51 protein-coding genes, 18 tRNA genes and 2 rRNA genes (2 of these 71 running past the window's edge) are annotated in these 57,198 nt (G+C 49.6%); 47 read left to right on the forward strand and 24 right to left on the reverse strand.

The annotated features are described in order from the left end of the window. From AUC31_RS03560 to AUC31_RS03665, 22 genes are all read left to right on the forward strand, one after another. Positions 1–1,714 (forward strand): 23S ribosomal RNA (locus AUC31_RS03560); it begins 1,219 nt to the left of the window's first position. A gap of 131 nt (positions 1,715–1,845) precedes the next feature. Next, positions 1,846–1,961, forward strand: a 5S ribosomal RNA gene (gene rrf / locus AUC31_RS03565). Between the two features lie 10 nt (positions 1,962–1,971). After that, positions 1,972–2,046, forward strand: a tRNA-Asn gene (locus AUC31_RS03570). Between the two features lie 5 nt (positions 2,047–2,051). Next, positions 2,052–2,141, forward strand: a tRNA-Ser gene (locus AUC31_RS03575). A gap of 21 nt (positions 2,142–2,162) precedes the next feature. Then, positions 2,163–2,237: transfer RNA gene (locus tag AUC31_RS03580), tRNA-Glu, on the forward strand. Between the two features lie 6 nt (positions 2,238–2,243). Then, positions 2,244–2,319, forward strand: a tRNA-Val gene (locus tag AUC31_RS03585). A gap of 42 nt (positions 2,320–2,361) precedes the next feature. Next, positions 2,362–2,438 (forward strand) — tRNA-Met (locus AUC31_RS03590). A 3-nt stretch (positions 2,439–2,441) separates the two neighbouring features. Beyond that, a tRNA-Asp gene (locus tag AUC31_RS03595) sits at positions 2,442–2,517 on the forward strand. A 17-nt stretch (positions 2,518–2,534) separates the two neighbouring features. Next, a tRNA-Phe gene (locus AUC31_RS03600) sits at positions 2,535–2,610 on the forward strand. Positions 2,611–2,624: 14 nt separating this feature from the next. Further along, a tRNA-Thr gene (locus tag AUC31_RS03605) sits at positions 2,625–2,700 on the forward strand. A gap of 3 nt (positions 2,701–2,703) precedes the next feature. Beyond that, positions 2,704–2,787 (forward strand) — tRNA-Tyr (locus AUC31_RS03610). A 6-nt stretch (positions 2,788–2,793) separates the two neighbouring features. Next, a tRNA-Trp gene (locus tag AUC31_RS03615) sits at positions 2,794–2,867 on the forward strand. Between the two features lie 19 nt (positions 2,868–2,886). Then, positions 2,887–2,962, forward strand: a tRNA-His gene (locus AUC31_RS03620). 42 nt (positions 2,963–3,004) lie between these two features. Continuing rightward, a tRNA-His gene (locus AUC31_RS03625) sits at positions 3,005–3,080 on the forward strand. 42 nt (positions 3,081–3,122) lie between these two features. Further along, positions 3,123–3,198 (forward strand) — tRNA-His (locus AUC31_RS03630). A 7-nt stretch (positions 3,199–3,205) separates the two neighbouring features. After that, a tRNA-Gln gene (locus AUC31_RS03635) sits at positions 3,206–3,277 on the forward strand. 5 nt (positions 3,278–3,282) lie between these two features. Continuing rightward, a tRNA-Gly gene (locus AUC31_RS03640) sits at positions 3,283–3,357 on the forward strand. A 7-nt stretch (positions 3,358–3,364) separates the two neighbouring features. After that, positions 3,365–3,438, forward strand: a tRNA-Cys gene (locus AUC31_RS03645). A 9-nt stretch (positions 3,439–3,447) separates the two neighbouring features. Next, positions 3,448–3,531 (forward strand) — tRNA-Leu (locus AUC31_RS03650). Between the two features lie 213 nt (positions 3,532–3,744). Further along, positions 3,745–3,828, forward strand: a tRNA-Leu gene (locus AUC31_RS03655). Between the two features lie 357 nt (positions 3,829–4,185). Beyond that, positions 4,186–6,849 carry a cation-transporting P-type ATPase gene (locus AUC31_RS03660; protein ID WP_058383675.1) on the forward strand — a complete coding sequence of 888 codons (2,664 nt, stop codon included), beginning with the start codon at positions 4,186–4,188 and terminating at the stop codon, positions 6,847–6,849. Between the two features lie 26 nt (positions 6,850–6,875). After that, on the forward strand, positions 6,876–7,925 hold the full coding sequence (locus AUC31_RS03665; RefSeq protein WP_058381332.1) for a C45 family autoproteolytic acyltransferase/hydrolase: 1,050 nt from the start codon (positions 6,876–6,878) through the stop codon (positions 7,923–7,925). A gap of 25 nt (positions 7,926–7,950) precedes the next feature. Here the strand turns inward: AUC31_RS03665 and AUC31_RS03670 are convergent, their stop codons facing one another. Further along, positions 7,951–9,021 carry a C45 family autoproteolytic acyltransferase/hydrolase gene (locus AUC31_RS03670; RefSeq protein ID WP_058381331.1) on the reverse strand — a complete coding sequence of 357 codons (1,071 nt, stop codon included), beginning with the start codon at positions 9,019–9,021 and terminating at the stop codon, positions 7,951–7,953. Positions 9,022–9,113: 92 nt separating this feature from the next. Continuing rightward, the gene (locus AUC31_RS03675) at positions 9,114–9,776 is read right to left on the reverse strand and encodes a B3/B4 domain-containing protein (protein ID WP_157073455.1); all 663 of its coding nucleotides are present in this window, start codon (positions 9,774–9,776) and stop codon (positions 9,114–9,116) included. A gap of 65 nt (positions 9,777–9,841) precedes the next feature. On the opposite strand from AUC31_RS03675, the gene queG reads away from it, so the two are divergent. From queG to AUC31_RS03690, 3 genes are all read left to right on the forward strand, one after another. Next, positions 9,842–10,987 carry a tRNA epoxyqueuosine(34) reductase QueG gene (gene queG, locus AUC31_RS03680; RefSeq protein WP_058381329.1) on the forward strand — a complete coding sequence of 382 codons (1,146 nt, stop codon included), beginning with the start codon at positions 9,842–9,844 and terminating at the stop codon, positions 10,985–10,987. 10 nt (positions 10,988–10,997) lie between these two features. Continuing rightward, positions 10,998–11,471: a tRNA (uridine(34)/cytosine(34)/5-carboxymethylaminomethyluridine(34)-2'-O)-methyltransferase TrmL gene (trmL, locus tag AUC31_RS03685; protein WP_058381328.1), complete on the forward strand. Its 474-nt coding sequence runs from the start codon at positions 10,998–11,000 to the stop codon at positions 11,469–11,471. Between the two features lie 321 nt (positions 11,472–11,792). Further along, a complete protein-coding gene (locus AUC31_RS03690; protein ID WP_083509118.1) occupies positions 11,793–12,101 on the forward strand; it encodes a hypothetical protein in 309 nt (102 codons plus the stop codon). Positions 12,102–12,202: 101 nt separating this feature from the next. On the opposite strand, the gene AUC31_RS03695 is transcribed toward AUC31_RS03690, so the two are convergent. Next, entirely contained in the window at positions 12,203–13,504 is a 1,302-nt protein-coding gene (locus AUC31_RS03695) for an NCS2 family permease (RefSeq protein ID WP_058381327.1), read from the reverse strand. A gap of 419 nt (positions 13,505–13,923) precedes the next feature. Here AUC31_RS03695 and AUC31_RS03700 point away from each other — a divergent pair, with 419 nt between their 5' ends. Next, a complete protein-coding gene (locus AUC31_RS03700) occupies positions 13,924–14,754 on the forward strand; it encodes an aldo/keto reductase (RefSeq protein WP_058381326.1) in 831 nt (276 codons plus the stop codon). Positions 14,755–14,791: 37 nt separating this feature from the next. Here AUC31_RS03700 and AUC31_RS03705 read toward each other — a convergent pair whose 3' ends face one another. The 3 genes from AUC31_RS03705 to AUC31_RS03715 are packed head-to-tail and all read right to left on the reverse strand — an operon-like array spanning position 14,792 to position 16,588. Continuing rightward, complete coding sequence (locus AUC31_RS03705) at positions 14,792–15,634, reverse strand: RluA family pseudouridine synthase (protein ID WP_058381325.1); 843 nt, start codon at positions 15,632–15,634, stop codon at positions 14,792–14,794. 56 nt (positions 15,635–15,690) lie between these two features. Then, complete coding sequence (locus AUC31_RS03710; RefSeq protein ID WP_058381324.1) at positions 15,691–16,161, reverse strand: thioredoxin family protein; 471 nt, start codon at positions 16,159–16,161, stop codon at positions 15,691–15,693. 1 nt (position 16,162) lies between these two features. Beyond that, positions 16,163–16,588, reverse strand: a complete 426-nt coding sequence (locus AUC31_RS03715) for a disulfide oxidoreductase (protein ID WP_058381323.1) — start codon at positions 16,586–16,588, stop codon at positions 16,163–16,165. 132 nt (positions 16,589–16,720) lie between these two features. Here AUC31_RS03715 and AUC31_RS03720 point away from each other — a divergent pair, with 132 nt between their 5' ends. From AUC31_RS03720 to AUC31_RS03735, 4 genes are all read left to right on the forward strand, one after another. Continuing rightward, positions 16,721–18,265: a carbon-nitrogen hydrolase family protein gene (locus AUC31_RS03720; protein WP_058381322.1), complete on the forward strand. Its 1,545-nt coding sequence runs from the start codon at positions 16,721–16,723 to the stop codon at positions 18,263–18,265. Between the two features lie 75 nt (positions 18,266–18,340). Next, a complete protein-coding gene (locus AUC31_RS03725) occupies positions 18,341–20,041 on the forward strand; it encodes a phospho-sugar mutase (RefSeq protein ID WP_058381321.1) in 1,701 nt (566 codons plus the stop codon). A gap of 92 nt (positions 20,042–20,133) precedes the next feature. Then, positions 20,134–21,243, forward strand: coding sequence for a GAF domain-containing sensor histidine kinase (locus AUC31_RS03730; RefSeq protein ID WP_058381320.1), 1,110 nt, complete (start codon positions 20,134–20,136; stop codon positions 21,241–21,243). A gap of 12 nt (positions 21,244–21,255) precedes the next feature. Further along, positions 21,256–21,891, forward strand: coding sequence for a response regulator transcription factor (locus AUC31_RS03735; protein WP_058381319.1), 636 nt, complete (start codon positions 21,256–21,258; stop codon positions 21,889–21,891). Positions 21,892–21,934: 43 nt separating this feature from the next. On the opposite strand, the gene rsgA is transcribed toward AUC31_RS03735, so the two are convergent. Further along, positions 21,935–22,990: a ribosome small subunit-dependent GTPase A gene (gene rsgA / locus AUC31_RS03740; protein ID WP_058381318.1), complete on the reverse strand. Its 1,056-nt coding sequence runs from the start codon at positions 22,988–22,990 to the stop codon at positions 21,935–21,937. 387 nt (positions 22,991–23,377) lie between these two features. Here rsgA and AUC31_RS03745 point away from each other — a divergent pair, with 387 nt between their 5' ends. Together AUC31_RS03745 and AUC31_RS03750 are read left to right on the forward strand one after the other, a co-directional pair. Continuing rightward, positions 23,378–24,688 carry a DUF2254 domain-containing protein gene (locus AUC31_RS03745; RefSeq protein ID WP_058381317.1) on the forward strand — a complete coding sequence of 437 codons (1,311 nt, stop codon included), beginning with the start codon at positions 23,378–23,380 and terminating at the stop codon, positions 24,686–24,688. Positions 24,689–24,738: 50 nt separating this feature from the next. After that, positions 24,739–25,797 (forward strand): mechanosensitive ion channel family protein, encoded by a 1,059-nt coding sequence (locus AUC31_RS03750; RefSeq protein ID WP_058381316.1) that lies wholly within the window; start codon positions 24,739–24,741, stop codon positions 25,795–25,797. Between the two features lie 47 nt (positions 25,798–25,844). Here the strand turns inward: AUC31_RS03750 and AUC31_RS03755 are convergent, their stop codons facing one another. The 3 genes from AUC31_RS03755 to AUC31_RS03765 form a co-directional block, all read right to left on the reverse strand. Continuing rightward, positions 25,845–26,408 (reverse strand): hypothetical protein, encoded by a 564-nt coding sequence (locus AUC31_RS03755; RefSeq protein WP_058381315.1) that lies wholly within the window; start codon positions 26,406–26,408, stop codon positions 25,845–25,847. After that, the gene (locus AUC31_RS03760; RefSeq protein ID WP_058381314.1) at positions 26,401–27,294 is read right to left on the reverse strand and encodes a cation diffusion facilitator family transporter; all 894 of its coding nucleotides are present in this window, start codon (positions 27,292–27,294) and stop codon (positions 26,401–26,403) included. Before AUC31_RS03760 ends, AUC31_RS03755 begins: the two co-directional genes overlap by 8 nt. 74 nt (positions 27,295–27,368) lie before the next feature. Beyond that, positions 27,369–28,688: a hemolysin family protein gene (locus AUC31_RS03765; protein WP_237150701.1), complete on the reverse strand. Its 1,320-nt coding sequence runs from the start codon at positions 28,686–28,688 to the stop codon at positions 27,369–27,371. 293 nt (positions 28,689–28,981) lie between these two features. Between AUC31_RS03765 and chrA the strand changes: the two genes are divergently transcribed. The 3 genes from chrA to AUC31_RS03780 are packed head-to-tail and all read left to right on the forward strand — an operon-like array spanning position 28,982 to position 32,025. After that, positions 28,982–30,130: a chromate efflux transporter gene (gene chrA, locus AUC31_RS03770; protein WP_418054982.1), complete on the forward strand. Its 1,149-nt coding sequence runs from the start codon at positions 28,982–28,984 to the stop codon at positions 30,128–30,130. Positions 30,131–30,147: 17 nt separating this feature from the next. Continuing rightward, positions 30,148–31,401 (forward strand): kynureninase, encoded by a 1,254-nt coding sequence (gene kynU / locus AUC31_RS03775; RefSeq protein WP_058381312.1) that lies wholly within the window; start codon positions 30,148–30,150, stop codon positions 31,399–31,401. After that, a complete protein-coding gene (locus AUC31_RS03780) occupies positions 31,402–32,025 on the forward strand; it encodes a cyclase family protein (RefSeq protein WP_058381311.1) in 624 nt (207 codons plus the stop codon). A gap of 49 nt (positions 32,026–32,074) precedes the next feature. On the opposite strand, the gene AUC31_RS03785 is transcribed toward AUC31_RS03780, so the two are convergent. Both AUC31_RS03785 and AUC31_RS03790 read right to left on the reverse strand, forming a co-directional pair. Continuing rightward, positions 32,075–32,512 (reverse strand): low molecular weight phosphatase family protein, encoded by a 438-nt coding sequence (locus tag AUC31_RS03785; protein WP_058381310.1) that lies wholly within the window; start codon positions 32,510–32,512, stop codon positions 32,075–32,077. A 172-nt stretch (positions 32,513–32,684) separates the two neighbouring features. After that, the gene (locus AUC31_RS03790) at positions 32,685–33,206 is read right to left on the reverse strand and encodes a universal stress protein (protein WP_058381309.1); all 522 of its coding nucleotides are present in this window, start codon (positions 33,204–33,206) and stop codon (positions 32,685–32,687) included. 520 nt (positions 33,207–33,726) lie between these two features. On the opposite strand from AUC31_RS03790, the gene AUC31_RS03795 reads away from it, so the two are divergent. Both AUC31_RS03795 and AUC31_RS03800 read left to right on the forward strand, forming a co-directional pair. After that, positions 33,727–35,466 carry an ABC transporter ATP-binding protein gene (locus AUC31_RS03795; protein ID WP_058381308.1) on the forward strand — a complete coding sequence of 580 codons (1,740 nt, stop codon included), beginning with the start codon at positions 33,727–33,729 and terminating at the stop codon, positions 35,464–35,466. A gap of 1 nt (position 35,467) precedes the next feature. Beyond that, positions 35,468–37,219: an ABC transporter ATP-binding protein gene (locus AUC31_RS03800; RefSeq protein WP_058381307.1), complete on the forward strand. Its 1,752-nt coding sequence runs from the start codon at positions 35,468–35,470 to the stop codon at positions 37,217–37,219. A gap of 128 nt (positions 37,220–37,347) precedes the next feature. Here AUC31_RS03800 and AUC31_RS03805 read toward each other — a convergent pair whose 3' ends face one another. Continuing rightward, entirely contained in the window at positions 37,348–37,551 is a 204-nt protein-coding gene (locus tag AUC31_RS03805) for a YheE family protein (RefSeq protein ID WP_058381306.1), read from the reverse strand. Positions 37,552–37,628: 77 nt separating this feature from the next. Between AUC31_RS03805 and AUC31_RS03810 the strand changes: the two genes are divergently transcribed. From AUC31_RS03810 to AUC31_RS03820, 3 genes are all read left to right on the forward strand, one after another. Continuing rightward, positions 37,629–38,777, forward strand: coding sequence for a DUF445 domain-containing protein (locus AUC31_RS03810; protein ID WP_237150703.1), 1,149 nt, complete (start codon positions 37,629–37,631; stop codon positions 38,775–38,777). 13 nt (positions 38,778–38,790) lie between these two features. Beyond that, on the forward strand, positions 38,791–39,138 hold the full coding sequence (locus AUC31_RS03815; RefSeq protein ID WP_058381305.1) for a YlbF family regulator: 348 nt from the start codon (positions 38,791–38,793) through the stop codon (positions 39,136–39,138). 87 nt (positions 39,139–39,225) lie between these two features. Further along, positions 39,226–40,005, forward strand: coding sequence for an enoyl-CoA hydratase (locus AUC31_RS03820; protein ID WP_058381304.1), 780 nt, complete (start codon positions 39,226–39,228; stop codon positions 40,003–40,005). Positions 40,006–40,500: 495 nt separating this feature from the next. Here the strand turns inward: AUC31_RS03820 and AUC31_RS03825 are convergent, their stop codons facing one another. Next, positions 40,501–40,686 carry a YhzD family protein gene (locus AUC31_RS03825; protein WP_058381303.1) on the reverse strand — a complete coding sequence of 62 codons (186 nt, stop codon included), beginning with the start codon at positions 40,684–40,686 and terminating at the stop codon, positions 40,501–40,503. A 124-nt stretch (positions 40,687–40,810) separates the two neighbouring features. Between AUC31_RS03825 and AUC31_RS03830 the strand changes: the two genes are divergently transcribed. The 5 genes from AUC31_RS03830 (at position 40,811) to yhaM (ending at position 48,036) form a co-directional block, all read left to right on the forward strand. Beyond that, positions 40,811–41,710, forward strand: a complete 900-nt coding sequence (locus AUC31_RS03830) for an ABC transporter ATP-binding protein (RefSeq protein WP_058381302.1) — start codon at positions 40,811–40,813, stop codon at positions 41,708–41,710. Continuing rightward, positions 41,703–42,953 (forward strand): ABC transporter permease, encoded by a 1,251-nt coding sequence (locus tag AUC31_RS03835; RefSeq protein WP_058381301.1) that lies wholly within the window; start codon positions 41,703–41,705, stop codon positions 42,951–42,953. Before AUC31_RS03830 ends, AUC31_RS03835 begins: the two co-directional genes overlap by 8 nt. Positions 42,954–43,052: 99 nt before the next feature. Continuing rightward, positions 43,053–44,267, forward strand: a complete 1,215-nt coding sequence (locus AUC31_RS03840; RefSeq protein ID WP_058383671.1) for a metallophosphoesterase family protein — start codon at positions 43,053–43,055, stop codon at positions 44,265–44,267. Next, complete coding sequence (locus tag AUC31_RS03845) at positions 44,264–47,101, forward strand: ATP-binding protein (protein WP_058381300.1); 2,838 nt, start codon at positions 44,264–44,266, stop codon at positions 47,099–47,101. Before AUC31_RS03840 ends, AUC31_RS03845 begins: the two co-directional genes overlap by 4 nt. After that, positions 47,098–48,036, forward strand: a complete 939-nt coding sequence (gene yhaM, locus AUC31_RS03850) for a 3'-5' exoribonuclease YhaM (RefSeq protein ID WP_058381299.1) — start codon at positions 47,098–47,100, stop codon at positions 48,034–48,036. Before AUC31_RS03845 ends, yhaM begins: the two co-directional genes overlap by 4 nt. 51 nt (positions 48,037–48,087) lie before the next feature. On the opposite strand, the gene AUC31_RS03855 is transcribed toward yhaM, so the two are convergent. From AUC31_RS03855 to AUC31_RS03885, 7 genes are all read right to left on the reverse strand, one after another. Further along, a complete protein-coding gene (locus AUC31_RS03855) occupies positions 48,088–49,017 on the reverse strand; it encodes a peptidylprolyl isomerase (protein ID WP_058381298.1) in 930 nt (309 codons plus the stop codon). A gap of 248 nt (positions 49,018–49,265) precedes the next feature. Then, complete coding sequence (locus tag AUC31_RS17930) at positions 49,266–49,451, reverse strand: hypothetical protein (RefSeq protein ID WP_058381297.1); 186 nt, start codon at positions 49,449–49,451, stop codon at positions 49,266–49,268. A gap of 59 nt (positions 49,452–49,510) precedes the next feature. Continuing rightward, on the reverse strand, positions 49,511–50,056 hold the full coding sequence (locus tag AUC31_RS03865; RefSeq protein ID WP_058381296.1) for a DUF3267 domain-containing protein: 546 nt from the start codon (positions 50,054–50,056) through the stop codon (positions 49,511–49,513). A gap of 104 nt (positions 50,057–50,160) precedes the next feature. Continuing rightward, positions 50,161–50,700: an HTH-type transcriptional regulator Hpr gene (locus tag AUC31_RS03870; protein WP_058383670.1), complete on the reverse strand. Its 540-nt coding sequence runs from the start codon at positions 50,698–50,700 to the stop codon at positions 50,161–50,163. A gap of 134 nt (positions 50,701–50,834) precedes the next feature. Next, the gene (locus tag AUC31_RS03875; RefSeq protein WP_058381295.1) at positions 50,835–51,275 is read right to left on the reverse strand and encodes a YtxH domain-containing protein; all 441 of its coding nucleotides are present in this window, start codon (positions 51,273–51,275) and stop codon (positions 50,835–50,837) included. 359 nt (positions 51,276–51,634) lie between these two features. Beyond that, positions 51,635–52,168, reverse strand: a complete 534-nt coding sequence (locus AUC31_RS03880) for a tryptophan transporter (RefSeq protein WP_058381294.1) — start codon at positions 52,166–52,168, stop codon at positions 51,635–51,637. Between the two features lie 103 nt (positions 52,169–52,271). Further along, entirely contained in the window at positions 52,272–52,703 is a 432-nt protein-coding gene (locus AUC31_RS03885; protein ID WP_058383669.1) for an HIT family protein, read from the reverse strand. Positions 52,704–52,877: 174 nt separating this feature from the next. On the opposite strand from AUC31_RS03885, the gene AUC31_RS03890 reads away from it, so the two are divergent. Together AUC31_RS03890 and AUC31_RS03895 are read left to right on the forward strand one after the other, a co-directional pair. Continuing rightward, positions 52,878–53,627 (forward strand): ABC transporter ATP-binding protein, encoded by a 750-nt coding sequence (locus AUC31_RS03890; protein WP_058381293.1) that lies wholly within the window; start codon positions 52,878–52,880, stop codon positions 53,625–53,627. Then, complete coding sequence (locus tag AUC31_RS03895; RefSeq protein WP_058381292.1) at positions 53,611–54,831, forward strand: ABC transporter permease; 1,221 nt, start codon at positions 53,611–53,613, stop codon at positions 54,829–54,831. Before AUC31_RS03890 ends, AUC31_RS03895 begins: the two co-directional genes overlap by 17 nt. A 54-nt stretch (positions 54,832–54,885) precedes the next feature. Here the strand turns inward: AUC31_RS03895 and AUC31_RS03900 are convergent, their stop codons facing one another. The 3 genes from AUC31_RS03900 to AUC31_RS03910 all read right to left on the reverse strand — a co-directional run. Continuing rightward, complete coding sequence (locus tag AUC31_RS03900) at positions 54,886–56,052, reverse strand: M20 metallopeptidase family protein (RefSeq protein ID WP_058381291.1); 1,167 nt, start codon at positions 56,050–56,052, stop codon at positions 54,886–54,888. A 78-nt stretch (positions 56,053–56,130) separates the two neighbouring features. Further along, positions 56,131–57,129 (reverse strand): sodium:calcium antiporter, encoded by a 999-nt coding sequence (locus AUC31_RS03905; RefSeq protein ID WP_058381290.1) that lies wholly within the window; start codon positions 57,127–57,129, stop codon positions 56,131–56,133. Positions 57,130–57,196: 67 nt separating this feature from the next. Beyond that, a protein-coding gene (locus AUC31_RS03910) for an antibiotic biosynthesis monooxygenase family protein (RefSeq protein WP_058381289.1) crosses the window boundary here: on the reverse strand, positions 57,197–57,198 show a 2-nt sliver of it. Its footprint extends 514 nt past the window's final position; just 2 of its 516 coding nucleotides fall inside the window; the start codon falls outside the window, past its right edge; only part of the stop codon is in view: it crosses the right edge, with 2 bases visible at positions 57,197–57,198.

Below are 57,198 nucleotides of genomic sequence, written 5' to 3' on the forward strand. Positions count from 1 at the left end.
TAGATGTCCGTGGTAGGAGAGCGTTCTAAGGGCGTTGAAGTCAGACCGGAAGGACTGGTGGAGCGCTTAGAAGTGAGAATGCCGGTATGAGTAACGAAAGACGGGTGAGAATCCCGTCCACCGAATGCCTAAGGTTTCCTGAGGAAGGCTCGTCCGCTCAGGGTTAGTCGGGACCTAAGTCGAGGCCGATAGGCGTAGACGATGGACAACAGGTTGATATTCCTGTACCACCTCCCCGCCGTTTGAGCAATGGGGGGACGCAGAAGGATAGGGTGAGCGTGCCGTTGGTTGTGCACGTCCAAGTTGTGAGATGAGAAACGAGGCAAATCCCGTTTCTATATAACATCAAGCAGTGATGGCAAGAGGTTTACCTCAGAGTCCCTGATTTCACACTGCCAAGAAAAGCCTCTAGCGAGGCGGGAGGTGCCCGTACCGCAAACCGACACAGGTAGGCGAGAAGAGAATTCTAAGGTGAGCGAGTGAACTCTCGTTAAGGAACTCGGCAAAATGACCCCGTAACTTCGGGAGAAGGGGTGCTCTGGTAGGGTGTTACAGCCCGAGAGAGCCGCAGTGAATAGGCCCAGGCGACTGTTTAGCAAAAACACAGGTCTCTGCAAAACCGTAAGGTGACGTATAGGGGCTGACGCCTGCCCGGTGCTGGAAGGTTAAGGGGAGTGCTTAGCGCAAGCGAAGGTGCGAACCGAAGCCCCAGTAAACGGCGGCCGTAACTATAACGGTCCTAAGGTAGCGAAATTCCTTGTCGGGTAAGTTCCGACCCGCACGAAAGGCGTAACGATCTGGGCACTGTCTCAACGAGAGACTCGGTGAAATTATAGTACCTGTGAAGATGCAGGTTACCCGCGACAGGACGGAAAGACCCCGTGGAGCTTTACTGTAGCCTGATATTGAATTTTGGTGCAACTTGTACAGGATAGGTAGGAGCCAGAGAACCCGGAGCGCCAGCTTCGGGGGAGGCGTCGGTGGGATACTACCCTGGTTGTATTGAACTTCTAACCCACAAGCCTTAGCGGCTTGGGAGACAGTGTCAGGCGGGCAGTTTGACTGGGGCGGTCGCCTCCTAAAGAGTAACGGAGGCGCTCAAAGGTTCCCTCAGAATGGTTGGAAATCATTCGCAGAGTGTAAAGGCACAAGGGAGCTTGACTGCGAGACGGACAGGTCGAGCAGGGTCGAAAGACGGACTTAGTGATCCGGTGGTTCCGCATGGAAGGGCCATCGCTCAACGGATAAAAGCTACCCCGGGGATAACAGGCTTATCTCCCCCAAGAGTCCACATCGACGGGGAGGTTTGGCACCTCGATGTCGGCTCATCGCATCCTGGGGCTGTAGTCGGTCCCAAGGGTTGGGCTGTTCGCCCATTAAAGCGGTACGCGAGCTGGGTTCAGAACGTCGTGAGACAGTTCGGTCCCTATCCGTCGCGGGCGCAGGAAATTTGAGAGGAGCTGTCCTTAGTACGAGAGGACCGGGATGGACACACCGCTGGTGTACCAGTTGTTCTGCCAAGAGCATCGCTGGGTAGCTATGTGTGGCCGGGATAAGTGCTGAAAGCATCTAAGCACGAAGCCCCCCTCAAGATGAGATTTCCCATTGCGCAAGCAAGTAAGATCCCTCAAAGACGATGAGGTAGATAGGTTCGGGGTGGAAGCGTGGCGACACGTGCAGCTGACGAATACTAATCGATCGAGGACTTAACCAACAAACTGAAACGCAAGTTTCCCACAATGTCGATTTATCCGGTTTTGAAAGAATAAGATATTAATTTTAAAATAATACTTGAAAAAATCGGTATTATTGATATAATAAATCTTGTCTTTCAAATTAATGCAGTCTAGTGATGATGGCAAAGAGGTCACACCCGTTCCCATCCCGAACACGGAAGTTAAGCTCTTTTGCGCCGATGGTAGTTGGGGGTTTCCCCCTGTGAGAGTAGGACGTCGCTAGTCTGGTTATTATTCCGAAGTAGCTCAGTGGTAGAGCACCGCACTGTTAATGCGATGGTCGTAGGTTCGAGTCCTACCTTCGGAGCCAATTATGGAGAGCTGTCCGAGTGGCCGAAGGAGCATGATTGGAAATCATGTAGGCGGGCAACCGTCTCAAGGGTTCGAATCCCTTGCTCTCCGCCAGTATCTTAAGTTCAAAATAAAGGCCCCTTGGTCAAGCGGTTAAGACACCGCCCTTTCACGGCGGTAACACGGGTTCGAATCCCGTAGGGGTCACCATTCAATGGAGGATTAGCTCAGCTGGGAGAGCATCTGCCTTACAAGCAGAGGGTCGGCGGTTCGATCCCGTCATCCTCCACCATTTCTTTTATGCATATAATATAGAAGGAAAAATAAATATTATCGCGGGGTGGAGCAGTTCGGTAGCTCGTTGGGCTCATAACCCAAAGGTCGCAGGTTCAAATCCTGCCCCCGCAACCAAATGGTCCCGTGGTGTAGCGGTTAACATGCCTGCCTGTCACGCAGGAGATCGCCGGTTCGATCCCGGTCGGGACCGCCATTTTTATTAATTAATATGGGTCAGTAGCTCAGTCGGTAGAGCATTAGATTGAAGCTCTAAGTGTCGGCGGTTCGATTCCGTCCTGACCCACCATATTTTTTCTCCATGCCGGAGTAGCTCAACTGGTAGAGCAACTGACTTGTAATCAGTAGGTTGAGGGTTCAAGTCCTTTCTCCGGCACCATTAGGTGGGGTAGCGAAGTGGCTAAACGCGGCGGACTGTAAATCCGCTCCTTCGGGTTCGGCAGTTCGAATCTGCCCCCCACCACCAGTTTTTAGGGGCATAGTTTAACGGTAGAACAGAGGTCTCCAAAACCTCCGATGTGGGTTCGATTCCTACTGCCCCTGCCATTTTTAAAATATTATGTTGGCGGTCGTGGCGAAGTGGTTAACGCACCGGATTGTGATTCCGGCACTCGGGGGTTCAATTCCCCTCGTCCGCCCCATGTTTTTCTAGAAATTTTAATATCATACATAATAATAGCGTGGCGGTCGTGGCGAAGTGGTTAACGCACCGGATTGTGATTCCGGCACTCGGGGGTTCAATTCCCCTCGTCCGCCCCATGTTTTTCTAGAAATTTTAATATCATACATAATAATAGCGTGGCGGTCGTGGCGAAGTGGTTAACGCACCGGATTGTGATTCCGGCATTCGGGGGTTCAATTCCCCTCGTCCGCCCCAGTATTATTGGGGTATAGCCAAGCGGTAAGGCAACGGGTTTTGATCCCGTCATGCCCTGGTTCGAATCCAGGTACCCCAGCTTTTGCGGAAGTAGTTCAGTGGTAGAACGCCACCTTGCCAAGGTGGAGGTCGCGGGTTCGACCCCCGTCTTCCGCTCCATTATTTAGGCGGCATAGCCAAGCGGTAAGGCATGGGTCTGCAACACCCTTACCACCGGTTCGAGTCCGGTTGCCGCCTCCAAACTATTTTGCCGGCGTGGCGGAATTGGCAGACGCGCGGGACTCAAAATCCCGTTCCTTCACGGGAGTGTCGGTTCGACCCCGACCGCCGGTATCAAATGATCATCACTCTGCCAAGTGATGAAAGCTTAAAACTCTGACTTTTATAGTCAGAGTTTTTTCTTTATTTATATGAATGATTTGCAGTTGTACACAGCAAAGATTTTTTTAAAAAAATAGCTAATAACCCCTTGCAAAATAATCGGTTTACTAATATAATAATAAATGTTCCTGAAAGCAATGAATAATTGTTTCTGGATTCAATTTTGCCGGCGTGGCGGAATTGGCAGACGCGCGGGACTCAAAATCCCGTTCCTTCACGGGAGTGTCGGTTCGACCCCGACCGCCGGTATCATTTTCATTGCTCTGCCAAGCAATGTATTGAAAGGCCCTAACTTCAGTTAGGGCTTTTTTCTTTGTCTTAATTTGGTAACAAGAGTAGCACTACTATTAGAAAAACCACTAATGGAAAACTAGCTGAGGAGTAGCCTGTTATCGAACGAGACGGACGTGGCCGATGCGGTAAGTTGGAAGGGTAGTGATGGAAACATCTTAGGGGATCGGCTCTCTACACCGGTATTTTGAAAAAGGCAGCTTCCTTTGAAGACTGTCTTTTTTACGTGTATTGGAATATATAATAGGATGCGGTAGGAGAATGAAGGCTGCGTGTTATAATAATCAAAATTACGATCTTGGCGGGGGTGGCAAGGTGGTTACAGAACAAGGATTTGACCAAGAGTTTACGGTTATACTTGATAACCACAAAGTCCGTTTAGAAGAAGGGTTGAGCGAAGTTGAAGTTGTAAAGAGGTTAAAGATTTTTGGCGCTAATGAATTGCCTCAAGGAAAGCGAGAACCTGGAGTTATAAAGTTTTTTAAGCATTTTCATGATGTGCTGATCTATGTATTGTTGGCAGCGGCAGTTATTACAGTCGTACTTGGACATTATATTGATACGAGTGTTATTTTAGCTGTAGTTGTCATCAATGCGGCAATTGGCTATATTCAACAGAATAAAGCTGAGAAAGCATTGGATAGTATACGTGAAATGCTTTCATTTAAAGCCGGAGTGCTGAGAGAGGGAAAGCGAAAAGATATTCTGGCGGCTGATTTGGTGCCTGGGGATCTTGTTTATTTAAGGGCGGGTGATAAAGTGCCCGCAGATATACGGCTTATAGAAGCGTCGAGTCTACAGGTGGAGGAGTCCTCTTTGACTGGTGAGTCGGATGCAGTAAATAAACAGACTGAGAGGCTATCGAGCGAAACGGTGCTTGGCGATCGCTCCAATATGGTGTTTGCAGGAACTGCTGTTGCAGCCGGATCAGGGTTTGGGGTGGTCATTGCAACAGGAGGAAATACGGAACTCGGAAAAATCAGCAGCGCCATGGAATCGGTCGAGAAATTACAGACGCCCTTATTAAAGCAGACTGCTCAATTCGGCAAGTTGATATCGGTGATTATTGTATTAAGTGCAATCGGCATGTTCTTTATCGGGTATTGGGTTCATGACTATGCGACAGCTGAGTTGTTATTGGCAATCATCGGCTTGACCGTAGCCGCCATTCCAGAAGGCTTGCCGGCGGTTCTATCTATTATTTTAGCTTTGGGTGTCCAAACGATGGCTGGGAAAAATGCTATTGTACGGAACTTGCCGTCCGTCGAAACTTTAGGGGCCGTTACGGTAATATGCTCAGATAAGACAGGCACTTTGACGAAAAATGAAATGACGGCGACTTCTGTTATTCTGGCAGATGAAGAAATCAATGTTAGTGGGGTCGGTTATTCACCCGAAGGAATGTTAAAGAAAAACGGAGATGGCATTCGTTTAGCTGATCATCCTCGATTGGCAAAGTTTTTAGCCTGTGTGAAAACAGTTAATGATGCGCATTTGGTCAAAGGGAAAAAAGGGAAATGGTCAATCAGTGGAGGTGCGACGGAAGGCTGCCTCTTGACGCTTGCAGAGAAAGCGGATGACGAAGTAGAGAAGTTGCCAGTGATTATGAAGATTCCGTTTGATTCTTCTTATAAATACATGGCTGCTTTGGTTGAAGATCGGGGAACTAAATGGATTTATGCAAAGGGGGCCCCTGACAAGCTACTGGATATGATACAAAGCGAAGAAAGGGATGAATGGGAGGCGAAGATAGCCTCACATGCAAAACGCGGAGAACGCCTTTTAGGAGCTGCTGTTAAGCAAGTCGATTACACAGAGGGAACCATAAGCCACGAAGATATGAAGTGCGGATTTGAGTTTCTGGGCATGGCTGGCATCATTGATCCTCCGCGCGAAGAAGTGATCGATTCAATTGTACAATGCAAGAAAGCCGGAATTCGTGTCAAGATGATCACTGGAGACCATAAAGACACCGCTGTCGCGATTGGAGCTAAGCTTGGAATCGGCGATGGGGCCAAGGCGCTTGAAGGCAGGGAATTGGCTGGCTTAAACGCAGAACAGTTGGAAGCTGCAGCCATGGAATATGATATTTTCGCACGTACCAGCCCGACAAATAAATTGCAATTGGTTGAAGCTCTTCAAGCCAAGGGGCAAGTGTGCGCAATGACCGGTGACGGGGTCAATGATGCACCGGCTTTGAAACGAGCTGATATCGGCATTGCGATGGGAATCAAAGGAACAGAAGTATCAAAAGAAGCGGCAGAGATGGTGCTGGTTGATGATAATTTCAGCACGATTGTCAATGCAGTGAAGGAAGGGCGGCGCGTCTATGTCAATTTGAAAAAGACCATCCTGTTCATCTTGCCGACAAACGTATCCGAAGGGCTGCTCATTTTTATCAGCATTCTATTTGGCACTACGATTCCGCTCACTGCTGTGCAGATTTTGTGGGTCAACATGATTACCGCTGTGACGATTTCCTTGGCGATTGCATTTGAGAAGCTCGAGCCGGGTACGATGGAGCGGCCACCTAGGAAAGCCAATAGCCCGTTGCTCAGTGGATATTATGTTTTCCGCATCGCTTTTGCATCGGCGATTATCGGAGGAGGCATTTTATGGATGAACAGTATGCTGGAAGCTAGAGATTATGATCAAGGCGTCTTGCAGACCATGACTTTACAAGCCCTGGTCATTTCACAGCTATTTTATTTATTCAACTGCCGGAGTGAGCGGCGTTTTGCGTTGAATCGTGATTTCTTTTCCAATAAAGCGGCTTTTATTGTCTCGGCCATATTGATCTTAGTGCAGCTATCGGTGACGTATGTGCCGTTTATGAATACGCTGCTTGGCACGGAACCGATCGGGCTCAGGTATTGGATTTGGCCGTTGCTGATCGGGATGAGCGTCTTTATTATTGTGGAACTGGAAAAATGGGTGGTGCGCCGAATGAGTAAGAAAGTTGATCTTTTAAAAAATTAAAAAACGATCAGTAATGAGGAGGAGTTATGAGACAGATACATAGTGAAGTCGTCGAATTCAGAGGAAGCCATTATGATTATGGAATGATGCAGGGAAACGCGCTCAAAGAATCGATCACGCTGCACAACCGCCGCGGGCAATGGAAGAGCAAGAGGCCACGTTTTGTCATCGATCCAGCAGAAGCGCAAGCTGCGTTCAATGAATACGCACCAAACTTGTGGGAAGAGTTGAAAGGCCTTGAAGAAAGCCTCGAGCTGCCGATTGATGAGGTGCTTCGTGATTTTGGCGGTTATCGGATCGATGCGCCGCCGTCGGGCTGTTCGATCGTCAGCGGCGAAGACTTTTTGGTGCGCAATTATGATTTCCATCCGCAGACATATGAAGGCAGGTTCTGCTTGTTTCAACCTGAGGAAGGAAATGCCATTATCGGTCCGAGCCAGCGCATTTTGGGGCGCATGGATGGCATGAACGAGCACGGCCTGGTGATGGGCTATAATTTTATGCACCGGAAAAACCCAGGCGATGGCTTTGTTTGTTATATGATCGGGCGCATCATTCTTGAGAGCTGCTCATCCATTGAAGAAGCTGTCGCTTTGGTCAAAGATATCCCGCACCGCGGGTCATTCAGCTACGTTGTGACTGATAAGAGCGGCGCCACAAAGGTCATCGAAGCGACGCCCCGTAAAGTGGCGGTGCGTGATGCAATGGCGTGTACGAATCATTTTGAAATCCAGCACCATGAGAACCGTAATTATCTAAAGGATTCCCATGAACGCTTGTCAGTTATCGAACAGAATGCAGAAGATGCAGCGGAAGCGTATCGCGCTTATCGCTTGTTCAATGATACGGGCCGCGGCTTGTTTTCGAATCTTTATAAGAGTTGGGCCGGAACAATCCATACATCTGTCTATCTACCGAAAGAGCAGGAAGTGTGGTTTGCGCTTGGGGGCGACCAGGAGCCCGAAGTGTTTAAGTTTGGCGAATGGCTTGCAGGAAAGCCTGTCCGTAATCAATCCGTCCATGGGCAGATTGATACCGGCATCGGCTTTGCCCATACTGATGCGTTGTTCAAATAAAAAACGGCTGGAGCACATGAGTGCTCTAGCCGTTTTTTTGTTGCAATGAAGATAGGTCGTCAAGATACGGAAACGGGAAATGCGTATCGATTTTCCCGTTGATGCGTTTCGCCAGCAAGCGTTCGCCTTGGAGCCATTTTTGGAAATCGAACATGAGCGGCAAGCGATCGGGGCCGATGGCGAATCCGACTTCCAAACTGTTTGGGAAATAGGAAGCCGTATGCAAAGTACCGGAAGCGGTGCTGTATTTGGTTGAAAACACGCCCTGGTCCGAGTCGTTCAATAATCGAAACGCTGCGTATGCGTCGTTTGATGTTGTGGAATGCGTAAGAAGCGCTTCCTCGCGGCGTTTTGAATCGTCGATCTGGTAACGGTTTTCTTCCGATAACACTTCGAAATGGTTGGTCGATACAGCTGCTTCCCGGACGATGACATTGCGCGGGGAAGTTTCGGCGACGACTGAACGTCCGCTCTTATCCAGCAATACATAGCTGAATGACCGGCGGTGGGGCAGCTCTTTCAATAAATCGACCGCTTCTTCGATCGATGCGCAATGTTCGAGGATCAGGCGTCCGATCATATTGCAGATAAACCCGTCCGCTGAATTGCGGCGGTTGATGAAATTATAGCCCATCGCTAGGCCCTTCTCATTGAGGCCATCCGTCCGTCCTGTAATTTGCATGGACGGCCCGATGGATGCATAGCCCCCGTCAGTCGGCTCGTACAAGGCGAACCGGCCTTCATAGCCTTGCGGTGAGCTGTCATAGTTGCGGACAAGGAAGTCGGAACGGCTCAGGATCGAACAGCCACTGCGTGTATATTCGATATAATAGCCGCCGAATTCGCGCAGCGCATCATAAAATGGCCATTTCAGGGCATCGGCCAAGCCTTCGATTTCTTCCCAGATGCGTGGGGCAAAACGTTCGAGCATTTCGATGGCCTTCGTTTCATCCACCAATAGCTGCCGGCTGTTTTCGCCGCGCTGTATTTTTCGGTTCGGTAAAAGCAGTGAATCTCTTAACAATTCCCCTTGATGATAGCCGAAATCATAATGGCTGCCGCGGAATTGGATTACGTCGCTATGGACTTTCTTCATGTGGCATCCCTCTTTTTTATCTCAGTATCAAAAGAATACTAGAGTTTTGGGGAGAATAAAAAGAATATGCCTGAAGCATATGCTTCAGGCAATTAAAGGACGTAGCTTGTCGCTTCGCCGCCATTGATTCCGGTGAACATATTGCCGGCAGCAGTCAATAGCTGCAAGGCATTGTCGCGGTTCATGGACGGACGGAGGTAAAACACATGTACCGCGTCAGTTGTTTGCGGGGTTACAGCAGTGCGCTTTGAATCGACGTACGGGCTGCCGAATGCGCCTTTTGCATCGCGTGTGACGATGATGTTATCGAGCGTATTGTCGCGGTTATTCAAGCCTTCATAACGGTCATCGGGCTTGCCGAGCGCGATTTCGATCTCGCCTTCGATTTGAGCTGTATCGTACAAACCGAGTGGAATTTCGTACTGAAGCGATAGAAAACTGTTCATATCGATCGCTGAATTGACAGGGACCAGATAGTTTTGTTTACGCACACGGCGATACAAGGCTTCTGCAGAAGGCCGGTAGCGGTTCGGGTCGCCTCCGAGCGCTTTCCAGGCCAGCTTCCATTCGAGAAGGCCAGGGAAATTCGTTAATTCCTTATCGTCCATATCGAAAAATAATTGCTCCTGGAACAGCTGGAGACGGCCTTTTAACATTTGAGGTGAATCCGAAACGGTGATATTGTTATAATGAATAATGCCGACTTTGAAATCAGGCACAATCTCTGTAATTTCAGGGTTTACGCGAAAGTCCACAGCAAACATCCTTTCCGTGAATAGTAGAATCATCTTACCATAAATTGGAGCAAGGAGTTATCGACATGAACTTGGATCAATTCCAACAACAACTGGTTGCGTATGCCGCGGAAATCGGAATTGATAAAATCGGCTTTGCTTCGGCCGAACCTTTTTTTAGTTTAAAGCATCGTTTGATCCGCCAGCAGCAATTGAATTTCCAGTCCGGCTTTGAGGAATCGGATGTGGAGAAACGCACGCGCCCGGAACTATTGATGGAAGAGCCGGTGAGCATCATTGCGATAGCGATTGCCTATCCTTCCAAAATGGAAGGGGCAACGCCGGGTGTCAAAGGGGCTAGGCGCGGCATTTTCTCGCGTTCTTCCTGGGGCAAGGATTACCATGCGGCACTTCGGGACAGGCTGGCGCTGCTAGAAGCGTTCATCGCGGCTCATTATCCCGAGGCACGCACAAAATCCATGGTCGATACGGGTGAATTGTCCGACCGTGCCGTGGCAGAACGGGCCGGCATCGGCTGGAGTGCGAAAAACACCAATATCATCACGCCGGAGTTCGGGTCATATGTCTATTTGGGCGAGATGATCACCAACATCCCATTTGAATACGACGAGCCGATGGAAGACCAATGCGGCGACTGCCGCTTATGTATCGATACGTGCCCGACCGGCGCGATTGTCGAGGGCGGACAGCTCAATGCTCAGCGCTGCATCTCATTTTTGACGCAGACAAAAGGTTTCCTGCCGGATGAGTTTCGCTCGAAAATCGGCAACCGGATTTACGGCTGTGACACGTGCCAAACCGTGTGCCCGAAAAATAAGCGCAAAGCCAATCGCATCCACCCGGAATTCGACCCGGACCCGGAAATTGCCAAACCGCTTTTAGAGCCGTTGTTGACGATTTCTAACCGTGAGTTCAAAGAGAAATTCGGTCATGTGTCAGGTTCTTGGCGCGGCAAAAAGCCGATTCAGCGCAACGCCATTTTGGCACTTGCCCATTTCAAGGAGCAGTCGGCAGTGCCCACGTTGATCGAATTAATGAACACGGATCCGCGCCCGGTCATCCGCGGTACGGCCGCTTGGGCGATCGGCCGCATCGGAACGGATGAAGGAAGACAAGCGCTCGAACTTGCAAGGCAGCAAGAGAAAGATGAAGAGGTGCTGGCGGAGATCGAAAAAGGCCTGGCATTCTTTTCTGCAGAAACGAAAGGATAAGTGAAGAAATTTGGGAATTCATATTGTGTTATATCAGCCATTAATTCCGGCGAATACCGGGAACATTGCACGCTCTTGTGCGGGGACAGGGGTCAGCCTTCATTTGATCAAGCCGCTCGGATTTTCGACGGACGATAAAATGCTTAAACGGGCGGGGCTCGATTATTGGGAGCACGTGGATATTCATTACCACGATGGCCTCGATGAGTTGTTTACATCCTATCCGGACGGCAAATACCATTACATCACCAAGTTCGGTACGAAGACATACAGTTCGTTCGATTTTTCAGATACCGGGGAAGATTATTTCTTCGTCTTCGGTCAGGAAACAAAGGGCTTGCCGAGGGAATTGATTGATGCCAACTTAGACCGCTGTTTGCGCATTCCGATGAATGAACATATCCGTTCACTCAATTTGTCGAACACGGCAGCGATCTTGATGTATGAAGCGCTGCGCCAACAGGATTTCCCGAATTTAAAATAAACGACAAAAAAGGACAGCGCGTGGACGCTGTCCTTTTGCATTTCACATTATTGTCTTTTGTCTGTGCCTGGTTTGTCATCGTATCCAGCAGTGAAGATAGCTACCAAAAACGATACACAAATCCCCAAGATTAAGATCAAGTTCATGAATGACGACCTCCTTGAAATTTGCATCTGTGTTTAGTATAGCGTACCAAAGGGAAAAATGAAATATGGAACCCACTCGAAAATATGGACATTTTCCGTCCATCTGAAAAACTTGAAACTTTTTTGGATGTGATGCGTATATAGGGGTAGGAAGAAAAGGAAGGGATGAACTGATATGAAAATGAAGACATCCGTTGCACTGCTTTGGATTACGGGCCTTGCGGAGGCATTTCTGGCCATTCCGTTCATCGGAGGCGGATTTGTCATTTCTGCAGGCTATGCACCGCTCGGCATCATGTTCGTGCTGCATGCCATTACGTTGTTCTTTTGCTTTAAAGAATATTCGCCGAAGTTCGGCTCGATTCTGGGGATCATTACAAGTGCACTCGCTTGGATTCCAGTGATTGGCTGGGCGCTGCACTTATTGACAGCAATCGTGCTATTGCTCTCCGCAGCCATGTCCGGGCGTTCAGCTAGAGTTTAACAGGAAAAGCACCGAGAAATCGGTGTTTTTTTTTGTGAGTGGAGCGTTCATTTAAGGTGCATAATAAAAAATCCCCTGCATACTTTTATGCAGGGGATTTTTTAATGCGGTGCAATGAGGATCTGGATCGTGAACAGCACAGCAAAAATATAAAGGATCGGGTGGACTGCTTTCCATTTGCCTTTGAAGATTTTCATCAGCGGGTAAGAAATGAATCCGAGTGCGATGCCGGTTGCGATGCTTGATGTGAGCGGCATGGCGAGAACGATCAGAAACGCCGGGAACGCTTCATCGAATTGATCCCAGTCGATATGCTTGACCGCACCGATCATTAAGCTGCCGACGATGATGAGCGCGGGAGCGGTGATGGCGGCGACGCCGGAAAGAGAGCCGACGAGCGGCCCGAAAAAGGCAGCAGCGATGAACAGGAGCGCGACGGTCAAAGTCGTGAGCCCTGTGCGTCCGCCTGCAGCAACACCAGCAGAAGATTCGACATAAGCGCTGGTCGGGCTTGTGCCGACCATGGCGCCTGCACTGGCGGCGACAGAATCAGCGAGGAGCGCCTGGCGCACGCGCGGCATTTTATTGTCTTTCATGAGCCCTGCTTGTTTTGCGACACCGATCATCGTTCCGGTCGTGTCGAACAGCGTGACGAGCAGGAACGAGAACACGACACCGTAGAGCCCGAATTCGGCGACCAGCAGGAACGCTTCGATAGGATTCCAAACGATGATGCCTTCCGGAAGCGACGGCAACTTCATAAAGCCTTCTGCAAATGTTAGTTGGCCGGTGAAGAAGGCAATGATGCCCGTTGCGATCATGCCGAAGAAAATCCCGCCATGAATGTTCAAGGACATGAAGATAAGCGTGATGGTGAGCCCTGCGAGCGTCAAAGCGACAGGCGGCGAAGTCAGGTCACCAAGCCCCACGAGATTCGCCTCATTGGCGACGATCAATCCGCTGAGGCGCATGCCGATAAAAGCGATGAACAAGCCGATGCCTGCCGTGATGGCATGTTTCAAGTTTTCCGGAATGGCTTCAATCAAGATTTTGCGCATTGAGGTTAGTGACAGTGCGACAAACAGCAATCCCGAAACGAAGACTGCGGCAAAAGCAGTCGTATAATCAATGGCGCCGTCAGAAGCGAGCACCATGGAAGTGAAATATGCGTTAAGCCCCATGCCCGGCGCGATGGCGATCGGGTAATTGGCGAGAAGTGCCATCCAAAGTGTACCGATAACTGCGGCAATGATGGTGGCAAGAAAAACCTGGTCGAACGGAACGCCGGCAGCACCTAGAATCACCGGGTTGACGATGACGATATATGCCATCGTCAAAAATGTCGTCATACCGGCAGTGATCTCGGTTCTGACGTCAGTTCCGTGTTCTTTTAACTGAAACATGGAATATCCTCCTTATAAACACGAACATTTTGAACAACACGTTTAATAATATTCGTTTTTAATATCGGATGCAAGAGCTTTTCTCAATCTGGTGGCGAATAGTCGAAATTCCTTTCGATAATTTCAAAGTGTTAAAGAAGTCTATTAACCAACTATGAATTAAAAAGGAATTATCTTTTCTTCATTCAAAAATCAAAGACTTATCTGAGTATCCGGAGAAGCGTTCGCTCGACTCCTGCGGGAAAAGCGGGTTTGAGAGACCCCGCAGGAACGAAGTGACGAGGAGGCTCGATTCCCGCCCGCGGAAAGCGAGCGATAAGCTTCGGGAAATACGGCCTCTTAACTTTTTCAACAAGCTGGAATAGTCGAAATTCCTGTCGACAATTTGTACAATGAAAAAGAACAGGAGGAGAATTTTTATGAATCTGACGATTGAATCAACAAAAACCTTACATAATGGAGTGGAAATGCCGCGTTTCGGTCTTGGCGTCTATAAGATGACCGATAAAGAAGCGGCGGTCGAAGCGATGGTAAAAGCAATCCAAACAGGCTATAAAGCGATCGATACCGCTACGGTGTACGACAATGAAGCAGAGGTCGGGGAAGCGGTCCGTGCAGGCGGCGTGAAGCGTGAAGAGCTGTTCATCACATCGAAAGTGTGGAATACCGACCAGGGCTACGACCAGACCTTGCATGCATTTGAAGCTTCATTGAAACGGCTGGATATGGACTATCTGGATCTGTATTTGACGCATTGGGCAATTCCCGATACATTCGAGGAAACCTACCGTGCAATCGAGCGGCTCTATGATGAAAAATTGATCCGTGCTGCCGGCGTTTCCAACCATCAGCAGCATCATCTGGAGAAGATTTTGGCCAAGGACAACACGAAACCGATGGTCAACCAGATCGAGTTGCATCCGCAATTGACGCAGGAGTCATTGCGCGAATTTTGTGCGGCACAAGACATTGCGGTCACTTCCTGGTCGCCACTTGCGAGAGGGCGTCTGCTCGAAGATCCGGTGCTGTCGGAAATCGGCGAAAAGCACGGGAAATCCATCGCGCAGACGATCATTCGCTGGCATCTCCAGAATGACTTGATCGTTATCCCGAAATCGGTGACGCCGTCGCGCATCGTTGAAAATGCCGATGTTTTTGATTTTGAATTAAGTGAAGAAGAAATCAAACAGATTTCAGCGCTTAATCAGGATTGGCGCAGCGGAACCCATCCGGACGAAATCAAAGTTTAATAAAAAAGGCCAGCGAATGGGTTCGCTGGCCTTTTGGTTATTGTTTTGCTTCGATATCGATTTGCTGTCCAGTGAACGGGTGTTTAAACGCGATTCGGAAAGCATGCAGGAAGTATTCGCCGTCTTCAGTCGGCGGCCCTCCGTACAATTCATCGCCGATGATCGGGTGCTTGACGTGGGACAGATGGGCGCGGATTTGATGCGTGCGCCCAGTCTCCAAAGTTAAGTGAAGCAGCGAGCGGCCATCTGCGCGGTTGATGACTTGGTAATGGGTGACGGCGCTTTGCCCGTTCGGTGATACGCGGCGGCGCGTAGCGTGATGGCGGTCGCGGCCAAGCGGGAAGTCGAGCGTCCCGGATTGCCCGCGGACGAGGCCTTTAACGAGTGCTTCGTATTCACGCTGCACAAGCTTTTGTTCAACCATCCGGTCCATGACGTTTTTGGCGATCGGGTGTTTAGCCAATAGCAACACGCCGGAAGTACCTTGGTCCAGCCGGTGGATATGTTCGATATACGAACCGCCGGATTGCTGGACGTAAGCGATCAAGCCGTTGATGAATGTATCATCCTGGTGGTTATCGTTCGGGTGGGTTGCGAGCCCTTTCGGTTTATTGGCGATGATGAAGTGCTCGTCTTCAAATAAAATCTCAGGTTCGATCGACGGGTTCGAGCGGTATGGCGATTCTGCTTGGGGGATAGTAACAGTCAATTGCGTCCCTTTGTCGAGCGGTTCCTGCCAGCGTGGTTCTGTGCCATCGGCTAGGCGGACGCCTTTTGCCATGCGCAGTTCGTGCACGGTCTTTTTTCCGAGTCCCCATTCGTTTTTCAATAAGTCCGTAACGGTCATGCCTTGTTCCGGGATTTGGTAAGTCCAATTCATCATACAGTCCTCCATAAAAACGGGATCATGCGCGCGGCACATGATCCCGTTTCAGTTTATTTTTTCACGACTTCCTGGAAAAATTGTTCGATATTCTCTTTCGGCTGTGCGCCTGTCCAGCGGGCAACTTCCTGACCGTCTTCGTAATGGACCAGTGTCGGTGTCGCTTCGAGTGCATAATCAGACCAGCCTTGCTCAAATTCGAGCAGGTTGTATTGAAGCACATCGACTTCCATATCATCTGCGACAGGCATCAAGATCGGTGTAGTCTGTTGGCAGAATTGGCAAGTCGGGCTAAAGAAATAAACAGTCGTCGGCTCTCCGCTTTGGATCTGTTCATTTACGTCTTCCGGCAATGCGATGTTCTGGTAGTTTTCATCATCGAGCTGATCGATGGTGGCCGGATTCAGATCATCCGTGCCGTATGGGTTGTCCGCCAGTTTCTCGTCTTGCGATTGATTGGTCAAGAAGACGATCAACGCAAAGATGGCAAGCACGACGCCGGCGATAATCAGCAATTTTTTCATCTTATTGTTCCTCCTTCAATGATTTCCACAGATAAACACTCGTTCCGGCAATCAAAGCGAATGCGATGAGTGCGAGAAACGGGATGGTGATGAATCCGAGGTAATTGATATATTCCCCTGTGCATGGGACTTGCCCGCATGACGGTGCGGAATCCGACAAGAACCTGAGTTTTTGGATGCCGTAATGATACAGCGAAACCGAGCCGCCAATGACAGACAGCACGAGTGAAGTCATGGCGATGCGCGGATTTTTCTGCACATAGGCAACACCTAGCACAAAGACGAGGGGATACATGAAGATGCGCTGCACCCAGCACAGCTCACACGGAATGTACCCGCGCACTTGGGAAAAATACAGCGAGCCAAGTGTCGCAACTAGGGACACCGCCCACATGAACAGCAAACTGTTTTCTTGACGCTTCGTCATCTTTTGACCCTCTTTTCCGGAATGCTTTCCTTTTGAAGTATAATTCTTAACACCATACAAGTAAAATAATATCAACAACCGGGCGTATGGGCTATAATTAACTTTGAAACTTTTGTGAAGGAGCGCGGTAACGTGGCAGAACAATTCGATTTATCCCATTTTGAAAAAAGCATGATCATCCGTGAGATGAGCTATGCTGATATACCTGCCATTCTGGAAATGCAGCAGCTTTGCTTTCCGGGCATGGATCCTTGGAAGGAAGAGCAGCTCAGAAGCCATTTAGGCGTTTTTGCACAAGGGCAGATCGTCGCGGAACTCGACGGCAAAGTAATCGGTTCCTGCTCGAGCCTATTGATCAATTTCGATGAATACGATGACCGTCATACATGGGACGATGTCACTGACGGCGGCTATATAACGAACCATAACCAAGACGGCTATAATATGTACGGCATCGAAGTCATGGTGCACCCAGAATACCGCCGCATGCAAGTCGGGCAGCGTTTGTACGAAGCGCGCAAAGAACTGGCGCGTGAATTGAACTTGAAGTCGATTATCATCGGCGGGCGCATCCCGAACTACCATAAACACGCAGACGAAATGTCGCCGCGTGAATACGTCGATTCGGTGTCGCGCCATAAAATCTATGATCCGGTGCTGACATTCCAATTGATGAATGGTTTCCAGCTCATGCGCATCAATCCTGGCTATTTGCAGGACGATAAAGCATCGGGCAAATACGCAACGCTTATGGAGTGGAACAATGTCGATTACAAGCCGATCTCCAAGCGCCATTTCAAGACAAGTTTGCCTGTGCGCATCTGCGTCGTCCAATACTTGATGCGTGCCATCAATTCATTCGACGATTTGGCGAACCAGGTCGAGTACTTTGTCGACGTGGCATCGGATGCGCATTCGGATTTCGTCGTGTTCCCGGAAATTTTCACGACGCAATTGATGTCGTTCTTGAATGAACCATCGCCGAGCCAAGCGGTCCGCAAATTGACGGAATTCACACCGCAATACATCGAACTGTTCACGGACCTCGCTGTGCGCTATAACGTCAATATCATTGGCGGCTCGCATTTCGTCAAGGAAGAAAATGATGAGATTTACAACATCGCGTATTTGTTCCGTCGCGATGGTTCGATCGATAAACAGTACAAGATTCACATCACGCCGAACGAACGTAAATGGTGGGGCATTTCAGCAGGTGATTCGGTGCGCGTATTTGATACGGATTGCGGCAAGATCGCCATCCAGATCTGCTACGACATCGAGTTCCCGGAACTGGCCCGCATCGCCACCGATATGGGCGCCAACATCATCTTCTCGCCGTTTTGTACGGAAGACCGCCAAGGCTATTTGCGCGTCCGTTATTGTGCACAAGCCCGCGCGGTCGAGAACCAGATCTACACGGTCATTTCCGGAACGGTCGGAAACTTGCCGCAAACGGAAAACATGGATATCCAATATGCACAATCCGGCATCTTCGCGCCAAGCGATTTCGAATTCGCTCGCGATGGCATCGTCGGGGAAACCAATCCGAACCTGGAGATGGTATTGATCGGGGATGTCGACCTTGAAATCCTCAGACGCCAGCGCCAAGACGGCACCGTCAAGCAATTGAAGGATCGCCGCCACGACGTCTACCGTGTGGAATATAAACAAGATTAACTTTAGCCGCTCCGAATCGGGGCGGCTTTTTTGCGGAAAATTTGGTAAACTGATAAGTAATTGGAGGGATGAACCATGACATGGAAACAACGAATGCAAAAATGGCTCGGACACGAGGGGCTGGACGTGAACACGAAACAGCAGCTGCAATTACTATCGGAAGACGAGCAGCTGGCAGAAGATGCGTTTTATCAGGACTTGGTATTCGGAACAGGTGGGATGCGCGGTGAAATCGGCCCGGGCACGAACCGCATGAATGTCTATACCGTCAGAAAAGCGTCAAAAGGCATTGCCGATTATATTGAAAGCTTCGGCGAAGCGGCGATGAAGCGTGGCGTGGCAATCGCGTTCGACAGCCGCCGCATGTCACCGGAGTTTGCCGAAGAAGCGGCGCGAACATTTGCTGCTGCGGGCATTCGGGCATACGTCTATGAATCTGCGCGCACAACGCCGCAATTATCATTTACTGTGCGTGAATTAAATGCGTTTATGGGCATCGTCATCACTGCCAGCCACAACCCGCCTGAATACAATGGCTATAAAGTGTACGGCGAAGACGGCGCGCAATTGGATCTCGAAGCAGCGGACCAGGTCATCGGATTTGTTAGCCGAGTGGAAGATGAACTCGCAATCGAAAATGATGAGTATGATTCCTCCTTGTTGGAAATTCTCGGCGAACAGCTCGACCGCGCCTATATCGATCAAGTGTTGACGGTGCAGGAAACTAGCGTTGAGCCGATCAGCGTCGTCTTTACGCCGCTTCACGGAGCATCAGGCGCGACTGTCCGCCGAGTGTTTGACGAAGCCGGTTATAGCGGCGTTAATTATGTGAAAGAACAAATGGCGCCGGACGGTGAGTTCCCTACGGTGGAATCCCCGAACCCGGAAGAATCATCGGCGTTTGACCTCGCCCGGAAATACGGTGAAGAACAGACCGCAGATTTATTGATTGCCATCGACCCGGACGGCGACCGTGTCGGCGCAGCGGTTTGGACCGGTACGCAATATGAATTATTGACTGGCAACCAGACCGGCGGCATCTTGCTGGAGTATTTATTGGGCCAGAAAAAAGCCAAAGGTGAATTGCCGGAAGACGGGCGCATCTTCAAGACCATCGTCACTTCCGGATTCGGGGAAGCGGTCGCTAGAAGCTACGGCGTAGAGAGTGAAGACGTGTTGACAGGCTTTAAATTCATCGGCGAAAAATTGCGTGAAAACGATGCGCAGCATGAATTCACTTTCTTATTCGGCTACGAGGAAAGCTACGGCTATTTGATCCGTGATTTTGCGCGCGATAAAGATGCCGTGCAAGCGACATTGCTATTGGTCGAAGCTGCTGCCTTCTATAAGAAGCAAGGCAAAAATCTGTACGGTGTATTAAATGAACTTTACGAACGCCACGGCTTCTACCGCGAATTGCTCGTTTCGGTGACGAAAAAAGGCATCGAAGGGGCACGTGAAATCACGCAGCTGCTCGACGGCTTGCGCACAGCGCCGCCGCAATCCATTGCCGGCATCGCGGTCAAAAAAATCGAAGACTACGACAGCCGTACACGGACGCTTGTCGATATGGGGACGAGCGAAGCGATCGTCTTGCCGCAATCAAATGTTTTGAAATACTTCTTGTCGGATGGTTCGTGGGTCTGCGTGCGCCCAAGCGGCACCGAGCCGAAAGTGAAATACTATTTCGGCGTCAAAGCCGCAACCCAGCAGGAAAGCGACGAAAAGCTTGAACTATTGAAAGAATCATTTCTCGACATCGTTGCGAATCGGTGAAAAAGCTCCCCATAGAGGGAGCTTTTTCATTCGAAAGAATGAGGCAAACACCGGTTCTTATCGTTACAATAGCAACTAGGAGGGATCAGCCCATGGTGCCTGAACAGCATTCGGACGTCATCTTATTGAAAGAGATTGCGGAGTTGTTGAATGAAGAAACGAATATGGAACGCATGCTCGGCGGGGCGATCGACAAGCTGCTGCAAAACTCCAATTTTGAAACAGCCTGGATCTTTTTCATCGATGAAAAAGGAAAGCACAGACTTGTGGCGCAGGCCAATTTGCCGGATGCCCTCGAGGAGCGGGATTGCCGCCATTTGACGAAAGGCGGCTGCTGGTGCGTTAAGCGCTATCATGACGGCGATTTGGAAAAGGCGTCGAATATCATCGCCTGCCAGCGCATCGAAAACGCCAAAGCGGCACATGGGAAAATCGGCAATATTTCACATCATGCGACGGTTCCGCTGCAGTCAGGCAAGGAAAAATTCGGCTTGCTCAATATCGCTGCGGCTGATACGGTGCGTTTTTCAAAAGATGAACTGGCCTTATTGGAATCGGTCGCTTTCCAAATCGGTTCCGCCATCAAACGCATCGTCTTGACCAAACAAGAACAAGAGCTGGCACTCGTCAAAGAGCGCAATCGGCTCGCGCGGGATTTGCACGATTCCGTCAATCAGCTGTTGTTCTCGGTCACGTTGACGGCTAGGGGCGGCATCGAAATGGCGGAAGACGAAGCGCAAAAAAGCACATTCCGCGACATCCAGCATCTCAGTCAGGAAGCGCTCAATGAAATGAGGGCGCTGATTTGGCAATTACGGCCAAAAGGGCTCGAGAGCGGCTTGATCGATGCCGTCAAAGCGTACGGGGAAATGCTCGGGCTGTCGATGGAAACGAAAGTGACCGGCGTGATTCAATTGCCGTCGCGAACGGAAGAGACTTTATTCCGCATTGCCCAGGAAGCGTTGAATAATGTGCGCAAGCATGCGGGCACAAGCGCTGCCCAAATCTATGTGACAATTACACCGACAGATGTCTTATTGGTCATCAAAGACGAAGGACTCGGTTTTTCTCCTGCACACGGCGCGATCCCGTCGATCGGCATACAAAGCATTCGCGACCGGGCGAAAGCAGAAGGCGGCACAGCCGATTGGTCTAGCGAATTAAGCAAAGGAACGGAAATCCTTGTACGGATTCCGTATTAAAGGAGTGGCAAGATGAGAGTATTGATTGCGGATGATCATCACGTAGTAAGAAGAGGGTTGCTGTTTTTCCTGAAAACCCAAAAAGACATTGAAGTGGTGGGGGAGGCTGCGAACGGCGTGGAAGCTGTCGAAATGGCGGGCGAGCTGCAGCCGGATATCGTCTTGATGGATCTGGTCATGCCTGAAATGGACGGCATCCAGGCAACTCGGAAAATCAAAGAGTCTTATCCGGATATCATTGTGTTGATGCTCACGAGCTTTTCCGACCGCGACCACATCCTTCCGGCGATCGAAGCAGGAGCGGCAGGCTATCAGTTGAAAGATATCGAACCGGACGAATTGGTGGAATCGCTGCGCAGCTTGATGCGCGGGGAGAATACGCTGCATCCGAAAGCTTCGTCGGAATTGGCGAAAGCGCCGGAAGACCCGCCGCCGCACGTTCTCCATCCTTTAACGCCAAGGGAAGCGGAAGTGCTCGCGGAGCTGACCAAAGGGAAAAGCAACCGGGAAGTGGCGTCTGCTTTGTTCGTGACCGAGAAGACGGTGAAAACGCATATTTCCAATATCTTCATCAAACTCGAAGTCCAGGACCGGACGCAAGCGGCACTTTATGCCGTCAAGCATGGGTTGACGGAATACGCCAATTGAATGGAACTAGAAAAAGCCTGCCGGATGAAAATCCGGCAGGCTTTTATCTTTTCTTAACAGGGCGGCTGCGGTATTCTTTCGTGCGCTGTTTCCATACTGCGCGTTCTGCCTGTTGTTTGGCAGCATCACTTTTTCGTTCGATATAGTCGAGCTCACGCAGTAATTTTAAATAGCTTTCATAGCGCTCTTCCGGCAATTCGCCGGAAGCAAGCGCGGATTGGATGCGGCAGCCCGGTTCTTGTTGGTGGCTGCAATCGCGGAAACGGCATTCGGCAGCAAGGCTCGTGATGTCCTGGAAGCTAGACTCAAGCCCATCGGCAGAATCGGCCAGCTGGAATTCACGCATGCCCGGCGTGTCGATCAATAAACCGCCGCCCGGCAGCAGCACCAGTTCGCGGTGCGTCGTCGTGTGGCGGCCTTTGCTGTCGTCTTCGCGGATGTCCTGCACCGCCATTTTGTCGCTTTGGGTCAGGGCGTTGATGAGCGAGGATTTTCCTACTCCCGAAGAGCCGAGCAGAGCGCCGGTTTTGCCATCCGTTAAATAGCGATTGAAGGCGTCCATGCCGTCGCCAGTCAAAGCTGAAACGGCAAACACATCGACGCCGAACGCAGTAGTGGCGACTTCTTTCAAGTAAACTGCAGGGTCTTCGCATTGGTCGCTTTTCGTCAACACGACGACCGGCATGGCGCCTGAATCCCAAGCGGCGACCATATAACGTTCAAGGCGCCGGACATTAAAATCGTGATTGAGCGACATGACCAGAAAGACGTAGTCGAGATTGACGGCGATGGTCTGCATCTCGGACGTTTCTCCGGCCGCTTTTCGGACGAAGCGCGAACTTCTCGGCAGCAGTTGGTGGATGATGCCTTTGTCTTCTCCAGGCATTTGTTCCAGCGCCACCCAGTCACCGACGCTTGGAAATTCATCGCGGCTGTGGCTATGGCGGTAATTTCCGGATAAAGTAGCCGGCCATTCACCGAAATCGGTCATGACGCGGTAGCCGCTCTTATGTTCGAGAATGACGCGGCCAGGTATTTTCTGTTCAGGCAATGCTTGTTGAAATGATTCATTCCATCCGTATTGTTTGATAATCGACAATGTAACTTCCTCCTATAAAAACGCATAATAAAAACCATGGCTGCAATAATGCCTGCCATGGTCTCCGCGCATAGGAAAGAAACGTATCGTCAGCGATACACAGAAGGAGACAGCATAGCAAACATCATTAAGTTGCGGGTTGCACGAACTGAAATTGTCACCATACTGCCTCACCTCTTTCCATTAGTTAAGATAATGATAAGCGCAATTGAAGTGAAGGTCAATATTTTTTTGAGAGTATTTTGACAATGGCGTTCGGCTATTCGTGTTTCTTCCACGAGCACCTCTGCATGCTATAGTGAAAGGCAGGGGATATAGGACCAGCGTTTGCCCCAATTGGAATAGGGGAACAGGGGAACAAATGAATATTTTCTAGGGGGGGAAGTCATGAAAAAGATTTTTTACGAATGGCGGGAAAAGTTATGGGTGACGCCAGCTCTCTACAGCTTCCTTGCCGTGTTATTATCCATTGGATTTTTTTATGTGGATTTATTGGTCATTCGGCAATATCGTGAATTCATCCCGGATATCCTGCTGACCAATGTACAATTGGCTCAAACGATCATGGGGGCTCTCGCCGGGGCGCTATTGACGATGACAACGTTTACGTTTTCCACGATTCTTGTCGTGTTGACGATGTATTCCTCGCAATTTTCACCGAGAACATTGAAGAATTTTGTCCACGACCGCCTGACATGGCGCGTACTCGGTATCTTTTTGGGCGGTTTCATCTATAACACGCTGTCATTATTGTTCATGCGCGACGCCCTTTATACGCATGACGTCATTTCCACATTTGTCGGGATCGTCATAGCGTTCCTTTGCCTTTCGACGTTTGCGTATTTCATCCATCACATTGCGACGAACGTCCAAGTGGAGAAGCTGATCGAGGAACTTGAAGAAGACACAGAGCGCATTATCGATACGTATAGTGAAAAACAGCAGCAGGAAATGGAGATTGAAACAGAGTGGAATCCCGACGGCTTCGCGGAAACCATCCTGGCAGAAAATGATGGGTATATCCAATTCCTGTATTTCGATAAATTGACGGAGTATGCGGTGGAGCACGACCTGGAAGTTGAAATTCTTCACGGCATCGGTTCGTATGTCCACGAGAATACGCCGCTATGCCGCGTTTACCAACGCCAGCAAGAAGACATCGATCTTCGCCGCTTTATCACGATCGGCACGGAGCGGACGACGGACCAGGATCTCGATTTTGCTATTCAGAAAATGGTCGAAGTGGCGCTGCGGGCGATCTCCCCAGGCATCAACGACCCAAACACGGCGAATGGCATCATCATTCGGATCGGCCGGCTGCTGGGCAAATTAAGCCATCTCGAGACCGGGGCAATAACCATTCGGGACGAAGAGAAAAATGGCCGTGTGCGCTATCCATTCTTCACATTCCCCCATTTTCTTTATCTGACATTTCATCAATTGATCCATTATGGAAAAGAAGATGTGTCGGTCGTGGCCGCAATTTTGGAATCCTTAACAAACGCTGCCCAATTATCGAGTCCAGCGCATCACGAGGCCATTTGGGAAACACAATTGCATGTGCTTGAACATTTAGAGGGTTCACCTTTCAAACGGCTTGACCGCCGTTATATCCAAGCGAAATTGGATGAGCTGGCAAAAGCGGTGGATCGCCGGCCAGCCTTGCTCAGTGACTACCAGCTGGGCTCGGAAGGATGATGCGCTCCAGCATCTAATGGTTCATGGTGCTGCCTGTAAAGGAGGGACTTATGAAAAATCCGCAATTATTTGAAGGCATCGACGTTCTGAGGAATTTATCGGTCATTGAGTTTTTCTTGTTCTTTCTTTATCTATTATTAATCTTCGTTAGCAAAAGGATTGCTCAAGCCGTGCTGAAACGAATCGTGAGGCATGACGGTTATCAAGAGCGGGTTTATCCGATCCTCGAAGATATTCTGAATTGGGTCGCCTTTTACGGCAGCATTATACTATTCCTGTTTTATTTCGGGCAGGAAGAATGGCTGAGGACGCCTTTTTACGAAACGGAAGGGGTCGACGTCTCCATTTTGCTGATCGTCGTCGCCATCATGATCGTTACGTTTTCGAGCCGCGTCGTTAAAGCATTCAATAGTTTTGTCATGCCTTATGTCTATGGCCAGTTCGATGTAGAAATGGGCATGAGCTATACGATCAACCGGCTCATTTATTATGCCGTGATGTTTCTGGCGATTGCAGTCAGCTTCACGCTGGTTGGGTTAGATCTGCGGGCAGTCGGCATTGTCTTCAGTGTGCTCGGGATCGGCATCGGTTTCGGCGTCCGAAACATCGCCGCGAACTTTGTCTCAGGCATCATCATTTTATTCGAACGGCCGATGGAAGTCGGGGAAATGGTTGAAATCGACAAGAAAATCGGGCGCATCACGAAAATCAAATTGCGCTCGACAATCGTTGAAACAAATAAAGACGGGACGCTCGTCGTACCGAACCAGTATTTCATCGAACAGATTGTCAAGAACCGCTCGGGCGCAAGGCTATTCGCGCGTGTCGTCGTCAGTGTCGAATACGGCTGCGATACGGAGTTGGTCTCGAAATTATTGGTACAAGCTGCGGAACATGAAATTACAAAAATCGACGGTGTGCCTGATGAAAAGCCTGACGCCCAGTTCATCGATTTCCGCAATTCCTCGATGGATTTCCAAGTGGAAGCACGCGTCTTGAATGTCGAAATGAAAGACCGCTTAGAAAGCCGGATTCGTCATGGCATCGCTGCCTTATTTGTAGAACACGGCATTCGCCTCGCGTCTTTACCAGGAGAAAGAACGGAATAAAAGTACGAAAAAACGCCTGATCTCAGAAGATCAGGCGTTTTTCTCTGTTATTGTGGTTGAATTCGAGTGAATTCGCCTCCTGCTGCTTCGACGCGGCGCGCCAAAGAGCTGTGCATTTCAAAAATCCGGCCACTGGAAAATTCGATCATGTCGCCGTCGTGGAAATAATAAGCGACTGACTCGATGGAACTGGTCCCGCCTTCTTTGTGAAGCCGTTCTTCGACTCGCTCAAACTCTTCCCATGTATAGGTGGAGGAATTGAAGGAGAGGGGCGGGTTGTACGTGAAGCTGTCACGGGTCATATAGTAATAATCGCCAAGCGAAAAGGCGATCGATACGAGCCCGATGACGGCGACAGCGCCAGCCAATAGCCAGGATTTCAAGGGCCGTTCGATCAGTGCTGCGATGAACAATGAGGCCGCAATCAATACGATTCCCGCACCGCCAAGCACAAGCGACCAGAACGACGTGCCGACGATTTCTGCCTCCGGTGTGATAGTGACGACTTTTGCGGGATAGAACACGGCAGCCGGAACAAACAACGCTGAAATAAGCAGAATGATGCCGAAAGTAACCAAAATGATTTTTTTCTGATCGTAAAAATCAACCATCCTCTTCGTCCTCCTCTATCGAGTAATCCGGTTCTATATGTACGAGGACGACGCAATTTGGTTTCACTTTCTGGATTTTCCGTTCAATTTCTTCGGTGATCCAATGGCTTTCGACCACATTCAAATAAGGTGCAACACTGACTGTCAAGTCGATGAACATGACATTTCCGTGGGTGCGCCCTTTAAAATCGCGCAGAGCCAGTACACCCGGCACGCGCCGTATGACAACCGAAAGCGACTCGACGGCTTCTTCATCAAACGCGTCGGTCAAGGTCAACACCGATTCGCGGAAAATATCCAAAGCCGTTTTGATGATGATGAGCCCGACGAGAAAGGCAGTGATCGAATCGATCAGCGGCGCCCCAAGAATGGCCCCGATGATGCCGATCCCGGCGCCGATGCTGACGAGCGCATCCGAGCGGTTGTCGTAGGCAGCGGCCCGGACGGCTGAACTTTTGATTTCGCGGCTCAACTTCAAGTTATAACGGTAAACGCCATACATGACGAGTGCCGAGAAAAACGCGACGACAGCAGTCAGTGGGGAAGGCGGTTCGAGAGAAGGGTTGAACACCGTCTTCACTGAATTCAACAGCACTTGAAGTCCGATGACCGCCATGATGAACGACGCCAAGAGCGAAGCAATGGTCTCTGCTTTTAAATGGCCGTAGTGGTGGTTGTCGTCTGGCGGCTTTTGGGAGATCCTCAAGCCGATCAGCACAGCGACAGAAGCGACGATGTCGGTGACGTTGTTCAATCCATCCGCTTTCAACGCTTCAGATCCGCCCCAAAACCCGACACCGAGTTTGATGGCGCTTAAAAACAGATAAGCCCCGATGCTGAGCCAGGCGCCTTTTTCTCCTTTGCGGAGATTATCGTATAAGTCCATTGCAATTCATCTCCAGATTGGATTGTGGGGAAAACGGAAACGACCCTCCAAAGAGGGCCGTATCGCAACTACTATTATACAGGAAGATCTTCAGCAGGTGCTTTTTGAACTTCTAAATAAAGGATATGGTGGCCATCGACTTCCTGGATGCGGAATTCATAGCCTTGTTCGATGATTTTCTGACCTTCGACTGCATCGAAATGCATGTCCATAAACCAGCCTCCGATCGTATCGATATCATCCTCGTCAATGTCAATCCCAAGAATGGCATTCACGGTATTAAGCAATAATTTGGCATTGAAAATATAATGGTCTTCGCCGAGCTTTTGGACGTCCGGTGCTTCATCGACGTCAAACTCATCCTGGATATCGCCGACGATTTCTTCGAGTATATCTTCAATGGTGACAAGCCCTGAAGTGCCGCCGTATTCATCACGCAAAATAGCCATGTGGATGCGTTCACGTTGGATCTTCAATAATAACTCATTGACCGGCATCGTTTCGATGACTTGGATAACCGGCTGAATAAATGCGGATACCGGCAAATTCCCGCTGTCGGGGTTTTTTACATAGGCGCTTAATAAATGCTTCATATTGACGAGGCCGAGGACATGGTCTTTGCCGCCGTCCGTAATCGGATAGCGTGTAAATTGCTCGATTCCATCCAATGTAAAGACTTCGCGCAAATTGACATCATGGGCGATCGTGCTCATTTCCATCCGCGGCACCATGATTTCTTTGGCGATGCGCTCATCGAATTCGAAGATGCGGTTGACGTAATCAAATTCAGATGCATTGATTTCACCGCTTTTCAGACTTTCGGATAACAGCAATTTTAATTCTTCTTCAGTATGGCCCATTTCGCTGCGCGATAATTTTTGGATGCCAAACAAAGCCGATATCAAGCGGGCGATGGCGCTGAATAGGAAAATGAACGGAAACAACAGCGCGTAAGCAAAAGCCAGCGGTTTAGCAAGCAAGAGGATGACCTGTTCTGGATTGCGAATGGCAAAGGTCTTCGGAAACAACTCTCCAAAAACGACCAATAGCAAAGCTACCGCCAGAAATGCCGCCAAAAAGCTTACCCAACCAGCGCTTGCTTTCGGCAATCCGAGGAAATTTTCTGCAATGGGCTGTATCGTTTCCTGCACGAGCGCATGGCCTACCCAGCCGAGCCCAAGCACCGATAAGGCGATGCCTACTTGGCAGGCGAATAGATACGTATCGGCCTGCCCAGCAATTTTCATGGCGGCTTGCGCTTGTTTTTTGTCGTCGGCAATCGAGTCTTCAAGACGCGACATGCGGATATTGACGATGGCGTATTCGCATGCCGAAAAGAATGCGGCAGCACCGATTAAAGCGGCAATTGCCGCTATTCGTAAAGGTATGTCCAAATGACTCCTTTGCGCCGGTCCTGTTAGGGAAGGACGCAAAGTTTGCACCTCCTGAAAATGAAAGATGAAAGAAATGAAGGCCATTCCAGCTAGTAAATGAATATTATATTCATAGGTAGAATCGGGCTTTTTGTACAGGTAGAGCTTTTTAAAAGTATACCACCAAAAAAGACTAATTATTCAGTAAAAAATATTTACATGGATTTAATGTTGAAACATATAAGCAAACCGTTATGATAGAGGAGAATCCAAAAGAGAAAGGGAGATGAATAGTGAATCGAAAAGAACGCTGGATGGAAATCCTGAAAGCCTCGACCAAGCTGGGATTGACTTCGTTTGGCGGGCCGGCTGCCCATATCGGCTATTTCCGGGATGAATATGTACATAGAAGAAAATGGTTGGACGATAAAGCGTATGCAGACTTGGTAGCGTTATGCCAATTCTTGCCGGGTCCTGCAAGTTCGCAGGTCGGCATCTCGATCGGCATGCTGCGTGGAGGGATCATGGGCGGATTTTTATCCTGGCTCGGGTTTACTTTGCCTTCTGTCATTGCCTTGATGATTTTCGCCATACTGATCAGCAGCGGTTCCGTCGATATTGCTTGGCTGCAAGGCTTGAAGATTGTCGCCGTCGCGGTCGTCGCGCATGCCTTGCTTGGCATGGGGAAATCACTGACACCGGATGTTCAGCGGCTGATGATCGCCTTTGGTGCGGCCATCGCCATTTTGCTGGTGCCGACCGCTTGGGCACAAATCGTTGTTATTCTATTGACGGGCGTCATCGGGTTTTTATTGTACCGGAGAGAACAAGCGCCTGAAGCCGTCAAGCTCGCCTTAACCTTCGGCAAAAAGACCGGTCTCGCCGCTTGGGGTATTTTCGGGGCATTGCTGATCGGCTTGCCGCTCGTGCGCCCATTTATCGAGTCGAGCGCGTTTGCGATTTTTGATATTTTCTACCGTGTCGGCGCGATCGTCTTTGGCGGGGGCCATGTCGTCTTGCCGATGCTCGAGCGTGAAGTCGTGCCTGAATGGATGACGGCAGACGCCTTTATCGCAGGATACGGGGCGGCACAGGCTGTTCCGGGGCCATTGTTTACTTTGTCTGCTTATTTGGGGCAATTGATGAACGGGGCGGGTGGCGTATTGATCGCCGTCATCGCAATGTTCTTGCCTTCATTCCTGTTGGTCATCGGAACCTTGCCATTTTGGAGCGTCATCCGCACGAAGCCCGGCATCCAAGCAGCCTTAAAAGGCATCAATGCAGGGGTTGTTGGAATTTTGCTTGCGGCGCTGTATGATCCGGTTTTCACCTCCGCCATTCAAGGGCCGGTTGACTTCGCCATTGCGATTGCCGCCTTCGGAATGTTAGTCTATTTGAAACTGGCTCCGTGGAAAGTCGTCTTGATTACGGCACTTCTCGGTGCGCTGGCTTATGCTCTATAGAAATGGAGAGATGAGATTTGGACACGGCAATGCAGAAAGACCAACAAGATCCGTTAGCTAAATTCAAAGAAGAGTTTTTTGTTGAACCTGGAACGATTTATATGGATGGGAATTCACTCGGCTTGATGTCAAAGCGTGCTGAAACAAAGCTAATTGCGCTCATGGACAGCTGGAAACAGTTCGGCATTGAGGGCTGGACAGAAGGCGAACATCCGTGGTTTACGCTGGCGGAGACGCTGAGCGAAAAAGCGGCGCCTTTGTTCGGGGCGAAAGCGCATGAAGTGATGGTCACCGGCTCGATCACGTCGAATATCCACCAGATGCTGTCGACAGTCTATGCGCCGACAGAGGAGCGTTTTGTCATCTTGGTCGACGAGCTGAATTTCCCGTCTGACATTTATGCAGTGGAGAGCCATTTGCGCCTGCGCGGGCAAGATCCGGCAATCGCAATGCGCAAAGTACCAAGCCGTGACGGCTACACGCTTGAACTGGAAGATATTTTGGCAGAAATGAAAGACGATGTGGCGGTGCTATTGCTGCCGTCGGTTCTTTACCGAAGCGGCCAATTGCTGCCGCTCCGTGAGATTACGCAAGCTGCACACAAGCACGGCATCATCGCAGGATTCGACTTGGCTCACTCAGCAGGCGCCATGCCGCATAATTTGCATGCGGACGGCGTAGATTTCGCTGTCTGGTGCCATTATAAATACATGAATTCAGGTCCTGGCGGCACAGGCGGCTTGTATTTGCATGAGCGCCATCACGATTTGAATCCTGGAATAGCCGGCTGGTTCGGTTCCGACAAAGCGAAGCAATTCGACATGGACCATAGCTTCACGAAAGCGGAAGGAGCCGGAGCTTATCAGGTCGGCACGCCGAATATTTTCAGCATGGCACCGCTGATTGGCAGCCTGGAATTATTTGAAGAAGCAGGGATCGACAAGGTCCGCAGCAAATCGCTGGAGTTGACGACGATGCTGCGCGAGAGGCTTGCGGCGCTCGTGCCTTCTTTAATGGATGTCACGCCAAAAGCGGATGGACAGCGCGGAGGCCATATCGCGGTTGCGCATCCTGAAGCGGCGCGCATCTGCAAAGCGTTGAAAAAAGCAGGGATTGTTCCGGACTTCCGTGCGCCGGATATTATTCGCCTGGCGCCGATTGCTTTCTACACGAGCTTTGAAGATGTGGAGAAAGTGGTGCTCGCTTTACAGGATATTATCGAGCACGAGCTTTACAAAGAATTCAGCAACGAACGAAATGTGGTGGCGTAAATGACAAAATCGATCATAGACATTTCGATGGCGCTGGACAGTTCAACTCCGGAATGGCCGGGGGATACGCCGTTTTCCTATCGCTTATCAGTCACGAAAGAAGAGAGCGGCTCGGTGAATATCGGCGAACTCAAGTCAAGCACGCATATCGGCACGCATATTGACGCACCGTTCCATTACGATGAAAATGGCTTGAAGACTGACGAATTGCCGCTTGAAGTATATTTGACGACAGCCCAAGTGATGGACGTGTCGGGTCATGAACAAGTGCAATTGTCTGATTTGGATGAGCTTGCGCATGGTGTCACTGCTGTGCTGTTGAAGACGGCCGCGTGGCAAGACCGCAGCGCGTTTCCTGGAGCTTGGCCGGTATTCGACCCGGCGATCGCCGAATGGATGAAAGACCAAGGCGTCCGCCTGCTCGGCGTCGATGTGCCGTCAGTGGATCCTGAGACGAGCAAAGAACTGCCGATGCATCATGCGATGAACCGCAACGAGCGCTTTATCTTGGAAGGCATTGTGTTGGATGAGGTTGCGCCGGCTGTCTACAAACTTGCTGCATTGCCTTTGAAGATCCGAGGCGGGGAAGGAAGCCCTGTACGCGCCGTACTTTACACAGAATAAGGAAAAAGCCGCCATTCAAACCGAATGGCGGCTTTTTTACTATAGTTTTTCATTGTGTAGGCTGTGACCTGAGAATCGGTTCCATTTGTTTAATGTTCATCGCAATGGCATCGCAGACTTCCTGGTATAAAGCCCATTTCTCGTCATTGTCTGTACTGCGGATTTCGGGGTTCGGGATATCCCAGCGCACCAATTTCTGCATCGGCAAATCGTCGGGTATATCAGCTTGTTCGAATTCCCCGTCATGCAGGGCAATAATCAAATCCGCCTGTTTCACCTCGTCCGGATTGTACACGCGCTGCTCGACTGGCGGAATCTCCAATATGATTTCTTTGAGGACTTCTATCGGAATGTCGTTGAAAGATGGTTGGTTCCATGCCGCACTCCTGATGTCCCAGTCCGGCAGCATTAAGCGGCTCGCCCAAATTTCAGCCATCAGCCCGCGATGTTGATGTGATGATAGAAAATATACAGTATGTCTCGGCATGGCTGACCCCTTCTTCCTTTCTTTATTTTCCAGCTGGTTTTATTAGTATTCTTTACCCATGTAGGGAATCTGGCAAACAGATAAATATATGATATTCATTTAATTATGTCAAAAATATGTCATAAAAATAAACATCCCCCTCAGGATGGGGGAAGTCCACATCCTAGGGGGATCATTTCACCACAAGAACGGTAGAATTTGAATCTTTGATCAGCTTACTGCTGACAGAACCGACAAAGAATTTCTGCAATCCGGATTTACCGCTATTGCCGACAATCAAGAGATCGATATTTTGCTCATCAATAAATCCAGTGATTGTCTTGATGACCGGACCTTCCAGTGCAAGGACGGAAGCTTCGGCATTTTTTGCGTCGAGCTGTTGTTGAATGGAATTGTGCATATGCTTCGAGTATTCCGATGCACGTCCCGTATCCAACTCCTGCGGCGGCCGGTAGCCATCATCTCCGATTCCCTGCGGCATGAATTGCGCATATGAACTGTCGACATTTGCAGAAGTGACCGGTGCGGAAGCATGCCCCACATCCATGTAGCCTGTGCGTTCCTGCGCTTCTTCGTTGACGTAGATGACCGTCAGCTTAGAGCCTGGAAGAATCTTGGAAAGTTCTATGCCTTTCTCCAGCGCCAGCCGGCTGCCTTCCGACCCATCATATGCGATTGCGATATTCTTATACATTTCTTTCACCGCCTCAATTTACTGTTATTCTCTTGTTCCCCCAAATATTGTAGTTGCAAACCTTTCGGGCACAACTGGCGGTAGTTGGGGGAACTAACAGTACGACTTTTGGCTGAATTGTCATTTTAGTTCAAAATAGCTTGACAATTCAAAAAAACGAGTGGTACTCTTGAACTAACAAATATTTGGAAAAGGAGGTTTGGACAATGAAAAAAATTCAAAAGGCGTTTAAAACCAATTGCATAGCATTGCCAGGCACTCCGATGATTTTTAATTGCTATTTACTTCGTGACTAGAAATATTCGGGTTGGGTCTGTGCATCCAGTCCTATTTTCAAGAGCGCATGCCTGAAAACAGGTATGCGCTCTTTTTGTGTGGTTTAAACAGCCTGGCTGCTTAAATAAATAATCGAAACTAAGGGAGAGAAGCATTATGGAAAAAGTTCATGTAAAAAAAGCACTCATCAAGGAATCGCTTGAAGGCGATTAGCAAAACTGAAAATGGAAAGAAGGCGTAAAGTATGTTTGATGTTTTATGGAAATTGAAATGGTTTTTTAAAGAAAACTGGCTGCGCTACACCATCGCAGTGGTGCTCTTATTTGTAGCGAATATTCTCGAAATCGTGCCGCCGTGGCTGATCGGCGTGGCCATCGATGCCATTGCCCAGCAGGAATTGACCAGTGAATTGCTGTGGCAGTATGTCGTCGTTTTACTTGTGGCGATGGTGCTGGCTTATGTCATCAATTTCATCTGGCAATACCAATTGTTCGGCGGGGCTTATGTCATCGAGCGGCAATTGCGGTCAAGCTTGATGGGGCATTTCCTCAAGATGACGCCCACATTTTATGAGAAGAACCGTACGGGAGACTTGATGGCCCGTTCGACCAATGATTTAAAGGCGATTTCCGAGACGGCAGGATTTGGGATCTTGACGCTTGTCGACTCGACTTTATACATGGCGACGATCATCGTGGCGATGGGGATTCTCGTGTCATGGGAATTGACGTTCTTGGCTATTTTGCCATTGCCGGTGCTCGCGATTGTCGTCCAATTGCTCGGCAAGAAAATCCATGAGCGCTATACTTTGGCGCAGGACGCATTCGGTGACATGAACGACAGCGTCCTGGAATCAGTCGGCGGCGTCCGCGTCGTCAGAGCATACGTGCAGGAACGTTCATCTGAGAAGGAATTCCAGGAAATGACGCAGGATGTCTATGAAAAGAACATGGCGGTCGAGCGCATCGATGCGCTGTTCGCGCCGGTCACAAAAGTGCTGACGGGTATCAGTTATGTCATCGGCCTCGGCTATGGCGCGTTTCTTGTTTCCGAAGGAACAATGACTTTGGGTGATTTGGTTGCCTTTAACGTTTATCTCGGCATGATCGTCTGGCCGATGTTTGCGATCGGTGAACTGATCAATATCCTGCAGCGCGGCAATGCATCGATCGACCGCGTCAATGAAACGCTGGATTATGAAGAAGACGTGGTTGACCCGAAAACGACAAAAGAAACCGGGCATCCGGAGCGCATCGGCTTCCGCGATTTCGGCTTCACTTACCCACAATCGACTACAATTAATTTGCAAGGCATCAATTTATCGATGAACAGCGGGCAGACGCTCGGCATCGTCGGCAAGACGGGAAGCGGCAAAACGACATTCGTCAAGCAGCTGCTGAAGGAATACCCAACAGGTGAAGGGTCGTTAACGATGAATGGCATCGAAATCAACGAACTGAGCAAAGCGCAATTGCGCGATTGGGTCGGCTATGTCCCGCAGGATCACGTCTTGTTTTCACGGACCATCCTCGAGAACATCCTGTTCGGAAAAGCGGATGCGACAGAAGAGGAAGTGTCCCAAGCCATCAAGCTGTCCTATTTCGAAAAAGATTTGGCGATGCTGCCGAACGGTCTCGAGACGCTAGTCGGCGAAAAAGGCGTCGCATTATCAGGTGGGCAAAAGCAGCGCATTTCCATTGCGCGGGCAATCATCAAAAATCCGGAAATCCTCATTTTGGATGATTCTCTCTCGGCGGTCGACGCTAAGACGGAAGCCAAAATCATCGAAAATATCCAACGTGAACGGGCAGGCAAGACGACGATCATCACGACGCACCGGTTGTCTGCCGTCAAACACGCCGATTGGATCGTCGTGCTAGATGATGGGCGCATCATCGAAGAAGGCACACACGAGAAATTAGTGGCAAAACAAGGCTGGTATCATGAACAATTCCTCCGCCAGCAAATCGGGGAGGTGCAATAAGATGGGAACAGGAAAACGATTAACGAATTATGCATTGCAATTCAAGAGCGTCATTATCTGGGGCTTGGTGTTCCTTGCGGTGGCGGTGGCCGCTGATTTGGCCGCCCCTTTGATCGCCATGGAAATCATTGATGAACACATTTCGGGTGCCGGGGAAATCGAATTCGGCCCAATCGCACAGCTTTTGGCCTTGTTCTTCGGCTTGTCGGTCGTCACGGCAGTGTTCCGCTATTTGCAGTACATCTTGCTGCAAAAAGGCGCAAACCGTGTCATTCGCAAAATGAGAACTGATGTCTTCGAACAGGTCCAACGCTTGCCGATCAGCTATTTCGATAATTTGCCGGCAGGAAAAGTGGTTGCGCGCATCACCAACGACACAGAAGCAATCCGCGAATTATTCGTCACGGTGCTCGCGCAATTCGCGACAAGCTTCATGTATATGGCAGGAATCTATGCCGCTCTCTTTTATCTGGATTGGCGCATGGCGGCGATCGCCTTCGTGCTCGTGCCACTCTTGTATGCATGGATGCTCATTTACCGGAAATACGCTTCAAATTTCAACCATATCGTCCGGGAAAAAGTCAGTGAGATGAATGCCATGATCAATGAATCGATTCAAGGCATGAGCATCATCCAGGCGTTTCGGCGCGAGAAGCAGATGAAAGGCGAATTTGAAGAACTCAACGACAAGCATTTCAAATTCCAACAGAAGTTATTGGTGCTTGAAGCAGCCGCCTCGCATAATATGGTTGGCGTCTTGCGCTCAATGATTTTCGTTCTATTCATCTGGTATTTCGGCGGTGCTTCGATGAGCGGCAATACGGTCGTGACGGTCGGCGTCCTTTACGCATTCGTCGACTACATCATCCGGCTGTTCAACCCGATCAGCGGCATCGTCAACCAATTCAGCCGCCTTGAGCAGGCGCTTGTAGCGGCGGAACGCGTATTCCGCTTGCTCGACCGCCCCGGCGAACCGGTCAGCGATGAGCGGGTGGAGCGTTACGAAGGCAATGTGCGTTTTGAACATGTGTGGTTTGCGTATAAAGATGAAGAGTACGTGCTGAAAGATCTGTCTTTCGAAGCGAAACAAGGGGAGACGGTCGCACTGGTCGGCCATACAGGATCAGGGAAAAGTTCGATCATGAATTTGCTGTTCCGTTTTTACGATGCGACAAAAGGGGAGATTTTAATTGACGGCGTCAATGTCAATGATCTGCCAAGACAGGCAGTGCGCGAACACATGGGCATCGTGCTGCAGGATCCGTATTTGTTTACCGGCACGATCGAATCCAATATCACGCTTGGGGATGACCGCGTGAGCCGTGAAAAAGCGGAAGCGGCACTTGCAGCAGTTGGAGGCGAGCGCGTCACGAAGCATTTGCCGAATGGCATCGATGAGCCGGTTGTGGAAAAAGGCAGCACGCTTTCTTCCGGACAGCGCCAGCTCGTGTCATTTGCACGGGCGCTCGCATTCGATCCAGCGATTTTGATCCTGGATGAAGCGACGTCGAATATTGATACCGAGACAGAGGAAATCATCCAGCATGCAATGGATGTATTGAAGAAAGGCCGGACGACGTTCATCATCGCCCACCGTTTGTCGACCATCAAGAATGCAGACCGTATCTTGGTGCTCGACCGGGGTGAAATCGCTGAATCCGGCACGCATGATCAATTGATGGATCATGATGGCATCTACCGCCAGATGTATCGCATCCAATCAGGGATGGCTTCTACCCAGAACGTTGGGTAAGGGGCCACCCCTTTTTTTCTTTTTAAGGGAAGCAATACGCTATTGTTGTGAAACCGGCGGCTCTATCTTTATAATATAGCTACGGCTCATGGCATAAATGAAAAAAGCGCCGGAACTTTCCCGGTGCTTCAGTCGTATACATGATAGAGCATCAGCTCATGGACCATTTTCTTGATGGCTTCCTCGTCCTGAGGCGGCGCGGATTGCCAAACAATCGAGCCATCTGGATGATACTCGCCGCGAATGCGTTCATTGCGGTAAAAGAATGAGATGTTCCAGCCGGGCAGCCGGCTGTCCTCGAACATCGGCTTGAATTTAAAATGCTGCAGCATTGGAATCCCCCTTTGATCGTCTCTTTCCATTATAGGGGAAGCGGCGCAATAGACAAAGAAGAAATGAGTGACCTTAGTTGAATATTCTACTGACATTAGTGCTGATGGCACTGATCGGTGCCTTAATCGGCGGCATGACTAACCATTTGGCCATCAAAATGCTATTCTGGCCATACGAAGCGAAATACATCGGCAAGTTCCGCCTGCCGTTTACGCCAGGGCTGATTCCGAAGCGCCGGGATGAATTGTCGCGCCAGCTCGGCCGTACCGTGGTCGAACATTTGCTGACGCCGGAAACATTCAAAAAGCGCTTTTTTAACGAAGCGATGCATAAGAAAACCGAGAATTGGCTCAATCGCCAATTAGACTTGCATCTGTTTTCCTCGCCTCGTACGTTCAATGAATGGCTGGAGCTTGCCAATCAACAAGACATTGACCGCAAGCTTGAATCGAAACTTGACGGATTGGTCGACCGCAACCGGGATGCGATAGATGAGTACATCGCCGGAAAAACTGTGCGGGAATTGCTTCCGGAAGCCTGGAAGCCGGGAATCGAAGAAAAGATTTTTGGCGGTGTCAAATACACTATCGGCAGAGGAACAGATTATTTTGCCTCGCCTGCAGGGCGTCAGACGGTCAAAAGTTTACTGGATGAATTTTTGGTGTCGCGGGGCCGTTTCGGATCCGTGCTCCACAATTTATTCGGTGATTCCCAGTCGATTACGAATAAGACCCAATCGGAGATCATCAAGTTCCTCAACTCCCCGAAAACGTTCGAGCTGCTCGGCACTTTAGCATTCCGTGAATGGGAAAAGCTGCAGGACAAGCGTGCGGATGAGCTCTTGAAGGAGTTCGACGCCGAGCCGGCGATTGCGGCCATCAAGCAGTATGCCCGCGACCAGGCCGGCATTTCCAAGAGACTGGACGCATCACTTGCAGAGACATGGCCTCGGGGGTTAGAATGGACAAGTGTCAATATTACGCCTCTCATTACGGACTTCGCGTTTGAATTGGGAGAGCAGAAGTTAGAAGAGACCATATTGAAAATCGACATGGAAAATATGGTCAGACAGCAAGTCGATTCTCTGCCGCTCAGCCGATTGGAAGAATTGGTGCTCGGGATTTCACGGAGAGAATTCAAGATGATCACGGTACTGGGCGCATTTCTGGGGGGCTTTATCGGCATACTCCAGGGTTTGCTCGTCACGGTGCTGAATTTAGGGTAGAGGAGAGATTTACATGGCAGTAAACATTTATGACGACATTAACAAATTGGAATCAACATTCCGTTCAACAGAGGAATTCCAGAAGCTCGAACAGGCAGTTGCAGAAGTAACTGCTGACAACGAAGCAAACGAATTGTTCAAGAAGTTCCGCGATTTGCAAGTCACTTTGCAGCAAAAACAGCAGCAAGGCGAAGAAATCACGGAAGAAGAAATGATGGGCGCTCAAGCGACAGCACAGGCAGCTCAGGAAAACCCGAAAATCTTGTCTATGCTCGAAGCTGAAATGGGCCTTAGCCAGATGATCGAAGAAGTGAACCGCGTATTGATCAAGCCGGTTCAATCACTTTACGAAAGCATGTAATTCAAGCAAAAAAAGGATTTACGGAAAAGACACCGAATACGTAAAGATGAATGCTAATTCATTTTTACGAAGGGGTGTCTTTTTCTTATGTATCAAACGATAATGCTGAAAAAAGATGGGCGTTTGGCGTACTTGGTGCTGAACCGTCCGGATTCAATGAATGCAATGAACGCGAAAATGATGGGAGAGCTCGCGGATTGCTTTGAAAGCTTGAAAAATGACCATTCGGTTCATGCGTTGATTATTCACGGGGCAGGACGGGCGTTTTCTGCCGGAGGCGATATTAAGGAAATGGTTGATCCCGAAAACCCGATGGATATTGATGTAGTGATGGGAGATGTCAGCCGCCTGGCCAAAGCACTTTATACGCTCCCGCAAGTAACGATTGCGGCTGTTCACGGCGCTTCCGCAGGGCTTGGGTTCAGTATGGCGCTTGCCTGTGATCATGTGGTGGCGGAAGAAAGCAGCAAATTGGCGATGAATTTCATTGGCATCGGGCTCATCCCGGACGGGGGAGGGCATTTCTTCCTGAAAGAGCGTGTCGGCGTGCCAAGGGCGAAACAATTGATTTGGGCGGGGCAAGTACTGAAAGCGCATGATGCCCTCGCCAAAGGCTTAATCGAAGAAGTGACGGCAGAAGGCAGAGGCTTGGAACAGGCGGAGAAATACGCGCATGAAGTGCTGGCTTCTCCGGTTGCTGCGATGCTGAAGTCGAAAGAAATTTTGCACGGCATGAAGCTGGCCGAACTGGATAAAGTGCTCGCAGGCGAAGCATCCGGGCAATCGGCGATGCGTAAAACGGCAGACCATCTCGAAGGCATACAAGCCTTTGTCGAAAAGCGCAAGCCTGCTTTTAAAGGAAAATAAAAAGAATGGCGGGCTTCCGCCATTCTTCACAGGCTGTCGAGAAAGGTTAGAAGACGTATTTTCCGAAGCTTATTACTCGCTTTCCGTGGGCTCGCGCCCAAGCCTCCTCAGTCGCCTTGAAACCCTTGTGCTCCCACATCTGCTTAACGCAGATGCGTCGCAAATGAATGCGCTCAGCTAAGCTTCGCTTATTCATTCCTTGCGGGGTCTCGGTCGTCTCGCTGATCCACTGGAAAGATGAGGTCGACCTACGGGAGACCTTATCTTTGCGAAAGTAATGCGCAGCAGTATTGAGCAGAAGGGGTTACGAGCAAACGCTTCTCCAAATACTTAGACAGAACATTGATTTTGAATATAGAATATATAATTTCCTTATTATTCATAGTGGAACACGAACTTCTTCAACACTCTGAAAAGCATGGCGGGTTTCCGCCATGCTTTTTTTTTGCAGCAAAAATAGATCAAAAGAAAAAACACGGCGACTGCCGTGTTTTTTTAGGTATGGAACAATAAGAGTTTGCCGGCTGGAGATGCAAGCCGGTGGGTTTTTTCAGTCAGCGCTTTTTCTTCGAGCAGCGCAAGCCCTTTTTCTTTCGCCTCGTCATCCGTCTCCGCGGTGAAAGTTTCTTCTTCAATCAATTTGCCGGTTTTTTCGAAAGCAGTCAGTTTATAAGTTCTCATATTCGGCACCCCTTTCTGAACGGTTATTCATTTTAAGTATAAAGGGTTTATCTAGAAATGTCCTGCAAAATTGAAACATTTCAGCTTGGCTGCCGTATATAAAGGTGGAAAGGGGATGTGAATGATGACTTTATCGATTAAAAATGCAACAAAAAAATTTGGCGACTTTACAGCTGTAGACGATATCTCCCTAGATGTAGCCGAAGGGCAGATGCACGGCTTTCTCGGCGCGAACGGTGCAGGAAAGACGACGACCTTCCGCATGGCGCTCGGTTTGCTTACGCCGACACAAGGCGAGGTGTTGTGGCAGGGACGCCGAATCAGTTATGCAAATAGCCCAGATATCGGCTATTTACCAGAAGAGCGAGGCTTGTATCCGAAGATGAAAGTGCAGGACCAGCTCGTCTACCTGGCAAGGCTGCGGCGCATGGATAAAAAACAGGCGGAACAAGGTGCAAAGGAATGGCTGGAGCGCTTTGAAGTGCCTCATTACGCCAGTAAGAAAGTGGAAGAATTATCGAAAGGCAATCAACAGAAAATCCAGTTGATCGCATCTCTCCTACATAATCCAAAACTGTTGATTTTGGACGAGCCGTTTTCCGGGCTCGATCCCGTCAATGTGGAAATGCTGAAAAAAGCGATACTCGATTTTCAAAGACAAGGGGCAACCATTGTATTCTCCAGCCACCGCATGGACCATGTCGAAGAATTATGCGACGACATGAGCATCTTGGACAAAGGGAAGCTCGTCGTCCATGGCTCGATACGGGAAGTAAAGCGCACGTTCGGCAAACAGAATGTCCGCATCCACAGCGACGCTGACATCACTGCGCTTGGCGAATTGCCAGGCGTCGAGAAATTTACCGCTCAGAGGAGTGGCGGCGTGTTCCGCATTGCCGATGAAGCGGTCGGTCAAAACTTGCTCGCACGTGCTTTAGAGCTCGGTCCTGTGCGCCAGTTTGCTTTAGAAGAGCCTAGCCTCGAAGAGATTTTCATTGAAAAGGTGGGGCGTGCCCATGTATAGTTTCTGGATCATTTTCAAACAGGCATTCAAAACGAAAGCGATGACGAAATCGTTCATGATCACCACGCTGGTCGTTGTCGCTTCATTTTTCCTGCTGGCCAATTTGCCGTCGATTATTGAATCATTCGATGGAGATGACAATTCACAGCAAACGCTTCAAGTGGTGGATGTGACAGGGCAGTATACGGAAGCCTTGCAAGCCCAGCTCGACCAGCAAGACAGCGCGATTCAACTAGAAGTGAGCGCGCTTTCTGAAGAACAATTGAGGTCGGATGTGGAAGCAGGTGAAATGGACGCTTTTCTTATTATCGAAGGCGGTGATGAGATCACTGCCCGTTATGTAGCGGAGTCCGCAACTGAATCAGCTCAAGCCGCAGAACTGGAAAACGCGCTTCAGAGTTTACAGACAGCAAGGGTAGCCGAGCAGCTGGAGCTGGAAGAAACGGAGCTTGCCCAGTTGTTTGCGCCAGTTGAAATGGAGCGTGAAGCGCTTGCCGAATCTTCCAAATCTCAGGAAGAGTTAAGCCAAGCGCGCGGCCTCGTCTATATTTTGATCATGGTTATCTATATCGCGGTCATTTACTATCCGAACATGATCGCCATGGAAGTAGCGAACGAAAAATCCTCGCGCGTCATGGAAATTTTGATTTCCAGCGTCTCACCGGTCAAGCATATGTTTGCGAAGATTGCAGGCATCGGCTCGCTTGGCATTTTGCAGATGATGATTTTCGCACTTGCCGGATATTTGGCGATTCAAAGTTCGGGATCGGATCTGACCGAAGGCGTATTTAGTGTCATGGGCTTCTCCGAAGTGAAGTTCAGCACGTTCTTTTACGCCATCCTGTTCTTTTTGCTGGGCTATTTCCTCTATGCCGTGCTTGCGGCATTGCTTGGTTCGCTCGTCAGCCGGACAGAAGACGTTCAGCAATTGATGCTGCCGATGATGATTTTGATCATCATTGCCTCCTTCATTGCGTTCTCAGGCATCTCCATGCCGGAAGCGGGTTATGTAACGGTTGCTTCCTATATCCCGTTTTTCGCGCCGCTCGTCATGTTCTTGCGCGTCGGCCTGCTGGATATCCCGTTATGGGAACCACTGTTGTCGATTGCGATCATGCTATTGACGATCGGCTTACTTGGCTGGTTCGGCGCCCGCGTTTATCGCGGGGGCGTCTTGATGTACGGTTCATCGCAGTCGCTGAAAGATATCCGCCGGGCGATCAAGCTTGGTAACGAAAAATAAGGAAGATGCTGCTTGCGGGAAGTTGCCGCAGGCAGTTTTTTTTCGCTCGCGGAAATGGTAAGATTAGAACAAATATTCGCTTTTGAAAAGGGGATCACGATGGCAAGCATTCGATTTATCCACAGCGCCGACCTGCATCTCGGCAGCCCGTTCAGCGGCATGAAAGGGCTTGGTGCCGAGCAATGGAAAACATTGCAGAACAGCACATTGGCCGCTTTTGAACGGTTGATTTCCTACACGCTTGAAACGCGGCCTGATTTTTTATTGATTGTCGGGGACGTCTACGACGGGGAAGACCGCAACTTACGCGCGCAGCATCGTTTTCAGCAGGGCATGGAACAATTAGACGAAGCAGGCATCCCGGTTTTTTTGAGCCACGGCAACCACGATCATTTAAGCGGGGGTGGCGCGAGTTTTGACTTGCCGTCAAATGTCCATGTCTTTCGCGACAGCGTAGAGAATATGACGCTGCCAGTGAGCGGCGCAACAGTCAAAATTGCCGGATTCAGCTACGGACGCCGCCATGTCACCGAATCGATGATCGAACATTATCCAAATAAAGAAAACGGCATCATCCAGATTGGCATGCTCCATGGCTCTGAGGAAAGCGACACAGAGCACGCTGTATACGCGCCGTTTCGCAAAGAGCAGTTGCTGGGGAAAAACTACGATTATTGGGCGCTTGGCCATATTCATAAGCGGCAGCAATTATCCATGGATCCACCGATCGTCTATCCCGGGAACCTGCAAGGGCGCAACAGGAAAGAGTCCGGACCTAAAGGCTTTTACGAGGTCGTGCTGACGGATGGCTATGCCGAATTGGAATTCATTGGAGCAGAATCGGTGCGCTTTGAACGGATCGAAATCGATTGCAGCAGCGTCCAGCACATGAATGAATTATTCAGCATTGTCAAAGAACAGCTTGAAGCGCATGACGCTGAAGCGCTTGTGGCAGAACTGGAACTCCAAAATCTGGACGAAGCGACGATTCACATGCTTGAAGATATCCCGAATGGAGAGCTTGTGTATGCTTTACGCGAAGTGCTCAGCGATCCACAGAGCTTTGTCCATATTTCAACGGTTCAGCTTGACAGAAATGGTCTCTCTTCGGAATTATCGCCGTTCGGCAAACAGCTTGCCAGCCGCTTGGAAAACTGGCAGTCGAATGACTGGAAACAGGCGTTGAAAGAGCTTTACAACCATCCGAAAAGCGGGCGTTTCCTGCCGCAGTTGAACGAGGAGCTGCAGAGCGAATTGCAGGCGGAAGCGATAGCGAAAATCCGCAAGATGATGGCATTGGAGGACCCAAAATGAAATTTGAAAAACTGATCATCTATGGTTTTGGCCGCCACGAAAACAGGACCATCGAGCTGAATAAACCAATGAGCGTATTTTACGGAATGAACGAAGCGGGCAAAACGACCATCCAGCAGTTTATCTTGCAGATGCTGTTCGGCTTTTCGGCACGCAGCCAAGCGCATAAACGCTACGAACCAAAAGCGGGCGGCAAATACGGCGGCCAGCTGCAGCTGAGCGATCGCATTTATGGCCGTGTTGTGATTGAGCGGATCGCCGGCAAATCGGCAGGGGATGTGACGCTCTGGTTTGAAGACGGGCGCCGCGGAGGCGAGGCAGAACTGGCGGAGTTATTAAGAGGCTATGACAGGGCGTCCTATGAAGCAATTTATTCGTTCTCTGTCCACGAACTCCAGGATCTCGACCAAATGACGGAACAGGAGCTAACGCGCACGCTGTTATCTTCGGGCACTGCCGGTGTCGATCACGCGGGTAAAATGGAAAGCCAGCTCGAACGCGAAATGGGCGAGCTGTTCAAGAAAGCGGGGAAATTGCCGCTAATCAACCGTTTGACCGAAGAGTTGCGAAAACTTGAAACGGAGTTGCGCGAATACAAGCTGCGCGCGGATACCTTCAAACCGGCAACCGAGCGGCTGGAGCACATTAAACAGCGATTGGCTGAGCTGGGCCACGCTGAGAGTCTCCTTATTCAAGACATCAAAGAAGCGGAAAAATGGCAGCAAGCTGCACCACTATTGGCGCGAACACAACAACTTGAACGCTTGGCGGAAAACGGCCCGGTGAATTTTCCGGAATCGGGCATCCGCCAGTATGAACGTTTGCTTGATCAAAAAAACGAATTGCAGGCCGAATCAACTTTTCTGGAAAATGAAATAGGTCGGTTAGAGCCGATCGGCGAGCTGCCTGAAACCGATTCACTAACGGACCTGCTCGGGCGTGAAGCCGAGTGGCACCAGATAAATTCTTCATTAAAAGTGAAACAAGAAGAGCGCATCCGATTGCAGGATGAACTCGACCGGTTACTGAAATTATGTGGAATGAATAAAGAGCAGGCACTGCTCTCCGATGCCTCTCTTGAACAGGAAGAGCGCTTGAAGACCGTCTTGGATGCGCTCCAAAGCGCTGAACAAGAACAAGCTTTCGCGCAGCGCCGGTTGGCAGAAGAGCGGCAACGGCTGTCAGAAGCTGAACACGCGTTAAAGCAATACCTTGAAGCAGAGCCGCCCGCAGAACAGCGGCAGCGCGCAGAACAATGGGCCGACATCGAGCCGCAGTTGGCATTGGCCAAAGCGCAGCAAAAACGGCAAACGGGAAAGGCTGCCAATAATCGCCTAGCCCAATTTCTGCTGGGGGCCATCGGGATTGTCGGCTTGATCATCGCTGCAGTTTCCACAGACGCGTTGACGGGCTTGCTTGCGGCGATGGCAATCGGTGCAGCAGTGTGGCTCTGGCTGCGCGATAGCAAATCACCGACTGGTACAGCGAAGGATGAATTAGTGGAACGCTACGGCGGGCAGGAAGCGGAATACGAAGCTTTGCTCATGAAGCTAGCGGAATATGATAGAGGCCTTGATGAACGATTTGATGCAATCGAAGCAAGCAAGCAGAAAATCGCTGCGCTGCCGCAGACAGACAGCAGCGAGGAATTGCAGGAATACCGGCGATTGCTGAAATCACTCGGCTTTCCGGAAGATACTTCACGCGCTACTGTCCTCACGTTATTCGATAAATTGCGTGACGTGCATGCAGCCGCTAGCCGGCAGGAGCGCATCACCGAAGAAATAGGGAATTTGGAAGGCGAGCGAGAAGCATGGCTAAAACAGGCGCAAGAGGCATGCGGCAAACCCGTAAGTGCAAGCAATGTCATCAGCGTGCTTCGTGAGGAATTGGAAGCACGCCAGCGGAAACTTCAGGATGCCGAAAAAACTCGTGAGAAAAACCAGCAGCTGGCGGAACAGGCCCGGAAATGCGCTGAGCGATTGGCCACGCTTTCCGAAGCGATGGATGAGCTGTTCAAAAGGGCTGCAGTGGGAGATGAAGATTCGTTTTACCGCGCTGCCAAACTATCGGAACAAGCAAAGTCCGCACAGGAACAATTGCAGATGGTCCAGTCGCAGCTTTCGACCATCGGGAAAGTGAAAAAGCCCGCTGCGCTTGGTGACGAAGAAGACAGCGCAGAACAATTTCTTGAGCGTTCGCAGCAACAACTGGATGAACTGCAGGATGAACGCCAGTCATTATGGGAAGAACAAGCAGAAAAACTTCAATTGACGAGGCATTTATTATCGGATGAGGGGCATTCGATAAAACTTCAGGAACTGGAAGCGAAAAAAGCAGAGTTCCAGGAAGCGGCAAATGAATGGGCTGTCAACCGCGCAATCGTTGAAGTATTCAAGCAGACGATGGACGAATTAAAAGAGACGAAACTGCCGGCAGTACTGAAGCTTTCGGAATCGTACTTCACCCAATTGACGGGCGGCGATTATGTGGCCCTGCTGCTCAGTCAGGAAGGAAACTTTGAAGCGCTGCGGAAAGACGGCTTGCGCTTTCGCGTCATCGAGCTTAGCCAAGCAACGAAAGAGCAGGCATATTTGGCTCTGCGCTTTGCGCTGGCATCTTCTTTGAAGGAATCTCACCCGTTCCCGATCATCATGGATGACCCCTTTGTCCATTTTGATCGCCGAAGAAGCCAGCAAGTGATAAAATTAGTGGAAGAGCTGCAGGCAGACCATCAGTTCATTTATTTCACATGCCACGAAGCGATGCGGCAAGCTTGGCCAAGTGCCCAGCAAATCGACGTGGCGAATCCTGAAAGGAGCATCCAAGCATGACAAAAGGAATAACTACCCGCGCTGTCGGGGAGACAGTCGATGATTTTCTTCTGATCAAACAATCGGTCAAAGGCGTCACGACGACCGGCAACCCATTCATGTCACTCGTTCTGCAGGACAAGAGCGGAGACATTGAGGCAAAGCTATGGGACACGAAAGACGAACATGAACGGATGTATGCGGCAGAAACGATTGTCAGAGTCGGCGGGGAGATTCATAATTACCGCGGCAAAAACCAGCTGCGCATCAAAAGCATCCGTCCGGCAAAACCGGAGGAGAACTTGACGATCGCCGAGTTTTTGCCTTCAGCGGCGCAAAGTGCAGATGAATTGCACGAAGAAGTGACAAAATTCCTGTTCGAGATGGAAAACCCGCAAATTCAGCGCATCACGCGCCATATTCTGAAGAAATACCAGCAGCAATTCTTGACCTTCCCGGCAGCGACGCGCAATCACCACGATTACGTATCTGGCCTTGCTGATCATGTCGTATCAATGCTCAAGCTTGGGAAAGCGATTTGCGAAGTGTATCCGAGCCTGGACAAGGATCTATTGTATTCTGGGATCATTCTTCACGATATCGGCAAGGTTTTTGAACTTTCAGGGCCGGTCGCGACGACTTATACCGTAGAAGGCAATTTGCTCGGCCATATCTCGATCATGGTAACGGAAATCGCAAAAGCGGCAGAAGAGCTCGGCATCGAAGGGGAAGAAGTCATGGTCCTCCAACATATCGTGTTGTCGCATCATGGAAAAGAAGAATGGGGAAGCCCGAAAAAGCCGATGATAAAAGAGGCGGAAATCCTCCATTACATCGACAATATCGATGCGAAAATGATGATGCTCGACCGTGTGCTAGGAAAAACGAAAGAAGGCGAGTTCTCAGAACGCGTTTTCGCACTCGACAATCGCTCATTCTATAAGCCGAAACTATAATGCAGAAATACACAAAAACCCCCGACAAAGATGTCGGGGGTTTTGCTTTGCTTATTCAGCTGGAGTTTCTTCTGTTTCTTCTTCAGTTGGGGCTCCTTCTTCAGGAGCTGGTTCTGTGTTAAGGATTTCATCAAGCGCGCCTTCAAGTTCTTCGTCTTTGATGTCGATATTGGCTTCTTCCATCAAAGCTGCGACTTTTGGCAGCAGTGTGGATTGATCTGCATTGGCCATAGCGATTTCAGAACGCAAAGCTTCGCGCTGGTCTTCAAGCGGCTCTTGATCTTCGACTTCACGTTTTTCAGTCACTTGGATAATGTGGAAACCGTGCTGGGACTGGACCGGTTCGCTGATTTCATCGACTTCAAGGGAATAAGCCGCATCTTCAAATTCAGGAACCATCGCACCAGTGCCGAACCAGTCAAGCGAACCGCCGTTAGCGGCAGATCCTGGGTCAGTGGAGTATTCTTCCGCCAGTTCAGCGAAATCACCGCCATCGTCAAGTTTTGTTTTCACTTCGTTGGCTGTTTCTTCATCCGCAACTAGGATATGGCGCGCGTTCAGTTCCGTTCCTTGGCGCTCATATTGTTCTTCGATTTCTTCATCCGTCACTTCGACGTCTTCTGTCAATGCTTTTTCCTGAAGCAAGTTCAGGCGAATGACTTTTTTATAGCTTTCTTCTGTATGGTTGTTCTGAGCGAGAAATTGTTCGAAGTTTTCGCCCATTTCTTCTTTATTGCTCTCAAGCTCCGCTTCGACTTCTTCATCTGAGACTTCGTAGTTTGCACCCAATACTTTTTCAATCATCAGGATTTGGATGGCTTGATCGCCAACGGAGGTTTTCATCTCTTCGTAAAGTTCTTCTTTCGTGACGTCTCCCGCATCGGAAGTGACAAGCACTTCGCTATCGGAACCATTGTCGCTGCACGCGGAAAGTGCAAGAACCGCTGCCGCGATGGAAAGGGTAAAGGCTGATTTCTTCATCAATGTTCGCTCCTAACTTTCTTTCAATCTAAGTTGAATTTATAGGTGTGGGCTGTTGATTTTCCGCAAAAAGAGGATAACCGCGAGCATGATGCAACGGGCTAATTTTGCGTTTATTTTCAATAGATGCCGTAGTTACTATATCATAAACGAATGAAAAAATAAAAAGTTCCAAAAAATTGCGAATCCGTTAAAGAGTAGGGGATTTCAAGTAATTCCATAGAAAAAGCACTTGCTCGGGCAAGTGCTTACGGGGTGAATTCAACCCCGACATATAATGAAACAAGCAGGATTAGAATCAATATGTTAATGGTACGAAAAATCTTTTCATGGTTTTCCTCGGGAATTTCCCGGGATGTAACAAGTGCTAATGTCATCCGATTAATCTGGAATACGTAAAAAACGGAAAACATTATAACGAATGCGACTATCATGAGTTTCCTCCCCTCTGACCTTAACTTCCATTATAGCAAAATGGAAAGAAAAAAGCAGGTCAGGCAATTGGCTGCGGCACCAGGATCTCGAATCCAGTGTCTGTCTCTTCGATGAGTGCGTGCCGCGGCGAGCGTGCCAAGTTGCGGATATAAATCAAATCCGTAACGGACAAAGCGCTATGGTATGCAAGCAAAATGGCGAAATAATGGCTGTAAGCCGGCCAAATGATGCTCAGCGCGATAATGGTCGTGTTGATGACTGCAAATGGTGCCACAAGCGCCAACATGAAGCGCGATTTCCGCACCGGTTCTTTGATATACAAAGAAATCGTCGGGCACAGCTTCAGTTGTTTGCGCAGGCTGATTTTCAGGCATTTGCGGCTTCCGAGTAAAGGCAGAAGGTGCAAAAGTTTATGGATAGGGTAGATCGCCAGCATCCCGATCATGAACAGCAAAAAGTTCTGGTCGGATAACGGGTCGGCATACATGATGGCCAGCAACATGTAATAGCTGGTGAACACCCCGGCGCCGATCAGCGCGGAAATGAAGAACAGGCGGTCAGAACCGTATTGTTTTTTGACGTTAATTGTTTTCCAGCAATGCATATGCGTATCTCCCATTGATGTATAGTGTTGTTGAGCCGATACATACAATACAACGTTTCCTGGGGGAATGCAAGCTTCTTCGGCGAAATTTTTCACCGTGTTTTTCAGCCGTTTTTATTCTCGGTTAAAACGTGGTTTTCCTCATTGAAACGGTTCTCGATGTTTTTGAATGAAGCTTCGAAAATCTCCATGAAATCATCGCCGTAAATATTGCGGATGATCGCCATGACATCCATGAACTCGGGGAATTTCCCGTATAGATTGCGCAGTGGAAGGGAGCCGTCGACGACCGAGTGGGGCGTGTCGTGATAGCGTTCGATCATCTCCTGCATCAACTCTTCGCCTTTTTGCGTCAATTCCACATATGTATTGCGTTTGTCGGTATCGCGTTTCGAGAAGGACAGCAATTCGCGTTCTTCAAGTTTTTTCGAAAAATTGAATGCTGTGGAGACATGCATGACCCCAAATTTCGCCACATCGGAAATGGATGCTCCTTTCAAATGGTAGGAAATCCATAAAATGTGATGTTCATTAATATTCAGGTCATAAGGTTTTATCCACATCTGCCAATCTTTCTCGACTGCTTTCCATAATGCTTTCGATAATTGCCCAATTCTTTGGCTGTACAGCATAGCTTCTTTCATTGTGTATTCTTTGTCATTCACGCGAGCACCAACTTTCACCGGAAATATTTTCTTTATTATAGCAATAAAGCAAAGTGAATTAAAGTGAGAATAGTAAAATAATTTAGTCAAAAAAACAACCTGACCCATGAAGGTCAAGCTGTCTCAGAATCGTCCTTATTTTCCGCTTTTTTTGGGTCGATTTTCGTCGGTTTGTCTTTTTTCTTCTCTTCCGCGTCTTTATCTTTGCTGATCGCCGCCTGCAGCTGCTCGATGGAGTTCTGGATTGCTTTGATTTCCAACTGCAAATGTTCTTTCGCTGGCGCTGTGCCTTCCTGCCAAGATTGGAGGGATGCTTTCAAGCCATCTACGGCTTCTGGAACTTGTGTTTTCGATTCTTCCGTCAAGTGGTTGATCGATTCTTTTAATTCATTGATGCGGGCTTTCAGCTCGTTCATCGATTCTTTCCATTCCGAGCCGCTCGATTTGATGGAAGTGCGCAATTCCTCACCGGATTTAGGAGTGGAGAGGACGGCTGTTACGGCACCAGCGATTAGTCCGGCACCAAGGCCTGCAAAAAAATTCGTAACTTTCATAAGTGTAAGCGCTCCTTTCGTATCTATCTTTCTTTTCCTTTATTTCACTTAATTAAAACATGGAATGAATCGCTATTCAATAAAAAATGCCTTTCCCTGTGAAAGGGAAAGACATTTGACGATGAAGAGAAAATCCATAAAATGTGTTTTCCGAAGCTTATCGCTCGCTTTCCGTGGGGCGGGAATCGAGCCTCCTCAACCGCTTCGCGGTCTGCGGGGTCTCTCAAACCCGCTGGTCCCACAGGAGTCGAGCGAACACTTCTCCAAACATTGGAATATCTCGTTGAACTTTTAAAGTGATGAAAGTATACATTCCTACACGCAAATAAAACAATCATCATATAAAAAATTCTTAAGTATTAGCGAGCCTGCGCGGCTGTAGAACTTTGGAAGTTCGAGCGCTTCATGAGCCCTGTGACAATCGGGAACATGACCGCAAAGGCAACGCCATTCATGATAGTTGCCGGAACGACGACTGTTGCAAGCAGCAGCGTGAACGGAATATCCGCGCCTAGGATGAAGATCGCGGCCGACAGGAAAATGGTTCCTGACAGTACTGTTCCAAAAGCAGCGAGCGCAATGCCAACCGGCAACTTGGCGGCATGCTTTTTCAATAACGACACGAGCGCGAAAAAGACGAATGCGGTGACGAATTTATCGATGATATTCGGGAAAAAGCCTCCCGGAAAGCTTGAAAACAATCCGGAAATAATTCCGGTGGTGACAGCGAGCAAAAAGACGCTTTTCACGTCACGGAACAGCAAGATGCCGATAAACATCATCGTCAGCATAAAGTCGGGTTTCATCCCGCCGTTAATTCCTGGGATCATTACATACAATGTTGCACCGACACTGACAAGCAGCGCCATTAACACAAGATTTTTCGTATTCATTTCTCATCTCTCCTCAGCTCAAGCTAGTTTCTTTTTCCCGGTCGTGCCCTCGTGGCCGCCGGCGAAAAACGTATTACGATCTTATCTCGTGCAGCATAGAAAATCAAGCCTCAGAGGCTAGCTTGGATTTCACTTGTTCAGCAAGTTCCTGAATCTTCTCTGTGGTGTACTCTTTTTCTTTAGTCATCCACTTGGCGCCGAACCCATCGCTTGCGCCGTAGCGCGGAATGAAATGAAGATGGAAATGGAAGACGCTTTGCCCAGCTTTTGGTCCATTATTGTTCAACAAATTCATGCCTTCGGGTTCGAAGGTTTCTTTGATGGCGCTGGCGATCTTCGGCGCTACGCTGAACAATTGAGCAGCTTCTTCCGGCGCCATGTCGTAGACAAACTCGCGATGGGTTTTCGGGATCAGCAGCGTATGCCCTTTTGATAAAGGCATGATGTCCATAAAGGCATAGACATGCTCGTCCTCGTACACTTTGACGCTCGGGATATCCCCTGCAATGATTTTGCAAAAAATGCAATCGCTCATAAACTCATCCTTTCTGTAATGGGTTGGCCGTTCTTTTTTCAGTTTACCATATTCAGTGAGCGAGTCATTCCACATGTCAGCTTGTCCTGGACGGGTTCATGAAGCATCGCATTTCCCAAAAGAATTCATCGCACAGTTTTGATACAATAGTAAACGAAGAAAGAGGTGTTGAAAGTGGCAATATTGGAAGTAGAAAATTTAACGGGCGGCTATACAAGAAAGCCCGTGTTAAAAGACGTGAGTTTTTCAATAGAGAAAGGCGAATTGGTCGGCTTGATCGGTTTGAACGGGGCGGGGAAGAGTACGACCATCAAGCATATCATCGGCATCATGCAGCCAAAGTCCGGTTCGATCCGACTCAATGGCCGGACGTTCGCGGAAGATATCGATGCTTACCGTTCCGCTTTTTCCTATATTCCGGAAACGCCTGTGTTGTACGAAGAATTGACCTTGCGCGAACATCTCGAACTGACAGCGATGGCTTATGGCTTAGAACAAGAGGTGTTCGAACAGCGTTCCGCAGCTTTATTGAAGGAATTCCGCATGGAAAAGCGGCTGAAATGGTTTCCGTCCCATTTCTCAAAAGGGATGCGCCAGAAAGTTATGATCATGAGTGCATTTCTTGTCGATCCCGATTTGTACATCATCGATGAACCCTTCGTCGGGCTCGACCCGCTAGGCATCAAATCGCTGCTTGACCAGATGGAACAGCAAAAGCGCAGCGGCGCGTCAGTGCTCATGTCGACCCATATCCTGTCGACTGCAGAACGCTATTGCGACCGGATCATCCTGCTCCACAACGGGCGTGTGCGGGCGATCGGCACGATGCCGGAGCTGCGCCAGGCATTCGGCATGCCGGATGCCTCACTCGATGACCTGTATATTGCGATGACCGAGGATGACGACAATGAAGAACCTGCATGAAGTGTGGAACAAGCGGCTCCGGCGTTATACGACGGAAGTCCAGAACTATTTAAAATTCATCGTCACCGGCCATATTGCAGTTGTCATGCTGTTCGCCATCGGGGCGGCCGGTTACGCTTACAGCGAATGGGTGCAAAATGTGCCGCCTGAATTTCCGGCAGCGCTATTGATGGCTGTGCTATTCGGGGCGCTATTGTCTTACAGCCCGCCGGTGACCTTATTGAAGCAAGCGGACAGCGTTTACCTATTGCCGCTTGAAAGCCGGCTTGATGAATATCTGAAACCGGCACTTCGCTGGACTTATGTGTCGCAATTGTATTTGCCGATTGTGGTCTTCGTCGTCTCCTTGCCGCTCATCAACGCCTTATACGGCTTGCCCTCGTCTTATTTGATCGGGTTCCCGATTCTATTGCTGCTCGTGAAGTGGTGGAATGTCAGGAGCGAGTTTCATTTTCGGAAATCCGATGAAGGGCACAAAGTGTGGCTCGAGCGCGCGGTCCGGTTCCTGCTCGTTGCTGGATTTGTGTGGTCGTATGTCGACGGCTGGATTGTTGTTTCGGCAGTCTTTTTGTTCGCGATGATTTTCTACGGCAAATGGCTCGAACGCCGCGCTGCGGGAAAAGCATTCCCATACGGGCATTTCATCGAATTGGAAGAAAACCGCATGCTGCGCTTTTACCAGTTCGCCAATTATTTCACCGACGTCCCGCATTTGAAAGGGAAGGTGAGGGAGCGCCGATGGCTCAACCCGGTTTATCGTTTGATCAAGAGCAAAGCGTCCAATGCCCATTTGTATTTGGTGAGCCGGACGTTCATTCGTTCGGATGAGCTGTTCTTTCTATGGGTGCGGTTGACGCTGATCATCCTGGTCGGCGCTTGGCTTATCCCGTTCCAAATCGCCATCGCTTTATTTGCCGGGGCATTGGCGTTCGCTTCCACGATCCAATTGTGGCAAGGCTTGAATCAGTCCCAGCATTTCCGCATGGACCAATTGTTTCCGCTTAGCACGCATAGCCGCGAAAAAGCGGTATGGAGTTGGGTGCTCGCGGTCCAGTTGATCCAAACTGCAGCGGCATCGATCCTGCTGCTGGCACTCGGACAGTTTGCAACAGCGCTACTTATTGCGGCAGTCATAGCCGTCGTTTCGGTCGTGACGCTTGCAGGCGCCAGAAGAAAATCGGCACAGCTGAACAAACGAAAATAATAAAAAAAGGGCTGGAGATAATGAAAATTTCTCCAGCCCTTTTGCTATGTCGTTTTATTCGTGGCAAGTGACAGCAGCTTTGCCAAGCGTTTTCGCAGCTATCAACATCGCTTCTTCTTTAAAATCGAATTTCGGATGGTGGTGGGGATAGACTTCGCCGTCCGGCATTGCACCGGTAAAGAAAAACGTGCCTGGAATTTCTTCAAGGTAGTAGGCGAAATCCTCGCCGCCCATTTGCGGCGGGCAATTGAAGACTTCAGTTACACCGGGCACATCTTCAGCAAGGTCTCTCAGGAATTCTGTTTCCTTTTCGTGAGTGACGACCGGCGGGTAGCCCCGGTGGAATTTAAAGTCGATGTCGCTATTGGTCGCGATGGCCGTGCCTTTAGCGACGCGCTCCATTTCCTGCTCCATAAGGGTGCGCGTTTCTTCGGTGAAGGATCTGACCGTCCCGTTCAGTTTTGATTGGTCGGCAATGATATTGAACGGGTTTTCTGCAATGAATGATGCGATCGTGAGTACTGCAGACTCGAGCGGGTCCACGCGACGAGCGACAAGCTGCTGCAGGCTAGTGACAAGTTGCGCCCCTGTCACGACGGCATCGACAGTTTCGTGTGGCATCGCGCCGTGGCCGCCGCGCCCTTGTACAGTGATTTCAAAGCGGTCTGCAGCTGCCATGATCGGGCCAGTCCGGTAATCGATCCGTCCGAATGGCGTCGTCGACCAAAGATGGGTGCCGAAGATAACGTCGACCCCATCAAGCGCACCGTCTTCGATCATCGGTTTCGCACCGCCTGGCGCAAGCTCTTCTGCATGCTGGTGAATGAGCACGTACGTGCCAGGGAGTTCGTCACGCAGCCCGTGGAGGATTTTGCCAAGAACGAGCAAGGTCGCCGTATGGCCGTCGTGTCCGCAAGCATGTACCACATTCGGTACAGTGGATTTATAGCTGGTTTCTTTCTGGTCCTGAATTGGCAGGGCGTCAAAATCGGCGCGCAAGGCGACTGTCTTGCCGGGTTTTGAGCCGCGGATCGTCGCGATGACGCCATTGCCTCCCACGCCATGGCGGATATCGATACCGAGATCTTCATAGAAGTCACGGATGTATTTAGCGGTTTTAGTTTCGTGGAATGACGGCTCTGGATTCATGTGCAAGTGGCGGCGGATGTCCACCATCTCTGGGTAGGCGTTATCAAGCTCAGCAAATATCTTCTCAATCATTGGATCATATCCTTCCTAATTTTCTGCATTTTCTCTAGTTTAACATAGCAAAAAACAGAACGGGGAAGCCCCGTCCTGTCAGTAAGTGAAATTGAGATAAGAAGCGACGAAATAAATAATGATAACCAAAATGGACGGTAGGCTATACGCCCAGGTAGAAGTGGTCTTTGGTCTGTAGAGCGAGAACATGATCAATACGCTCATGATGAGCACGGCAGTGGCAATAATGAAATTGGCACCTGATACTTCAGCAAGAATCGACCCCTCTACGTAAATCGGGTCTGACAATGCCAAGATGACCATGTTGAAGATATTGCTTCCGAGGACAGCACCGACTGCCATATTGACATTCGACAGGCGGAGCGCGACGAACACAGAAATTGCTTCAGGCAGGGAAGTGGCCGCGGCCACCAGGAAACTGCCGACAAAGCTGGAACCGATTCCTGTCACGACCGCAATTTCATCACCCGTGATGGACAGGGCAGTCCCTGCTGCCATGATGACTAAAGCCACAATCGCGAAACGGATGCCTGCGTGTTTCGGCGATAAATGGGCGCTCGGGTTTTTCGGCGCTTTGGCATCGACCGGCTCATCATCCATATCGATCGTATCCAAGTTCGGCAATTTATTGATGATCAACATCCCGACTATATAGGTGATGCCGATCGCCAGCGAATCAAGGCCGATCCCGAGGAATGTGATATCAGTACGCAGCCATAATGCCAAGAGCAATAGCACGGTCAGGAAGATGCCGAGCAGAGAAGAATAGGTATGGTCCTTAGATGCCCGCTCGAGCATGCGGCGTCGGTTCAACAGCAAATCGAATCCGGCTAAAATAAATAAATTGAACAAGTTCGAACCAATCATATTGCCGACTGCGATATCGGCATTGCCGATCGCAGCTGCCGAGAAGCTTGTGGAGATTTCTGGGAGACTGGTGGCACCAGCAAGCAGGAGCGTACCGACCATCATGCCGCCCATCGCTGATTTTTCACTGATGACGTCCGCATACTGGGACAGTTTAATGGCAGCGAACACGGTGACTGCCGCAGCCAGCAGAAAATAAATAAATACCAATTGTTGTTCCTCCTAAATGGGTTTCTTCTATATACACAGTAAAACAGCCGGACTAGCCGGCTGTTGATC

Origin of the sequence: Planococcus rifietoensis (assembly GCF_001465795.2) — a bacterium.
Classification (GTDB): Bacteria; Bacillota; Bacilli; order Bacillales_A; family Planococcaceae; genus Planococcus; species Planococcus rifietoensis.

Excerpts from the sequence above, each read along its gene's own strand:
- AUC31_RS03665 (WP_058381332.1), top strand. The coding sequence starts at position 6,876 with ATGAGACAGATACATAGTGAAGTCGTCGAATTCAGAGGAAGCCATTAT.
- AUC31_RS03670 (WP_058381331.1), bottom strand. The coding sequence starts at position 9,021 with ATGAAGAAAGTCCATAGCGACGTAATCCAATTCCGCGGCAGCCATTAT.
- queG (WP_058381329.1), top strand. The coding sequence starts at position 9,842 with ATGAACTTGGATCAATTCCAACAACAACTGGTTGCGTATGCCGCGGAA.
- AUC31_RS03690 (WP_083509118.1), top strand. The coding sequence starts at position 11,793 with ATGAAAATGAAGACATCCGTTGCACTGCTTTGGATTACGGGCCTTGCG.
- AUC31_RS03695 (WP_058381327.1), bottom strand. The coding sequence starts at position 13,504 with ATGTTTCAGTTAAAAGAACACGGAACTGACGTCAGAACCGAGATCACT.
- AUC31_RS03700 (WP_058381326.1), top strand. The coding sequence starts at position 13,924 with ATGAATCTGACGATTGAATCAACAAAAACCTTACATAATGGAGTGGAA.
- AUC31_RS03705 (WP_058381325.1), bottom strand. The coding sequence starts at position 15,634 with ATGAATTGGACTTACCAAATCCCGGAACAAGGCATGACCGTTACGGAC.
- AUC31_RS03710 (WP_058381324.1), bottom strand. The coding sequence starts at position 16,161 with ATGAAAAAATTGCTGATTATCGCCGGCGTCGTGCTTGCCATCTTTGCG.
- AUC31_RS03715 (WP_058381323.1), bottom strand. The coding sequence starts at position 16,588 with ATGACGAAGCGTCAAGAAAACAGTTTGCTGTTCATGTGGGCGGTGTCC.
- AUC31_RS03725 (WP_058381321.1), top strand. The coding sequence starts at position 18,341 with ATGACATGGAAACAACGAATGCAAAAATGGCTCGGACACGAGGGGCTG.
- AUC31_RS03730 (WP_058381320.1), top strand. The coding sequence starts at position 20,134 with ATGGTGCCTGAACAGCATTCGGACGTCATCTTATTGAAAGAGATTGCG.
- AUC31_RS03735 (WP_058381319.1), top strand. The coding sequence starts at position 21,256 with ATGAGAGTATTGATTGCGGATGATCATCACGTAGTAAGAAGAGGGTTG.
- AUC31_RS03745 (WP_058381317.1), top strand. The coding sequence starts at position 23,378 with ATGAAAAAGATTTTTTACGAATGGCGGGAAAAGTTATGGGTGACGCCA.
- AUC31_RS03750 (WP_058381316.1), top strand. The coding sequence starts at position 24,739 with ATGAAAAATCCGCAATTATTTGAAGGCATCGACGTTCTGAGGAATTTA.
- AUC31_RS03755 (WP_058381315.1), bottom strand. The coding sequence starts at position 26,408 with ATGGTTGATTTTTACGATCAGAAAAAAATCATTTTGGTTACTTTCGGC.
- AUC31_RS03760 (WP_058381314.1), bottom strand. The coding sequence starts at position 27,294 with ATGGACTTATACGATAATCTCCGCAAAGGAGAAAAAGGCGCCTGGCTC.
- chrA (WP_418054982.1), top strand. The coding sequence starts at position 28,982 with ATGGAAATCCTGAAAGCCTCGACCAAGCTGGGATTGACTTCGTTTGGC.
- AUC31_RS03780 (WP_058381311.1), top strand. The coding sequence starts at position 31,402 with ATGACAAAATCGATCATAGACATTTCGATGGCGCTGGACAGTTCAACT.
- AUC31_RS03785 (WP_058381310.1), bottom strand. The coding sequence starts at position 32,512 with ATGCCGAGACATACTGTATATTTTCTATCATCACATCAACATCGCGGG.
- AUC31_RS03790 (WP_058381309.1), bottom strand. The coding sequence starts at position 33,206 with ATGTATAAGAATATCGCAATCGCATATGATGGGTCGGAAGGCAGCCGG.
- AUC31_RS03795 (WP_058381308.1), top strand. The coding sequence starts at position 33,727 with ATGTTTGATGTTTTATGGAAATTGAAATGGTTTTTTAAAGAAAACTGG.
- AUC31_RS03800 (WP_058381307.1), top strand. The coding sequence starts at position 35,468 with ATGGGAACAGGAAAACGATTAACGAATTATGCATTGCAATTCAAGAGC.
- AUC31_RS03805 (WP_058381306.1), bottom strand. The coding sequence starts at position 37,551 with ATGCTGCAGCATTTTAAATTCAAGCCGATGTTCGAGGACAGCCGGCTG.
- AUC31_RS03815 (WP_058381305.1), top strand. The coding sequence starts at position 38,791 with ATGGCAGTAAACATTTATGACGACATTAACAAATTGGAATCAACATTC.
- AUC31_RS03820 (WP_058381304.1), top strand. The coding sequence starts at position 39,226 with ATGTATCAAACGATAATGCTGAAAAAAGATGGGCGTTTGGCGTACTTG.
- AUC31_RS03825 (WP_058381303.1), bottom strand. The coding sequence starts at position 40,686 with ATGAGAACTTATAAACTGACTGCTTTCGAAAAAACCGGCAAATTGATT.
- AUC31_RS03830 (WP_058381302.1), top strand. The coding sequence starts at position 40,811 with ATGACTTTATCGATTAAAAATGCAACAAAAAAATTTGGCGACTTTACA.
- AUC31_RS03835 (WP_058381301.1), top strand. The coding sequence starts at position 41,703 with ATGTATAGTTTCTGGATCATTTTCAAACAGGCATTCAAAACGAAAGCG.
- AUC31_RS03840 (WP_058383671.1), top strand. The coding sequence starts at position 43,053 with ATGGCAAGCATTCGATTTATCCACAGCGCCGACCTGCATCTCGGCAGC.
- AUC31_RS03845 (WP_058381300.1), top strand. The coding sequence starts at position 44,264 with ATGAAATTTGAAAAACTGATCATCTATGGTTTTGGCCGCCACGAAAAC.
- yhaM (WP_058381299.1), top strand. The coding sequence starts at position 47,098 with ATGACAAAAGGAATAACTACCCGCGCTGTCGGGGAGACAGTCGATGAT.
- AUC31_RS03855 (WP_058381298.1), bottom strand. The coding sequence starts at position 49,017 with ATGAAGAAATCAGCCTTTACCCTTTCCATCGCGGCAGCGGTTCTTGCA.
- AUC31_RS17930 (WP_058381297.1), bottom strand. The coding sequence starts at position 49,451 with ATGATAGTCGCATTCGTTATAATGTTTTCCGTTTTTTACGTATTCCAG.
- AUC31_RS03865 (WP_058381296.1), bottom strand. The coding sequence starts at position 50,056 with ATGCATTGCTGGAAAACAATTAACGTCAAAAAACAATACGGTTCTGAC.
- AUC31_RS03870 (WP_058383670.1), bottom strand. The coding sequence starts at position 50,700 with ATGAAAGAAGCTATGCTGTACAGCCAAAGAATTGGGCAATTATCGAAA.
- AUC31_RS03875 (WP_058381295.1), bottom strand. The coding sequence starts at position 51,275 with ATGAAAGTTACGAATTTTTTTGCAGGCCTTGGTGCCGGACTAATCGCT.
- AUC31_RS03880 (WP_058381294.1), bottom strand. The coding sequence starts at position 52,168 with ATGAATACGAAAAATCTTGTGTTAATGGCGCTGCTTGTCAGTGTCGGT.
- AUC31_RS03885 (WP_058383669.1), bottom strand. The coding sequence starts at position 52,703 with ATGAGCGATTGCATTTTTTGCAAAATCATTGCAGGGGATATCCCGAGC.
- AUC31_RS03895 (WP_058381292.1), top strand. The coding sequence starts at position 53,611 with ATGAAGAACCTGCATGAAGTGTGGAACAAGCGGCTCCGGCGTTATACG.
- AUC31_RS03900 (WP_058381291.1), bottom strand. The coding sequence starts at position 56,052 with ATGATTGAGAAGATATTTGCTGAGCTTGATAACGCCTACCCAGAGATG.